This window comes from Lysobacter arenosi (genome assembly GCF_016613475.2).
In the GTDB taxonomy this organism is placed as follows: Bacteria; Pseudomonadota; Gammaproteobacteria; order Xanthomonadales; family Xanthomonadaceae; genus Lysobacter_J; species Lysobacter_J arenosi.
In genome coordinates, this window is the sequence record NZ_CP071517.1 from 2,726,808 (window position 1) to 2,784,478 (window position 57,671).

The window sequence follows — 57,671 nt, forward strand, 5'->3', positions numbered from 1 at the left end:
CGAGGTAGTCGCCCATCGCTTCAACGGTCAGCGCGTACTGCTCGCTCGCCGACTGCACGCCGGCACCGCCGCTGGCGAATGATTCACCGCCCGCCAGCACGATCAGATCGTGTTGCCTGCGGTCGGCGCGCACGTGCGCACGCGGTTCGGCGACGACGGTGTGCACGCGTGGATCACGATAGAGCTGGCCGGCATACCGGGCCTCGTCGACGCGAACCATGCCCAGTCGCTGCGCGGACAACTCGACCGCTTCGACGCGGCCCGCACCCAGCGCCAGCGCCTGCAGCACCTCCATCCCGCCGCCCGCGCCAAGAACCAGCACCGATCGCGGCTGCCGAGCGTGGTACGGCAACGCGGACGTCATCGCGTCCAGCCACTCGCGAGGGGCAGCGCCGGCACTGTACGTGATCACCGACAAGCCATCGCCGTCGGTGAACAGGCCGCGCTGCGCCGGCGGTTCACCGGTGAAGCCCAGACTCATGCCGGGCGCGTAACGCAGCGGCACCTGAGGACTGTCGAGCACCGTCATCCAGCCGTAAGGTCCCCAGCGTTGCGCGACGACGTGGGCCTCCGGCAACAGCAATGCCTTGCTCAGTCCCTTGTAAGGATTGGGTTGCGGCAGCATCAGCTTCGTCGGGATCAAGGTCACCAGAACGATCGCGACCAGCAGCGCCACGATCCGGCGCCAGTTGACGCGTGACACCAGAAAGGCCGCCCAGGTCCCGCCCAGCGCCGCCAGCACCAGGCCGCGACCGGTCGGCAGATAGCTCAGCGCCAGTGCCACCAGCGCGCCGACGCTGGCGCCGATCAGGTCGGCACCGTAGAGCGCCGGGATGCGCGCGCCGTGTCGGGCGAAAGCCAGCCCGAAACAGCTGGCCGCGAAGAAGAACGGCACCGCCAGCACCAGGTAGAGCGCACCGAGCCACAGCAGCTGGCGCGGATCCCAGACCAGTTCGAGTCCATTGAACGGAATCGCCCGTGCCACCAGCAGGGCCAGTGCCGCCGAAACTGCGAACAGCAGCGCGCACACCGAGAACACACCTTCGAATCGCGGCGCCAGGTACTCGTTGCCGCGCCCGCGCAGCCACACCGCAAGCCAGGTGCCGCTCGCGCCGTGCCCGAGCAGGGCAAGGCTGATGATCATCACTGCGAACGGATGCCAGTGTTCAATCGCCAGCCAGCGCATCAACAGCAACTGGTAGGCGAGCGCGGCGGCCGATATCACTGCGATGGCAAACGGCAATCGCCCGCGGGCTTCCTCCGGGACCGCGGCAGCAAGGCCGGCGTCGGCAGCGTCCGCCACGATCGTCAGTGCCCACCTGTCAGCGGCACGAATCGCACCGGCAGCACCTGCCGCGTTCGCGCGCGTCCCTGCGCGTCCTTCTCCACCAGCATCAGCGTCTGGGTGAAGAAGCTGCTGCCGACCGGAATCACCATGCGCCCGCCGGGCTTGAGCTGGGCCAGCAACGGCGGCGGTATCGACGACGCGGCCGCCGTCACGATGATCGAGTCGAACGGCGCCTGCTCCTTCCAGCCGTAGTAGCCGTCGCCCTTTCGCGTGCTGACGTTGGCGTAGCGCTTGAGGCGTTTGGCCGCCTGGTCGGCCAATGGCGCGATGATCTCGATCGAGCACACCTGCACGTCGAACTCCGCCAGCACCGCCGCCTGGTATCCCGAGCCGGTGCCGATCTCGAGGATCTTCTGTCCCGTGCGCGGCCGCACCAGCGTGGTCATCAGGGCGACGATGTAGGGCTGCGAGATGGTCTGGCCGTGGCCGATGGCAAGCGGACGGTTCTCGTAGGCGTTTTCGCGCTCGTTTGCCGGCACGTACTCGTGGCGCGGCACGCGGGCGAGTACATCGAGCACGTCGCGGTCGATGCGCGCAGTCGTGCCGGCGTCGGCGCGCGCCTCGGCTTGCAGCTCGGCGATCAGCGCGCGCCGCGGCTGCGCATAGGCATCGCCCTGCCGCGCGTGCGCGGTGGCGCAGCACAGCGCCGCGACCAGCACGGCCATGCGCGCGATTCCGGCGAGGGTGGCACCGCCCTGCATGGCGGCGAGTCTAGGGGCTGTCCCGTTACCCTTTCGGCAAGAGACGCGTGAAAGCCTCAGCCCTTCTTGGCGGCCTTGGCCTTTGCCCTGGGCCGGATCCACAGGATCTGGTTTTCGCGATTGACCTCGAACAGGCCGGTGGCCTCGATCAGGTCGCTGAGTTTGCGGAAGCCGTAATTGCGCGGATCGAACGAGGCCTGGTTGCTGATCTGGTGGCCCACCTGCCCCAGGTGTGCCCAGCCGTCATCGCCGCTGGCCGACTCCACCGCGCTGCGCAGCATCTGCAGCAGGCGCGTGTCGTCGCGCAGTTCCTTGGCGGTGCGCGGCTTGTTGGTGACTGCCGTGGCTTCGGCGCTCGGCTCCCCCAGCGCTTCCAGGTAGGTGAACTTGGAACAGGCGTTGACGAACGGCAGCGGTGTCTTCTTCTCGCCGAAGCCATACACCTTCACGCCTTCGGTCAGCAGCCGCATCACCATCGGGGTGAAGTCGGCATCGCTGGAGACGATCGCGAAGCCGTCGAGGTTGCGCGCGTAGAGCAGGTCCATGGCGTCGATGACCATCGCCATGTCGGAGGCGTTCTTGCCGCTGCTGTAGGCGAACTGCTGGATCGGCCGGATCGCGTACTCGTGCAGCGTCGCCTCCCAGCTCTTGAGGTGCGGGCTCTTCCAGTTGCCGTAGGCGCGGCGGACGTTGGCCACGCCATGGCGCGCCACCTCGGCCAGGATCACGTCGATCTTGGCGGCCGGCGCGTTGTCGGCGTCGATCAGCAGGGCAATGCGGCGCTCGGGTTCGGCCATGACACGCTTCCTGGCGGGGGCTCGGGGTCTGGGCGAGCCTACCCCAGGGCGGCGGCGACGGCATGACGCGGCCTGCCTTACGAATGTTAGCGCTACCATGATCTAATCGGAGAGAATGAGCCCGACACCGAAGCCACCGACACCATGACCAGCCAGCTCGAACAACTGCGCACCCTGTCCGCCGTCGTCGCCGACACCGGCGACATCGAGGCCATCGCCCGCTTCCATCCGCTCGACGCCACCACCAATCCCTCGCTGCTGCTCAAAGCCGCCTCGATCCCGGCCTATTCGCCGCTGATCGACTCGGCGCTGGCGCAGGCGCGCGGCTCCGACCTGAGCGAGCGCGTCGCCGACGCGTCCGACGTCCTTGCGGTCACGATCGGCACCGAGATCCTCAAGCTGATCCCGGGCCGAGTCTCGACCGAAGTCGATGCACGCCTGAGCTTCGACACCGACGCCACGCTGGCCAAGGCACGCAAGCTGGTCGGGCTGTACGAGAAGGCCGGCATCGGCCGCGAGCGGTTGCTGATCAAGACCGCCTCGACCTGGGAAGGCATCCGCGCCGCCGAGCAGCTCGAGCGCGAAGGCATCAACTGCAACCTGACCCTGCTGTTCTCGTTCGCCCAGGCCGTGGCCTGCGCCGAGGCCGGCGTGTTCCTGATCTCGCCCTTCGTCGGTCGCATCCTCGACTGGCACCTGGCCAACGGCGGCGAGAAGCCGGCCACGCCTCAGGACGATCCGGGCGTGCAGTCGGTCACGCGCATCTGGCACCACTACAAGCGCCATGGCTTCAACACCGTGGTGATGGGCGCGAGCTTCCGCAACACCGGGCAGGTGCTGGCGCTGGCCGGTTGCGATCGCCTGACCATCTCGCCCGAACTGCTGGCCGAACTGGCCGCCAGCGAAGGCGGCGTGCCGCGCGCGTTGAACGACACCGGCGACCGCGCACCGGCACCGGCCGTGCTCGACGAAGCGGCCTTCCGCTGGCAGCACAACGAGGATGCGATGGCCAACGACAAGCTCGCCGACGGCATCCGCCGCTTCGCCGCCGACCAGCGCAAGCTCGAGGCATTGCTGGCCGACCGGCTGCGCTGATCGCCGCCTGCGGTTGCGGCATCGGCCGCGACCTGCCAACTTCCGGTGGGAGCGGCTGAAGCCGCCCTCATCGGCTTGAGGCAAACTGTGCGCATGGATGCGACGACCCGGATCACTCCCGCCAACCGCCTGCGCAGCATCTTCAGCGGATCGGTCGGCAACCTGGTGGAGTGGTACGACTGGTACGCCTACTCCGCGTTCGCCATCTACTTCGCACCGCATTTCTTCCCCAAGGGCGATACCACAGCGCAGCTGCTCGACACCGCAGCGGTGTTCGCGGTCGGCTTCCTGATGCGTCCGGTCGGCGGCTGGCTGATGGGGCTTTACGCCGACCGCCACGGCCGCAAGGCGGCGCTGATGCTGTCGGTGCTGCTGATGTGCGCCGGCTCGCTGCTGATCGCCGTGGCACCGGGCCACGACAGCATCGGCCTTGCGGCACCGGCCTTGCTGGTCTTCGCGCGGCTGCTGCAGGGCCTCAGCGTCGGCGGCGAGTACGGCACGTCGGCCACCTACCTGAGCGAGATGGCCGACGCGCGCCGACGCGGTTTCTGGTCGAGCTTCCAGTACGTGACGCTGGTGATGGGGCAGTTGCTCGCACTCGGGCTGCTGGTCTTGCTGCAACGGTTGCTGCTGACCGAAGAGCAGCTGCACGACTGGGGCTGGCGCATTCCGTTCGTGGTCGGCGCGCTGTGCGCGGTCACCGCCTTGTACCTGCGCCGCGGCATGCAGGAGACCGAGTCGTTCGTGGCCGCCCGCAGCCACGACCCCAAGCGCCGCGGCAGCCTGCGCGTGCTGCTGCAGCACCCGCGCGCGGTGCTGACCGTCATCGGCCTGACGATGGGCGGCACGCTCTCGTTCTACACCTTCACCACGTACCCGCAGAAGTTCCTGGTCAACACCGGCGGCTTCAGCAAAGCCGATGCCACGCTCATATCTGCGGCGTCGCTGCTGGTGTTCATGCTGCTGCAGCCACTGGTGGGCGCACTGTCCGACCGCATCGGGCGGCGCCCGATCCTGATCGCCTTCGGAGTGCTCGGCACGCTGTGCACCTACACCATCCTCAGCGGCATCGCAGCGGCCAGCAGCGTCTGGAGCGCGTTCGCATGGGTGATGACCGGGCTGGTGATCGTCAGCGGCTACACGTCGATCAATGCGGTGGTGAAGGCCGAATTGTTCCCGGCGCACATACGCGCGCTCGGTGTCGGGCTGCCTTATGCACTCACCGTGTCGGTGTTCGGCGGCACGGCCGAGTACCTGGCACTGTGGTTCAAGAAAGTCGGCCATGAATCGTATTTCTACTGGTACGTGACCGCGTGCGTCGCCGTGTCGCTGTCGGTGTACGTGTTCATGCGCGACACCAAGCTTCATTCCTGCATCGACCGGGATCAGGATGGCGCCCAACCAGGAGCAGCCAAGGCATGAGCTCGCGTCCACGCATCGTTGTCGTCGGCGGCGGTTTTGGTGGCCTCTGGGCGACGCGTGCATTGTCCGGCGATGGCGTCGACATCACCCTCATCGACCGGCGCAACCACCACCTGTTCCAGCCGCTGCTCTACCAGGTGGCCACCGCCGGCCTGTCGTCGCCCGATATCGCCGCGCCGCTGCGCCACATCCTGCGCAACCAGCGCAACGTGGAAGTGCGCCTGGGCGAGGTCACCGGCATCGACATGCAGTCGCGCACGGTCACGCTCGCCGATGGCGAGCAGCTTCCGTACGACTGCCTGCTGCTCGCCAGCGGCGCCACGCACGCGTACTTCGGCCACGACGAATGGAGCCGCGATGCGCCCGGGCTGAAGACGCTCGACGACGCGCTGGCGATCCGGCGGCGACTGCTGGTGGCATTCGAGCGCGCCGAGGCCTGCGAAGACCCCGACGAGCGGGCCGCCTGGCTGAGCTTCGCCGTCGTCGGTGGCGGACCGACCGGCGTCGAACTGGCCGGCACGCTGGCCGAGATCGCGCGGCACACACTCAAGCGCGAGTTCCGCAACATCGATCCGTCGCATGCCCGCGTGCGGCTGATCGAAGCGGGCCCGCGCGTGCTGGCCTCATTCCCGGAGTCGTTGTCGGCCAAGGCGCAACGGCAGCTGGAGAAGCTCGGCGTCGAAGTCGTGACCGGCACGGCCGTCAGCGCCATCGATGCGCGTGGCTTCACCCTTGGCGAGCAGTTCGTGCCCGCGCGCACCGTGCTGTGGGCCGCCGGTGTCGCCGCCTCGCCGCTGGGCGCGTTGCTGGGGGTCGACCGCGATCGCGCCGGGCGCGTACCGGTGGCGTCCGACCTGAGCGTGCCCGGCCATCCGGAGATCTTCATCGCCGGCGACCTCGCCAGCGTGGTGCAGGACGGCAAGCCCGTGCCCGGCGTGGCCCCGGCGGCCAAGCAGATGGGCGCGCACGTGGCCACGGCGATCCGCGCCCGCCTGGCCGGCAAGCCGGCGGCGCCGTTCCGCTATCGCGACTTCGGCAACCTCGCCACGATCGGCCGCATGGCCGCGGTGGTCGACCTGCACGGGTTCAAGCTGTCAGGCCTGCTGGCGTGGTGGTTCTGGCTGGCCGCGCACGTGTTCTTCCTGATCGGCTTCCGCAACCGGATCATCGTGCTGATCAACTGGGCATGGGCGTACTGGAGCTACCAGCGACACGCGCGGATCATCCTGGGGCAGGACAACCTTGAACGTCATCCCGGCGAACGCCGGGATCCATCTTGATCCGGCCGTTGCCGTCCAGTGCCAAGTCCAAATGGATCCCGGCGCTCGCCGGGATGACGGTTATGCAAAACAAAACGGCCCGGTTTCCCGGGCCGTTCTGCGTGTCACATCTGCTGACGCTTACGCCGCGAACAGCGCCCGCATCTTCTTGAGCGCGTTCGCCTCGATCTGGCGGATGCGCTCGGCGCTGACGCCGTACTCGTCGGCCAGCTCCTGCAGCGTGATCTTGCTTTCGTCGTCGAGCCAGCGGCGCTTGATGATGTCGCGCGAACGCGCATCGAGTTCCGACAGGCCCTCGCGCAGCAGCGCCAGGTGACCGTCTTCCTCGTCTTCGCGCTCGTAGGTCTGCGAGGGATCCTCGCCGTCGGCACGCAGGTAGGCGACCGGCGACGGCGGAGCGCCATCGTCGTCTTCGTCCGGCGCATCGAAGCCGATGTCACGGCCCGACAGGCGCGATTCCATCTCCAGCACTTCGCGCTCGGAAACGTTGAGGTCCTTGGCGACCGCGCGCACTTCCTCGGCGTTCATCCAGCCCAGGCGGGTCTTGGACTTGCGCAGGTTGAAGAACAGCTTGCGCTGCGCCTTGGTCGTGGCGACCTTGACGATGCGCCAGTTCTTGAGGATGAACTCGTGCATCTCGGCACGGATCCAGTGCACGGCGAACGACACCAGGCGCACGCCCTGGTCGGGGTCAAAACGCTTGACCGCCTTCATCAGGCCGATGTTGCCTTCCTGGATGAGGTCGCCGATCTGCAGGCCGTAGCCGTTGTAGCCACGGGCAACATGCACGACGAAGCGCAGGTGCGAGTGCACCAGCTCACGGGCGGCATCGAGGTCTTCGCCTTCGCGGAACCGGCGGGCCAGCGCCTGCTCGTCCTCGACGGTCAGCACCGGGATGCGGTGCACCGCGTTGACGTAGGCGTCCAGCGAGCCAAGCGCGCTCGGCACGGGGATGTTGTTGGCGACCAGCGCAGTGGACAGGCCGCTATTGGTAAGGCTGTTCGTGGTCATGGCAGGCATCTTAGCAGTCGGGTTGTAGGACTGCTAAAGGCCCTGGAAGTTCCGCACTGTTGCGGTGACAGAACAATCGAACCGTTCAGGTTCGGGACCGTGCCGTAGGCGTAGTCAGACCGCCAGCTGGGTCCGGGGCGGCAGCGACCAGTCGATAACGCCCTGCCCGCGCCGTTGGAGGTACTCGTTGGCGGCCGAGAAGTGGCCGCAGCCGAGGAACCCGCGGTGGGCCGACAGCGGGGAAGGATGCGGCGCCTTGAGCACCCGGTGCCGGCGCGTATCGATCACCTTGCCCTTGGCCTGGGCGTAGCTGCCCCAGAGCAGGAACACCAGGCCCTCGCGTTCGCGGTTGAGGGTGTCGACCACGTGGTCGGTGAAGCCTTCCCAGCCCTTGCCCTGGTGGGCGCCGGCGCGGCCCTCCTCGACGGTCAGCACGGCATTGAGCAGCAGCACGCCGCGCTGCGCCCATGGCAGCAGGCAACCGTGGTCGGGCCGGGCGATCCCCAGGTCGCGCTCGATTTCCTTATAGATGTTGAGCAGCGACGGCGGCACCGGCACGCCGGGCAACACCGAGAAGCACAGGCCATGGGCCTGGCCGTGGCCGTGGTACGGGTCCTGGCCGAGGATGACGACCTTGGCCGCATCGAACGGCGTCGCGTCGAACGCGGCAAAGATGTTCGGGCCGGGCGGATAGACATTGGCGCCGGCGGCCTTGCGCTCGCGCAGGAACGTCGACAGCGCCTGCATGTCCGGACGTTGCAGGTAGTCGCCTATCCGCTCCTTCCAGGATGGCTCGAGTGCGATCCTGTGGGCGCGCTCGCCGCCGTCGTTCATGCGTCCAGCGTCGCCTGCTCCGGCAACCGCGACAGGCGCAGCTGGAACAGCGTCTTGGTAATCAGCAGGCGCTCTTCGATCGGCTTGAGCACCAGATCGTTGGCGCCGGCGCGCAGCAGCGCGCTCTGGTTGTGGGCGTTGGCATCGCCGGTCATCACCAGCACCGGCAGGCGGCGCTTGCCGTGGCCGAAGTCCTGGCGCAGGCGCTCAAGCAGGTCGTTGCCGCTGAGCGCGCCCTTCAGATAGACGTCGGTCAGCACCAGGTCGGCGCCGATGTCTTCCTGGCCGCGGCGGGTCTCGAGGAATTCCAGCGCTTCCTCGACACCGATGAAGTGCAGCACGCTCAGGCCGGCGCGTTCGAGCATGCGCTTGGTCGCCAGCGCCACGACCTTGCTGTCCTCGACGTAGAGCACGCGTGCGCCGGGGATCGGCTGCGGGTGCACGTAGCCGCGGATGAAGGCGGCCAGCGCGGTGTGTCCGAGGGCCTTGTCGAAATAGTCGGTGACGTCCTCGGTGAAGCTGCGCGATTCCAGGTGCGACTGCGCATCACCGGAGACCACGATGATCGGCACGTAGGCCTGCCCCGCCGCCTCGCGCACGGCCCGGGCGAGGGCAATGCCGTCGCCGTCCGGCAGCGACAGCGAGGTGGTGACCAAGTCGACGGCGCCTGCTTCGAGCGCGGCGCGCGCCTCGGCGATGCCGGCGCAGGGCACGACCACCGCATCGGCGAGTTCGCGCGTGAGCACGTCGCCGATGAGCTTGCGCACCAGCTTGGAACCGTCCACCACCATGATCCGCGGCGCGGTGCTGGCGAGGTGGCGAAGATCGTGGGAGGTCATGCGTTCACTGCTTACGAAATGGGCCGGGTCTGGCGCAGGTAATGACCGGTCACGAGACCGGCGCCGATCCAGCCGAGCAGGCCGGACCCGAAGACAATCGCCGCTGCCTGGCGCAGGTCGAAGCCGCGCAGGGTGAAGCTGCTGCCATAACTGCGGGCGAGATCGGCGAGCGGATCGCGCAGCGCCTGGTCGGCCGCCGTCAGCAGCGCCAGTGCGATCGCGCCTGCGACCAGGCCATAGCTCAGGCCCAGATAAAGGAAGGGGCGACGAATGAAGCCGTCGGTGGCGCCGAGCTGCTGGAGCACGGCGATTTCCTCGCGGCGCGACTGGATGTCCAGGCGCACGGTGTTGCCGACCACCAGCAGCGCGCCCAGGCCGAGCAGGATCGCCAGCACCCAGGCAAGGCGCACGCCGAAGCGCAGCCAGCTATCCAGTCGCTCGCGCCAGCCGGCGTCGTGCTGGACGACGTCGACCTCTGGCAGGTTCTTCAGCGAGGCGGCGAGCATGGCTTCGTCGCCCTTGGGGCTGACGATCAACACGCTCGGCAAAGGATTGCCTTCAACGGCGGAGATGGCTTCGCCCAGGCCGCTGTGTTCGCGCAGCTCCTGCATGCCCTGCTCGGGCGTGCGCAGTTCCAGCGCGGCCACGTCGGCACGGCCACGCAGCTCGTCGGCGAGCGCGCGGGCGCGGTCGAGCGCGACTGCCGGCTTGAGGAACAGGCTGATCTGGCGCGCCTGCTGCACCGAGCCGGTGAAACGCTCGATGTTGCCCAGCGCCGCCCACAGACCCAGCGGCAGCGTGATCGCCACCGCCATCACGCCGATGGTCAGCGCGGTCGCCCAGGGCTTGTGGAACATGCGGCCGAGGCTGGCAACCAGGCTGTAGAGGTGGTGGTCGAACCAGGTGCCCAGGCGCGAACGCGGCGCCTGCGGGCGCGCCTTGGCGGCCGGAGCCTGCGGCTTGGTCGCTTCCGGGGACGCGCTCACTGGGCCAGGTCCTGGGGCGAGATGTCGTCGACCAGGCGCCCCTGGTTGAGCACCAGCACGCGCTTCTTCATGCGCTTGACCAGCGCCAGGGTCGTGGCTGGCGACCAGCACGCTGGTGCCGCGCTCGGGCAGCGACTCGAACAGCGCCATGATTTCGGCCGACAGGGTCGGATCGAGATTGCCGGTGGGTTCGTCCGCGACCAGCAGGCGCGGTTCGCCGACGATGGCGCGGGCGATGCCGACGCGTTGCTGTTCGCCGGCCGACAACTGCGTCGGCAGGGCTTCGGCGCGCGCGCCGAGGCCGACCTTGTCGAGCACGCTGCGCACACGCTTGCCGATATCGCCACGGCGCAGGCCGCGCAGGATCAGCGGCAGGGCGACGTTGTCGGCGACGCTGCGGTCGGCGAGCAGGCGGTGGTCCTGGAATACGACGCCGACATCGCGCCGGTGCAGGGCGATGCGACGGCCGCGCACTTTGAGCAGGTTGCGATCGCCGAACAGCACGGCGCCGCGGCTGGGCCGCTCGGACAGATGGATGAGTTTGAGCAGGGTGCTCTTGCCGGCACCGGAATGGCCGGTCACGAACAGCATCTCGCCCGGCGCCACTTCAAAGCTGACTTCGCTCAGCGCGTCGTGGCCGCCGCTGTATCGCTTGCTGACATTGTCGAAGCGCAGGACGCTCATCGCTCACCGGGGCTTGCTCGTGTCGCCAAGTATCGGTGGCGCGGGCGAGGAAGGCCAGCGGCCTCAATAAAACCGCGACGGTGATCGTGAAAGTCCCCTCTCCCGCTGGCGGGAGAGGGGCTCGGAGCGTCAGTGCTGGCTGCGCGGTGCGCGCGTGATCAGCGACTTCAGGCTGCGGCCGATGCGATTGAGCAGGCCCGGCTTCTCGCCCGACGCAGCGGCCTTCGGCGGCTTCTGCGCGTGCACCTAGGTGGCCTTGCCGCCCTGCTGCACCGGTGCTGCGGCGACGGCGGCTTCACCGTTGCCCTCGACGCGCTTGCCGCCACGACGGCGACGGCGCTTGCGCGGCGCGCGCTCGGCATCGGCCAGGCCCGGCGTCGGTGCGGCGGCTGCGGCGGCGACCGGCGCTGCCACTACCGATGCACCGGCCTCGGCCACGGCTGCGGCCGCGCGCGGCTTGCGCTCGCCACGCGGCGCGCCGCCTTCACGACGCTCGCCAGGACGACCACTGCTGCTGCGACGCGGGCCACCGGCACCGCTGCCGCTGCGACCCTTGCCACCGCCACGACGCTCCTCGTCGGCCGCACGCTGTTCGCGCGCTTCCTTGAAGATCGCGCCGATGCTTTCTTCTTCCTCGCCCGGCTCGCCGGCCGGCACTTCGCGCGGCGTACGCGGCAGCGCCACCAGCAGGTCGGGTTCGACCGCCACCACCGGCAGCTTCTGCTCGATGTAGGCCTCGATGTCGGGCAGCGACATCGCATAGCGCTCGCAAGCGAAGCTGATCGCGTCGCCTTCGGCGCCCAGGCGGGCGGTACGACCGATGCGATGGACGTAGTCCTCGGCATCGAACGGCAGGTCGTAGTTGTAGACGTGCGAGACGCCGTCGATGTGCAGGCCGCGCGCGGCCACGTCGGTGGCGACGAGTATCTCGAGCTGGCCCTTCTGGAACTTGTTGAGCAGCGACTCGCGCTTCTTCTGCGGCACGTCGCCCGACAGCACGCCGACGCGGTAGCCGCCGCGCTCGAGGGCGCGGGCAACACGCTCGACGAACGCCTTGGTGTTGACGAACACCATCGTGCGCGCACCTTCGCTGCGCGACAGCAGGCCCAGCAGCAGCGGGATCTTCTCTTCGTCGGCCGGGAAGTAGACCTTCTGGCGGACCTTTGCGGCAGTGATGAACTCGGTCTCGACGACCACCTTCTCAGGCTCGTTCATGTGCTCGTACGCCAGCTCCAGCACACGGTGGCTGAGCGTGGCCGAGAACAGCAGCGTCTGCCGCTCGGTGCGGATCGGCATGCGACGCAGCAGGAAGCGGATGTCCTTGATGAAGCCCAGGTCGAACATGCGGTCGGCTTCGTCGAGCACGCAGACTTCGCAGGCGTGCAGCGAAACGACCTTGTGCTGCTTGACGTAGTCGATCAGGCGGCCGGGCGTGGCGATGATGACGTCGGCGCCCTTCTGCAGCAGCTCGCGCTGCTTGTCGTAGTCGACGCCGCCGTAGACCAGGGCGAACTTCAGGCCCAGGTCGCTGCCGAACTTGACCGCGTCCTTGTGGATCTGGATCGCCAGTTCGCGCGTCGGCGCCAGGATCAGCGCGCGCGGGTCCTCGGGCTTGCGCTCGGCCAGCGCCGGACGCGTCAGCAGGCGGTTGATCACCGCGACCAGGAACGCCAGCGTCTTGCCGGTGCCGGTCTGGGCCTGGCCGGCGACGTCACGGCCGGTGAGTGCGATCGGCAGCGTCAGCGCCTGGATCGGGGTGCAGCGGGTGAATCCAGCGGCTTCCAGTCCGGCCAGCAGGCTCGGATGTATGTCGAAGGAGGAAAAGGAAATATCGGTTAGGGGCTTGTCGCTCATCAGCTTTCAGTCTGTCCGCGGGACCGTGCTATCTGCGGATTGCAGTTTTGCACCGGTGCGCTTGCGTGGGTGGCGTCCGCATCGCAGACTGCCGGGGCCGGTCCCAGAGTGGGTCATTCCCATCCGGGCCGGCTCGGTTCGGTGTCGGCGGCGGGCTTGAAGTCGCCGCGAAACGCCCCAGTTTACCGTAACGCCCGATCCGGCACCGGCCGGTCCCCGGGCCGGCCCCAGCCGGGCCGGCGGCCCGTGCCGCCGCTCGGCCGTCGATCCAACCCGCAGGAGAACCCCGTGAGCGAGAAAATTTTGCACGTCGGCGATGCCGATTTCGATGCCGCCGTGCTGCAGTCGTCCGAGCCGGTCCTGGTGGACTTCTGGGCGGAATGGTGCGGCCCGTGCAAGATGATCGCCCCGGCCCTGGACGAGTTGGCCGCTGCCTACGAGGGCAAGGTCAAGATCGCCAAGGTCAACGTCGACCACAACCGCAACACGGCGATGAAGTACCACGTGCGCTCGATCCCGATGCTGTTGCTGTTCAAGAACGGCCAGGTCCAGGCCACCCAGATCGGCGCGGTGGGCAAGGCCCAGCTGAGCCAGATGATCGACAAGGCGCTCTGAGGCCGGGTCCCGGCCCTGCATCGAGCCCTTTGCTGCGCCCGCCCCGCGGGCGCAGTTCCGCCGGCCCCTCCGGCGATGTGAACGCCCCCTGTCCGGACGCTTGCCGCCACGCTTTGGCAGTGCTAGTTTCGTCCTACCCGGCGTTTCCGAAGACCTGTCGCGTGACCAGTCGCGGCGCCGCACCCCCCTCTGATAACCCATCGTCCCTGACGCCCCGCTCGCCGTCTGCGAGCGCTCGCCTTAGCGAGGAATCCCTGCTTGTCCGATAACACCCCCGACGCTGGCGACACCGCCGAAAAGCGCGTGCGCAAGCCGCGTGTGAGCAAGGCCGCCGACAACGCCGCCGCCGCACAGACCCAACTCGAAATGCCCAGCGCCCCGGCGCCGCGCGCGGAAGCCCCGCCGCCGGCTGCCCCGGCCCCCAGCGCGCCCGCTCCGGCCGCCGCTCCCTCCGAACCCCGCGCCGAAGGCGCCCCCGCCCAGCAGGGCGAAGGCGGCCAGGGCCAGCGTGGCCAGGGCGGTCAGCACCAGGGCCAAGGCCAGGGCGGCCAGCACCAGAACCGCAACCAGGGCGGCGGCCAGCAAGGCCAGCAGCAAGGCCAGGGCCAGGGTGGCGACGAAGGCGGCCGCAACAACCGCCGCGACCGCTTCCGCAACCGCCGTGACCGCCAGCGCGACCGCTTCCAGGGTGGCATGGAGGACGACGGCGGCAACGGCGAGCAGTTCGTGCCGCGTCCGCACCCGCAGGTCCCCGAGGGCTTCCCGCAGTACTCGCTGGGCGACCTCAAGCGGATGCCGGCGAACAAGCTGCTCGACCTCGCCGACACCCTGCAGATCCAGGAAGGCGTTGCCCGTGCCCGCAAGCAGGACGTCATCTTCGCCCTGCTCAAGGTCCTGACCCGCCATGGCGAAGGCGTCGCCGCCGACGGCGTGCTGGAGATCCTGCCCGACGGCTTCGGCTTCCTGCGCTCGCATGAGGCCAGCTACCTGGCCGGTCCGGACGACACTTACATCTCGCCCAGCCAGATCCGCCGCTTCAACCTGCGCACCGGCGACCATCTGTCCGGCCGCATCCGCTGGCCCAAGGATGGCGAGCGCTACTTCGCCTTGGCCGTGGTCGACACGATCAACGGCGAGCCGCTGGAAGCGAGCAAGAACAAGGTCCTGTTCGAGAACCTGACGCCGCTGTTCCCGCGTCGCAAGTTCCGCCTCGAGCGCGGTGACGGCTCGACGGAAGACATCACCGGCCGAATCCTCGACCTGATGGCGCCGCAGGGCAAAGGCCAGCGCGCCCTGATCGTCTCGCCGCCGAAGGCCGGCAAGACGATGATGATGCAGCAGGTGGCCACGGCCATCACGCACAACCACCCGGACGTGCATCTGATCGTGCTGCTGGTGGACGAGCGTCCGGAAGAAGTGACCGAGATGCAGCGCACCGTGCGCGGCGAAGTGGTCTCCTCGACCTTCGACGAGCCGGCCGCGCGCCACGTGCAGGTCGCCGAAATGGTGATCGAGCGCGCCAAGCGCCTGGTCGAACACAAGCGCGACGTGGTCATCCTGCTCGACTCGATCACCCGCCTGGCCCGTGCCTACAACAACGTCGTGCCGTCGTCGGGCAAGGTCCTGACCGGTGGTGTCGACGCCAACGCCCTGCACCGCCCGAAGCGTTTCTTCGGTGCCGCGCGCAACGTCGAGGAAGGCGGCTCGCTGACCATCATCGCCACCGCGCTGATCGACACCGGCAGCAAGATGGACGAGGTGATCTACGAAGAGTTCAAGGGCACCGGCAACTCGGAAGTGCACCTGGACCGTCGTATCGCCGAGAAGCGCGTGTACCCGGCGATCAACATCAACCGCTCGGGCACCCGCCGCGAAGACCTGCTGATCGAGCCGGAACTGCTGCAGAAGATCTGGATCCTGCGCAAGCTGCTGCACGGCATGGACGAGATCGGCGCGATGGAGTTCCTGCTGGACAAGATGAAGACCAGCAAGTCGAACGACGAGTTCTTCAGTTCGATGAAGCGCTGAGTTCTACATCCGACGCAACGAAAACGCCCCGCACTGCGGGGCGTTTTTGTTACTGGTGCACTCCGTGCGAGCGACCAATCCGTACGCTTGTGCTGGCGCCGGTCAAAGGACCTTGCCGACAACATCGTCGACCAGCCGGAAGCGCGAGGACATCGATCTGGGCGCGTCGTCTCCCGGTTCGCGCTGGTCGATGTCTACGACCGCGCCGGTCGCCTCCGGCCATGGCAGGGGGTTGATCGGACCGGGCACGTAGGATTGCCATCTCGTCATGCCCTCGCCATTGCGGGTCGGTGCGACGAATTCGACCGGCACCCGCGTGATCGATTCGACGGTCTTGCCACCGATGGTCTCGGTCAGGTCGAACGTCCACTGCATCGCGGCCTCGGTCGCGGCCTGCTCGAAGCGCCGACGCCAGGCGCCGGAGACCTTGTCATTGGCCCGATGGGTCAGGCTGGTCTGGTAGGAGTGCGCCGCAATGACCTTGCCTTTGTCATCAAGCTTGAGCGCCAGATCCACCTGCGCTCCGATCCCGGCAACGGCCGCATCGCGCGGATACTTCGGCGGTGTCAGACCGTGGACGCGCTTCGGATTACCGAAGGTTACCTTCGTGATCCGCATCCGGTAGTTCCCATCCACTGGTTCCAGCGACAGGCGCAGGTTCCAGCGGGACTTCGCCGCAACCGGTTGGCCATCCACCAGCACCGGTACGAAGCGCCAACTGCGTACGCTGCGATCGACCGGCACGGCGATCGATGGCGGCAGTTCCGTCGATGTCAGCGTGTAGTCACGGACGGTTCCATCCGGATTGAGGACGATGTCTCCTTCGGCGTAGAGCGCGTACTTCCGCTCGTCCTCGAACGCAGGCGACGCCCCGGGCAGCAGTAGCGCCAGCGCGAGCACCGCATTACCGAACCTTTCCATCCCCATGGCGTGTCCCCGTTTGTGTTCGCTGTGCCCATGCCGCGGAGATGCTGCGCGGCGTGCGTGAGTATCGTGGCGCCCAGTCATCCCTGTCCCGGCGGCGTCAGCAGGCGCGGGCCGTCGTCGCTGTCGGAGTAGACGCCACCGGCTGCGATGGCATCGGTCGAGCCACGGTCGGCTTCGGCGCTTGTCCGCCACGGCACTGGCACGCGCGGGCCTGGGACATAAGCTTCCCAGCGACCGTAGCTGACAGGTGGGCGATCGGGCGCATGGAAGTCCACGGGTATCTGCACCGACCATGACGACGCGGTCGCCGCCTCACCCTGCGTCGGCGGATCGAAGCGCCACCTGCGGGCCGTCGCGATGCAGGTGTCGGCGAACTGCTTGCGAAAGTACTCCATGTCCTTCGGCGACGCCGCGACGCGAAGATTGACCTGTTGCGCGATGACATCCTCGACGCTGCCATCGCGGCCGATCCGCAGCACCAGATAGACCGTGCCACCGACGCCACGGTGCGCGGCCTGCTCCGGATAGCGGGGAGCCGCGAGGCGACCGCGCCGATGCGGGATCGAATCGTCGGCATTGCCCTTGCCGAAATGGACGCCGGCGATTCGCAGCGTGTAACCGCCATCCTCGGCTTGTTTGCCGACGACACGCAGGCTGAACCTGCTTCGTGCCGCAATCGCCTTGCCATCGGCCTTCACCGGCTCGAAGCGCCACGTCTTGATCGCCTGGTCGACGAGGTCGACCAGGCCCTTGGGAAGCGCTTCGGCCTTGTCGAAGGCATGGCCGCCCACGCTGCCGTCCTGCTCGATGTCGACCGAGCCGGTCACCAGCATGCTGGCCTCCACTTGCCTGCGCACCTCTTCCGGCGCGCGCGCATGCGCCATGCCCGTCAGCAGCACCAGCGCCATTCCCCACCACCCCAGCCTTGCCATGCGATTTCCCTATCGATGCGGGTTCGCAGATGACACCCGGAATCGCGCCCTCGCACAAGCCCCCATGCCGGGCAGTCCTTCGCATGTCCAGGTGAAGGTACTGCGGGTTATCGGCAACGGCCGGCACTTATACTCCAGCCAGGAGGTGCTCATGCACAGCGGTGGTCTGGAACTGGCTCTGGTATTCCTGTTGGCCGCCGTGATCGCGGTGCCGATATTCCGTCGCTTCGGCCTGGGCGCGGTGCTGGGATACCTGACTGCCGGCGTCGTGCTCGGTCCTTACGGCCTGCGGGTCGTCACCGAGGCCGAGCGCGTGCTTACCGCCGCCGAAATCGGCGTGGTGATGCTGCTGTTCGTGATCGGCCTGGAGTTGTCGGCAGCGCGACTGCGGGTGATGCGCAAGCCGGTCTTCGTCGTCGGTGGCCTGCAGGTGCTGCTGTGCGGACTGGCCCTGGGCGGCCTGGCGATGGTCGCGGGGTTGAGCTGGCAGGCGGCGCTGCTGGTCGGCCTCGGCCTGACGCTGTCGTCGACCGCGGTCGGGCTGCAGCTGCTGTCCGAGCGCAAGGAACTGACTACCGACCACGGCCGCGTGGCGTTCGGCGTGTTGCTGTTCCAGGATCTTGCCGCGATCCCGTTGCTGGCGGCGATCCCGTTGCTGGGTCGCGCCGGTGCCGCCGAGTTCGGCTGGGACGATGTGCTCAAGGCCGTTGGCGCTGTGGTGGCATTGGTGATCGGCGGCCGCGTGGTGCTGCGACACGTCTTCCGCGTGGTCGCGCGCGCGCAGATGCCCGAGGTGTTCACCGGCGCGGCATTGCTGACGGTGCTCGGCAGCGCCTGGATCATGCAGGTCGCCGGCTTGTCGGCCGGCCTGGGTGCATTCATCGCCGGCGTGCTGCTGGCCGATTCGGAATTCCGCCACGAGCTCGAAGCGCAGATCGATCCGTTCAAGGGTTTGCTGCTGGGCCTGTTCTTCATTGCCGTGGGCATGAGCATCGACCTGCAGCGGGTGTTGTCCGAGCCGTGGCTGATCACCGGGCTGGTGGTGGTGTTGATGGTGGTGAAGTTCGCCATCCTCTACCTGATCGGGCGACGCCCGGGCGGGCTCGACCCACGTGGCGCGCTGCAGTTGGGCGGCGTGCTGGCGCTGGGCGGCGAGTTCGCCTTCGTGCTGTTCAACGAAGGCGTGAAGTCGGGCCTGATCGACGACCCGATGCGCGACCGCCTCGCCGCCGCGGTCGGTGTGTCGATGGCGTTGACGCCGCTGCTGCTGATCGCGATCTCGCGACTGCTCGCGTCCAACCCGATTCGGCGCAAGGAACGCAAGTTCGACTCGATGCCCGAGGACGGCGCACCGCAGGTGCTGATCGCCGGCTTCGGGCGCTTCGGGCAGATCGTCGCGCGCCTTCTGGTCGCGCAGAAGATTCCGTTCATCGGCATCGAGCACAGCGCCGATCAGGTCGACTTCGTGCGCCGCTTCGGCAACCCGGTGTACTACGGTGATCCGGCCAAGGCCGAGTTGTTGCGGTCGGCCGGCGCGGCCCACGTGAAGGTGTTCGTGGTCGCCATCGACGGCGTGGAGGAGAACCTGCACACGGTGCGCACGATCCGCCGCCTGTATCCGGAGGCGACGGTGTTCGCCCGCGCGCGCGATCGTCGCCACGCCTGGGAACTGATGGACCTGGGTGCGCGGGCGCTGCGCGAGACGTTCTACAGCAGCCTGCGCATGGGCGAGAAGGTGCTGGTCGAGCTGGGCCTGTCCGAGGACATGGCACGCGACCACGCCGAACGCTTCCGCGAGCACGACCAGCGCCTGCTGCGCGCGCAGTACCTGATCCGCGACGACGAGGACGCGCTGCTGCAGTCGACGCAGGATGCACGCCGCGAGCTGGAGGAACTGTTCAACGCCGACTTCGGCGAAGGCGTGCTCGGCGAGATCGCCGATGCGACACGCAACGAAGAGAACGTGCTGGACGAGGAGTAGTTGTCGTCATCCCGGCGTTCGCCGGGATGACGTCTAGCGCGGCTCGCGCAGGAACCGCGCCATCGACACGTTCTGGCCCGATGCCGGCGGTGCGAACTCCGCCGCGATGTCGATGAAGCCGCGCATCACCGCGATCTCGCGCGGCGTGCGGTTGAGCGCATCGCGCAGGTCCGGGTCGGCACCGGCACGCATCAGGAACTGGACCACGCGCAACAGGCCGTGCAACGCCGCCAGGTGCAGCGGGCCGAAGCCGCGCGGATCCTTGGCATCGAGCGCAGCCTCGTGGTCGACCAGCAACTGCATGCCGGCGATCAGCACATCCTCGTCGGCACCGGTGCCGGGCTCGGCGCGCGCGCCCAGCAGCAGCAGCAACGGGGTCGCGCCGGCCGCGGGTTGGTCGGCATCGACGCCGGCCAGCAGCAGCGTGTCGAACAACGCCACCAGGCGCGAACGCTCGCGCGCGTTGAAGCCGTACATCGCCGCGCAATGCAGCGCCTGTCGGCCCTGCGCGTCGCAGGCCTGGACATCGGCACCGGCAGCCAGCAGGCGCGCGGCCAGGTCGGTCAGGCCCAGTGCGCAGGCGACCATCAGCACGGTCAGTTCGCCCGGCAGGCGCTGTTCAAGCGGGGCGCCGGCGGCGATCAGCCGATCGACGATCTCGGCGTGGCGCATGCTCACTGCCGCCGACAGCGGCGTCGCGCCGGAGTTGGCGGTGGCCTTCGGGTCGGCGTTACGGGCGAGCAGGAGATCGACTACTGCGCGATGGCCGCCACCGGCGGCGCGCAGCAGCGCGGTGCAGCCCTGCGCGTCGACGGCATCGACCGGCAGGCCGAGATCGAGCAGGCGGCGCACGGCGTCGGCATCGCCCATGATCGCGGCCGCCGGCACGTCCTGCGCCTGCAGCGGGCGCCTGGGCAACGGCCAGCCGCGCCAGTCGAGCCAGTCGGCGAGGTCGCGACGGCCCGAGGCCAGCGCCACGCCGAGCGGGGTTTGACCGTCGGCGGCCAGCAAATCGGGGGCAGCACCCTGCGCCACCAGGCGCTTGAGCATCTCGTCGCGACCCAGCGCGGCGGCCAAGTGCAAGGCGCTCATGCCATGGCTGTCGCGGGCGTTGAGGTCGACGCCGATCGCGAGCAGGCGCTCGACGACGCGCGTCCAGTCCAGTCGCACCGCCAGCGCCAGGGCCGGGTCACCGGCCGGCGAACGCGCGAACGGGTCGGCGCCGCGTTCGATCAGTTCCAGCGCGACCGCTTCCAGGTTCGTATCGTCGCCGTCGTCGCCGTGGCAGGCGGCGAGGAATCGCGCCAGTCCGCCGGCACCGGCCGGCGAAACGCCACGGCGCAGCAGCGCCAGCAGCGACGGCACGGCCGGGCCACCGCGCGCGATCAATGCGTGCACCGGCGTGTCACCGGCGCTGTTGCGTGCTTCCGGATCGGCACCCTGCGCCAGCAGCCAATGCACGCGCTGGGCTGATGCCGCCGACTCGTCGTCATGCAGCAATGCACCGCGTTCGCTGGCGCTGAGCAGTTGCGCCAGGCCGCCGAGCTCCTCGGCACGGCCATCGCGCAGGCCATCGCGCAACAACACGGTCGGAGCACGGTCGGGCAACGGCGCATCGTCATCGCCGTCCTCGCTGAGGGCGGACGGCAGCGGGTAGGCGCGGTCGAGTGCGGCTACCAGCGACCAGCGCCCGGCCTCGGCGGCGCGATCGATGGCGCGCTTGCCGTCGGCATCGCGCTGTTCGGCGTCCACGCCCAGGTCCAGCAATCGCTGCACCAGCGCCGGCGCCGGCGAGTCGGCCATGCACGCCAGCACCAGCGCGTTGCGGCCGCGGCTGTCGATGGCGGCTGCGGCATCGGCGCCACCGCGCGGCAGCTGCGCGAGCAGTCGTTCGAGCATGTCGAGGTGGCCGCCGCGAGCGGCCTCGAGGAACGGGCTGCGGCCTTCCAGGTCGCGTGCGTCGGCATCGGCACCGGCGGTGAGCAGCGCCGCAGCGATGTCGAGATGGCCGGCGAGCGCGGCCTCGTGCAGGGCGCTGCGACCGCGACGGTCGCGCGCATCCACGCGAGCCTTGTGCTTGAGCAGCAGGCCGACACCGGCGACGTCGTCTTCGTCTGCGCCGGCTGCGGCGAGCAGCACCGGCTGGCCGCCGGCCGGTTCCGGGCGCGCACCGCGCTCGAGCAGGAACTTGGCCAGGCGCCAGTTGCCACTGGCACAGGCGACGCCGAGCGGAGACAGCCCGTCGTGGTTGAGCGGATCGAGTTCGGCCGCGGCATCGCGCAGCAACGCGGCCACGCCCGGGTCGGAGCTGCGTGCGGCGTGGTGCAGCGGCGTATTGCCCTCGGCATCTGTCCGGCGCGGATCGGCGCCGTTGGCGAGCAGGGTCATGACCGCATCGGGTCGGCCATGCCAGCTGTCGCGGGTGGCGGCGAGCAGCGGGTTCATGCCGGCATGCGTGGCGTTGAGGTCGATGCCGTGGGCGATCAGCGTGCGCAGCAGGCGCAGGTCCGGCAGCACCGCGGCCAGCACGGCCAGGCTGCGCTGGTCGCGCTCGTCGGTCGGCGGCGGCGCCGAAACATCGGCGCCCAGTTCGATCAGCTCCAGAGCGCGTTCGACGCGACCGCTGCGGGCCGCGGCGTACAGGGCCGGGGCGAGCGGTTCGCCGTCGACGAGGGCGACCGGCTCGTCCTCTTCCTCGTCGTCATCGTCATAGGCAAAGCCGGGCAGCGGCTCGGCCGGGGCGACTTGTTGCAGCAGCAGGTGCAGGGCCGGCGTGGCCAGCGCGAACAGCACGGCGACCGTCCAGCGTGCGCCGCCGCCGAGCACACCCGGCCAGGCCAGCAACAGCACGGTCGCGGCCAGCGCCAGCACGATCGCGGCGACGCCCAGCCCGCGCCAGGCACTCAGTTCCAGCTCGCCCAGGGCCTGCCAGTGTTCGCGCAGCGGCCCGCCCTCGCGTTCGGCGCCCAGCCACAGCGGCCACAGCCGCCACAGGCCGAGCAGGGCAACGCCAGTCACGGCGCTCAGTCCAAGTGCGGACGCCAGTGAGCCGGTCTGCAGCAGCGAGGACAGCGGCCAGGCCACGACCGCGGCCAGCACTACAGTGGCAGCGGCCCACAGCAGCGCCAGCACTCCGGCTTCGCGCAGTGCTTCATCGCGGCTCGGCAGGGCGCCGTCGCGCCAACCGCGCACGGCCAATGCCGCCAGCGGTTGGGCGAGCACGCCGGCAATCGCAGCGACGATGCCGCCCATGCCGGTCAGCAGGCACAGCGCGGCCGCGCCGGCGAGGAGGCCGCCCAGGCGCATGGTCCGGGTCGAAGGCGGTGTTTTCTGCGGCATCGGCTCAGGCATCGGTGCCCCAGTCCTCCGTCATCGGATCATCCAGGGTCGTCGGGAACTGCAGGTGGAATCCACGCGCCGCCAGGTTTTCACGCACCACGGCCGCGTCGCCGCGGGCGAGCTTGCGCTCCGGCGTCAGCGCCACTTCGAGGACGAACTGCAGGGTGCCCAACTGCGTGCGCAGGTGTTCGGGCAGGCGCGCGAACTCGTCGCGCTTGGCGAGGTACACGTAGGTGTCGGCCTTGCGGAGGCTCTTGTAGACGTAGGCTTGCATCTGTCCGGACGAAAGCAGCGGCAAAAACGGCCGCAACGTGATGTTGGACACAGCATACCTGTCGTTGTGGCGCGCGGGCACAACGGGAGGTTCAGGTTTTTCGGCTTTTTTCGGCCGTGCCTGCAAAGGCGGTGGACGTCCCTGGTGGACGTCCTAGTGGTAACCGGCGTCGGCGGCGACCTTGCCCCTGAACACGCTGTAGGACCAGTAGGTGTAGCCCAGGATCGCCGGCAGCAGCACGATCAGGCCAACCAGCACGAAGCCCTGCGACGACGGTGGCGAGGCCGCGTCCCAGATGGACAGGGCCGGCGGCACGATATTGGGCCAGATGCCCAGCACCAGCCCGGCGAAGCCCAGTGCGAAGAAGCACAGGGTCAGCAGGAACGGGGTTGCATCACGGCCCTCACGCATTACCGCGCGCCACAGGGCGAAGGCATTGGCCAGGGCCAGCAGCGGCACCGGCGCCAGCCACCAGAAGTTCGGGCCGTCGAACCAGCGCGCCATGATCCGTGAGTCGAGGAACGGCAGCCACGCGCTGACCAGCCCCATGAAGGCGACCACCACCAGCACCAGCGGCCGGGTCAGGCTGCGCGCGACCAGCTGCATGCGGCCCTCGGTCTTGAGGATCAGCCAGGTCGAGCCCAGCAGCGCATAGCCGAACACCACCGCCACGCCGGTCAGCATCGAGAACGGGCTGAACCAGCCGAAGGCGCCGCCCAGGTACTTGCCGCCCTGCAGCGGCATGCCCTCGACCAGCGCGCCAAGGATCACGCCCTGGGCGAACGCGGCGAACATGGATCCCAGCGAGAACGCCGCGCCCCACGCCGGCTTGCTGCGCTGGGCCTTGAAGCGGAACTCGAAGGCGACACCACGAAACACCAGCGCGATCAGCATCAGCAGCACCGGCAGGTACAGCGCCGACAGCACCACGGCGTAGGCCTTGGGGAATGCCGCCATCAGGCCGGCACCGCCGAGCACCAGCCAGGTTTCGTTGCCGTCCCAGATGGGGGCAGCGGTGTTCATCATGTGGTCGAGCTGATGCTCGTCTTCGGCGAACGGCGCGAGGATGCCCAGGCCGAGCACGAAACCGTCGAGCACGACGTACATCAGCACGCCAAAACCGATCACGCCGAACCACACCACCGGAAGCACGGTCGCCAGGTCCATTACGCGCCCTCCTCGAGCTTGTCGCCGGACGCCGACAGCGGCCGCGCCGGCGTCTTGTCGCCACCTTCGGTGTGCTGTGGGGGTTCGTGCGGCAGCGGGCCCTTGAGCACCTGCTTGCGCAGGTACCAGATGCCGGCGCCGAAGACGATGGCGTACACCAGCGCATAGACGATCAGCGACGTCATCACGCTCGCCGCGGCGAGGATCGGGCTGACCGCATCGGCCGTGCGCAGCAGGCCGTAGACGACATACGGCTGGCGACCGATCTCGACCACGTACCAGCCGGCGAGGATGCAGACGAAGCCGGAGAGCATCAGCGCCTTCCAGCCCAGCAGCACGATGCGCGAGGCGTACAGGCGGCCGCGCCACAGCAGCCACAGCGACACCATCGCCAGCAGCAGCATCAGCGTGCCCAGGCCGACCATCACCCGGAACGCATAGAACACCGGCTTCACCGGCGGCCGCTCGCTGGCCGGCACCGACTTCAGCGGCGCGATTTCACCGTCGAGCGTGTGCGTGAGGATCACGCTGCCCAGTTTCGGGATCGCGACCTCGTAGTCGTTGCGCTCGGCCTTCTCGTTGGGCACCGCGAACAGCACCAGTGGCACGCCCTCGCCCTTGGGGTAGTGATCCCAGTGGCCCTCCATTGCCGCGACCTTGATGGGTTGGTGCTCGAGCGCGACCAGACCGTGCTGGTCACCGACGATCACCTGCGCAGGCACCGTGATCGCGGCAAAGATCACCGCCGCCTTCAGCATGCGCTTGCCGGCTTCAATGTGGACGCCACGCAGCAGGTAGGACGCGCCGACGCCACCGATCACGAAACACGTGGTGATGAACGCCGCCAGCACCATGTGCGCCAGGCGCAACGGGAAGGAGGGATTGAAGACGATCTGCATCCAGCTGACCGGTTCGAACACGCCATCGACGATGCGATAGCCGGTCGGCGTCTGCATCCAGCTGTTGGCCGAGATGATCCAGAACGTGGAAATCAGCGTGCCCAGCGCGACCATGCAGGTCGCCAGGAAATGCATTCGCTCGTTGACGCGGCCCCAGCCGAACAGCATCACGCCGAGGAACGTCGCTTCCAGGAAGAACGCGGTCAGCACTTCGTAACTGAGCAGCGGACCGAGGATGTTGCCGGCCTGTTCGCTGAGCGTGGCCCAGTTGGTGCCGAACTGGAAACTCATGACGATGCCGGACACCACGCCCATGCCGAACGACAGGGCGAAAATCTTGGTCCAGAAGAAGTACAGGTCGCGCCACAGGGTGTCGCGGGTGCGCAGCCAGCGCCATTCGGCGAAGGCCAGCCAGCTCGCCAGACCGATGGTGAAGGCCGGGAACAGGATGTGGAACGAGATGACAAAGCCGAACTGGATGCGCGACAAAAGCAGTGCGTCCACGGCGTAACTCCATGACTTCCTGCACATGATTGTGCGCCGCGTCAAAGGAGCTGTCACGCTCGTCCAGGTCACTTCACTGTTTCCCATGACGCATGACCCGATCCGGCAAACCCGCGGACTGATACGCTTCGGCAGTTTTTTGCCCACTTGCCAACGCCTGGTCCCGACCCGATGCGCCTTTCGCCGCTTGCCACCGCCCTGACCCTGTCGACGCTGCTGCTGTCCAGCGCCCATGCCCAGACGCCCATCACCCTTGCCCAGACCATGGCCGATCCGGACTGGATCGGGCCGCCGGTCGAACAGGCCTGGTGGGCCTGGGACGGCCAGCGCGTGCAGTACCAGCTGCGCCGCGAAGGCGCGACGATCCGCGACACCTGGCAACAGGGCATCGCTGGCGGCAGTGCCGCGCGCCTGGACGGCGCCGCCCGCGCCGACCTCGACGCCGCCCAGCCGGTGCTCGATGCCCAGCGCACGCGCATGGCGTTCGTGCGCAACGGCGACGTGTTCGTGCGCGACCTGCGCAACGGTGCGCTGACCCAGGTCACGCGCAGCAACGAAGACGAAGCCACGCCGCAGTGGAGCAACGAAGGCAACCTGGTCTTCCGCAGCGGCAACGACTGGTACCAGTGGCGTGCCGGCCAGGTCACTTCGCAGGCGGCGATCGTCAAGGCCGAGAAGGACCCGGCGGCCGCACCGAAGGCTGACGACCTGCGCACGCGCCAGCTCGACATGATCAGCACGCTCAAGAACGATCGCGCGCAGAAGGACGCCGCACGCGCGCAGAGCGAGCAGTGGCGCCAGGCCGATCCGACCCGCGCCGCCGCACCGACCTACCTGGGCGACGACGTCAAGATCGTCGACAGCGCGCTGTCCCCGGATGCGAAGTGGCTGCTGGTGGTGACCTCGGCCAAGGATGCCGACGAGGGCAAGGCCGGCAAGATGCCCAAGTACGTGACCGAATCGGGTTACGAGGAATTCGAGGACGTGCGCGTGCGCGTCGGCCGCAACGCGCCCGTGGCGCACAAGCTGTGGCTGGTCGACGTCAACGGCGCCAAGGCGACCGAACTGAAGTTCGATGCCCTGCCCGGCATCAAGGACGATCCGCTCGCGGCCATGCGCAAGGCGGCCAAGAAGGATTCGCTGAAGGGCGACCGCGCCGTGCGCATCGAGACCGACGGCGATGGCACCGGACCGGCGATCCACTGGAGCAATGACGGCCGCCAGGCCGCGGTGCTGATCCGTGCGATCGACAACAAGGACCGCTGGATTGCCACGATCGCGCCGGGCCCGGAAGCGAAGCTCGCCGTGCGTGATCGCCTGACCGATCCGGCCTGGATCAATTGGGGCTTCAACGACTTCGGCTGGACCGCCGACGGTTCGCTGTGGTTCCTGTCGGAGCGCACTGGTTACTCGCACCTGTACGTCAACGACGGCGGCGGCAAGTCGCGCGCGCTGACCTCGGGCAAGTGGGAAGTGTCGGCACCGCAGCTGTCCAACGACGGCCGCAGCTTCTACTTCGTCTGCAACCGCAAGTGGCCGGGCGATTACGAAGTCTGCGCAGTCGACCGCAACGGCGGCGACGTGCGCGAAGTGACCTCGCTCGACGGCGTCGAGGATTTCTCGCTGTCGCCCGACGGCTCCAAGGTGCTGGTGCGTCATTCCGACAGCTACACGCCGCCGCAGCTGGCAGTGGTCAACACCGGTGGTGACGGCCTGGTGCAGCTGACCGACACGCGCAAGCCGGAGTTCAAGGCACGCGAGTGGATCAAGCCCGAGTACGTGCAGGTGCCGAGCAAGCACGGTGCCGGCGTGGTCTGGGGCAAGTACTACGGCCCGAAGAATCCGGACCCGTCGCGCAAGTATCCGATCGTGATGTTCGTACACGGCGCCGGTTACCTGCAGAACGTCTCCGACCGCTACCCGAACTACTTCCGCGAGCAGATGTTCCACAACCTGCTGGTGCAGCAGGGCTACATCGTGCTGGACCTGGATTACCGCGCCAGCGAGGGCTACGGCCGCGACTGGCGTACGGCCATCTATCGCCAGATGGGCCATCCGGAACTCGAGGATTACCTGGACGGCCTGGACTGGCTGGTCGCCAACAAGGGCGGCGACAAGGACCACGCCGGCATCTACGGCGGCAGCTACGGCGGCTTTATGACGTTCATGGCGCTGTTCCGCTCGCCGGGCACGTTCAAGGCCGGCGCCGCGCTGCGCCCGGTGGCCGACTGGTCGCAGTACAACCACGAGTACACCAGCAACATCCTCAACACGCCCGAGCTCGACCCGCAGGCGTACAAGGTGTCGTCACCGATCGAGTTCGCCGACGGTCTGCAGGACAACCTGCTGATCGCCCACGGCATGATCGACGACAACGTGTTCTTCAAGGACTCGGTGATGCTCAGCCAGAAGCTGATCGAGCTGCGCAAGGACAAGTGGGAGATCGCGCCGTACCCGCTGGAGCGCCACAGCTTCACCCATCCGGACAGCTGGTATGACGAGTACCGCCGGATTTACGAGCTGTTTGAGCGGACGTTGAAGTAATCCGCTGAGCAAAATACCCCTCTCCCGTCCGCGGGAGAGGGGTAGCTCATTTCGATGCGGAAGTTGTCACAGGCGGCTTCACTTCCTTCCAGCTGCTGTCCGGATCGAACTTCGTCATCGCCTTGGCCAGCTTCTCGCTGTCGGGTCCGAGGTCCTTCTCGAACACCTCGCCCTCGTGGCTGATCATGAAGCTCATCACGCCGGTGTCGCCGTACTTCGACGGCCAGCCGATCAGCGCGAAGCCGCGGCTCATGTTGTTTCCCAGCAGGTAGTTGTAGGCGCCACCCGGTGCCGACGGGCCCTGCGCGGTCAGGATCTTGAAGTGGTAGCCGTGCCAGTCGCTGCCCGGCTCGGCGTCGGCGAACAGCGGCCCGAGCGGACTGATCTGGCCGCTGTCGTCGTCGGCCCAGTACAGGCCATCGTGCTTGCCATCGGTGCTGAGCACCTTCTGCGCGTACTCGAGCACGCCGTCGCCGTCGCGATCGAGCTCTGCGTATTCGGTCTGCGCATCGTGATAGGCCAGCTCCGATTCGATCGTGTCGTCTTCGTTGCGGCCGATGCGGCGCGCGCGGATCTCCTCGGTGGCCGCATGCGTGTCGAAGGCCCAGCCGGCCTTGCCCTTGGCCAGCGGGATCGGCAGCGTCCACGCATCCTTGCCGACGGCAAGATGGGCGGTACCGTCCTTTGCGGTCTGGATGCTGTGCTTTTCGCGATAGCCCTTGAGGAAGGCCTCGACGTCGGCGCGCTCGATGCCTTCGATCGGAATGTAGTCGCGCCAGTCCTTGCCCAGCAGCGCTTCGAGCTTCTGCGCGTCGGCGCGCTGGGTGCCCAGCGCGGCGACGAACGCCTCGGCGGCCGCATCGGGGGTCGGGAACGCTTGCTGGGCCGAGGCAGGCAAGGCCAGCATCGCCAATATCGCGACAGGAAGCATGCGCCGCACGCAGTTCGACAGCAGGCAGTTCATGGATGTCTCCCTCTCAGCGACGATGACCGCCGCCACCCTGGCGCTGCGGCGGACGGGATTGACGTTGCACCTGGTGGCCACCACCGCCACCGCCACCGCGTGACTGCTGCGGGCGACGCGCCGAGGCCTGACTGGAGTGGCCGCGATTGGCCTGCTGGCGCGACTGCTGCGGATTGCGCGCGCCGGACATCGCGTTGTTGCGCGGTGCCTGCCGCGACGCCTGCTGCGAGCGCGCCTGCTGCCGTGCCTGGTTGTTGCTCTGCTGCGGACGCTGGCGGTTCTGCGCCTGCCGATTCTGCGCCGTCTGCTGCGCGCGCTGGCGATCGGCCTGGCTGCGATTGCCGGCGCCGCCGCCGGCGGCGGCACGGGCGCGTTCGCGATCGGCGTTCTGCGAGCGGTCGCGCGATGCCAGATCCTTCGCGGCATCGGGCCGATTGCCGCCCAGATCGGTCGGCTTCGAACGATCCCGCGACGCGTGCTGCTGCGCCGCGGACTGTGCACGCTGGCGCTGCGCGTCGCGCGACTGCCCTGCACCCTGGGCACGGTCACGCGCGCCGCCGCCTTCGAGGCGTTCGCGCGCCTGCGGGTTGTTGCGCAGGTCGCGGTTCGCCGCCTGTGCGCGGTCGCGCGCCTCGCGGTTGCTGCCGGCAGGTGAGCCGATTCCGCGATTCTCCATCGAACTGCGCGCACGGTTGCGCGCATCGGCACGGCCCGGGTCGTCGCCACGGAACTGGTTGCGGTTCTGCGCGCCATCGAGCTGGCGGCCGTAGCGCTCGCGGTTGGCGTTGTCGCGATACGGCACGCCATCGCGGTTGAGCGAGTTGTGCTGCCAGTTGCTGTTGTTGATCTGGCGGTTGGTGTTGATGTTGTTGTAGCGGTTGACGTCGATGTCGACGTCGCCGCCACCCCAGCCGCCGCCCCAGTCGCAGTCGCCCCACAAGGCGTTGGTGACGGCGATACCGGTACCGAACGCAAGGCCTGCCATCAGCGCACTGCCGGCGTAATAGCCTGGCGACGGCGGGTAGTACGCCGGCGGATACGACGGGTACGCCCAGCTGCCGTAGACCGTGGTCGGGTTGTACGACGGGACGTAGACGACCTCCGGGTCGCTTGGCTCGATGATGATGGTCTGCTGCGGTTGTGGTTCCTGGATGATCGTGGTGCCACCGCCACCGCCGCCGCCACCGTCCGACGGCGCCGCCGCGGGCGCAGGACCGGTCGGCGCGGCCTGCACGGTGACGTTCTGGTACTGGTTGGACGAGAGATTGCCGGCTGCCTGGGCCTGGCGGCGCAACCGCTGCACGGCATCCATCACTTCGTTGGGCTGGGCGAGGAAGGCATCGCCCAGGCGCTGCACCCAGGCCGGATCCTGGCCGAGGCTGTCCAGGGCCTGCGGGAACGCCACCAGCGCCTGCACGCTCGGGTCCCACGGCTGCGAGGCGACCTGCTTGACCGCGTCGTCGCCCTTGGCATTCGGATTCGCCTTCGACCACGCCGCGGCATCGGCGACGTTGCCCGGATAGGTCGCCGCCATCAGCACCTGGGCCAGCAGCGGATCGGGATAGAGCGCGATCGGCGCGACCATCTGGTCGAGCTCTTCCTTGCTGAACGACGTCGAGGCCGGAGCGGCCGCCGGCGTCGTCGCGGGTGGAGGCGTGGCCGCGGGGGCGGCTGGAGCGGGCGCCGGGGCTGTCGCCGCGGGCGCGGGAGTCTTGTCGCCGGAGCACGCGGCCAGCGACAGCAGGACCATGAGAAGGCCAATTCGACGATGGTTGCGCACGGACTACTCCCAACGCTGTGTCGTTGAAACCCGCGTCCGCCGGACGATGAAACAGCCCGGAGGGCCCCTGGTTCAGGCGGCGGCTATCATGCGCACCACCCCTGCAAGTTTCTTGTGAACATGACCGAGCCCTCCCCCGGATTCGACGACGTCCGCGACTACCTGACCGGACTGCAGGACCGCATCTGCGCGGCGATCGAGGCCGTCGACGGCAGCGCGCGCTTCAGCGAGGACCTCTGGCAGCGTGCCGAGGGCGGTGGCGGCCGCACCCGCATCCTTCGCGACGGCGGCGTGTTCGAACAGGCGGGAATCGGCTTCTCTGACGTATCCGGAACCAGGCTGCCACCGTCGGCCACGGCCGCGCGGCCCGAACTGGCTGGCGCGTCGTGGCGCGCGGTTGGTGTGTCACTGGTGTTCCATCCGCGCAATCCGTACCTGCCGACCACGCATGCCAACGTGCGCCATTTCCGCGCGATACGCGATGGCGAGACCGTGGCGTGGTGGTTCGGTGGCGGCTTCGACCTGACCCCGTTCTACCCGTTCGACGCCGACGTGCTGCACTGGCACCGCACCGCGCGCGACCTGTGCGAGCCGTTCGGTGGCCAGCAGCGCTATGACAAGCACAAGCAGTGGTGCGACGAGTATTTCTTCCTCAAGCACCGCAACGAGACGCGCGGTGTCGGCGGACTGTTCTTCGACGACCTGCATGAAGACGCCGACCATGACTTCGCTTACATGCGCGCAGTCGGCGACGGCTTCCTCGATGCCTACCTGCCGATCGTCGAGCGCCGCAGCCAGACGCCGTTCGGCGATCGCGAGCGCCAGTTCCAGCTGTATCGGCGCGGACGCTACGTCGAGTTCAACCTGGTGTTCGACCGCGGCACGCTGTTCGGCCTGCAATCGGGCGGCCGCACCGAGTCGATCCTGATGAGCCTGCCGCCGCTGGTGCGCTGGGAATACGGGTTCACGCCCGAGGACGGCAGCGCCGAGGCACGCCTGGCCGATTACCTGCGGCCGCGCGACTGGTTGAACGAACTGATCCGCTGAGCACCGCGGTGGCGCGAGGCAGCGTCAATCGTCGCTGCCGCCGCCTTTCTGCTCGTTGGTCATGATGGTGATACGGCCGTCGGTTTCCAGCAGGGCCAACCGCACCCGTTCGATGTCGCTGCATCCTGACTCGCGCATGGCCTTGGCAAGGTCGTCGCGATTGACGAGCTCGCGCTTGAGCACGTCGCGATAGACATGCCCGTTGCGCACCAGCACGACCGGCACGCCTTCCAGGATGCGCTCAGCCGTCTTGCTGCGCGAGGTGATGAAGCCGACGAGCCAGTTGAGGATGATGAGCGTCGCAGCCAGCAGCAGCCCGCCGGTCATCGACGTGTCCTTGCCGAGCAGCGCGTTCTGCACGGCATTGCCGAGCAGCACGATCAACAGCATGTCGAACGCCGTGAGCTGCCCCATCGTGCGCTTGCCCGACATGCGGATCATCGCCAGCAGCACCACGTAGACCACGACCGCACGAAAGACAAACTCCCACCACGGCATCGACATCTCGAACATGGAGTGCTCCGGCGACGGGATCGCGGCGATTGTGCACCACGCCCACCCCCGTCGTCCCGGCGAACGCCGGGACCCACTTTGAGTTAGCGGTGCGTGGGACCTGCAACATCCAGATGGATCCCGGCGTTCGCCGGGATGACGGTGTGTGCAATGTCGCGGCAGCAGCAACCGATCCGAAGTCATCAGCCCCCTTGGTAAGGGGGCGCGGCGGCAGCCGCAGGGGATTGGGAGCACATAGCGGGGCCCGAAGTTTGCTGCGCAAACTTTGGGTTTTTATTGCCCGCGCAAAAAGCGCAGGCAATAAAAAGCCCCGCAGGCAGGGGGGGCCGGCGGGGCTGGTGGAGCGGGACCTGGGGAGGGGTCTTCGCTCCGGGGGATCACTCCAGGGGAGGGAAGAGATCTACGACAGGCGTTGCACCTGTCGCGACCTATATGACCATTCCGTACATGGATGGTTCGTGAAGATTCGGGTTAACAATCCGTTGGATTCAGGACGGATTCATTCTGGGAAAACGATTACCCCGCCGGTTTTCCTGTTCAGCCAGACACTGAATGCGCTGGCATGAAACTCGCCGGAAGCCCGACCCGGCCAAAACAGGGTCGCGGGTCCTCCGTTCGTCGGCTGAGCGGCAGCCGACGACCCTAGTGTGCCTCATCCCAGTTGGCCCCGACGCCGCTGTCGACCACCAGCGGAACCCGCAGCTGGGCCGCGCCGGACATCCTGGCGCCGACCTCGGCCAGCAGCGTGTCGACGAACCCCTCCTCCACCTCGAACACCAGTTCGTCGTGGACCTGCAGGACCATCAGGGCACGGTTGCCCTGCCCGGCCAGCCAGGCGTCGATGGTGATCATCGCCCGCTTGATGATGTCGGCCGCGGTGCCCTGCATCGGGGCGTTGATCGCGGCGCGCTCGGCGCCGGCGCGCAGGCCCTGGTTGCGGGCCTGGATGTTCTCCAGGTACAGGCGGCGACCGAACACGGTCTCGACATACCCCTGCTCGCGCGCCTGCTGGCGGGTGCGCTCCATGAAATCGCGCACGCCCGGGTAGCGGCTGAAGTACAGGGCGATGTAGTCCTGCGCCTCGCCGCGGGCGATGCTCAGCTGGCGCGCCAGGCCGAACGCGCCCATGCCGTACATCAGGCCGAAGTTGATCGCCTTGGCGGCGCGGCGTTCATTGCCGCTGACCTCTTCCATGGACTTGCCGAACACTTCTGCGGCGGTGGCGCGGTGGATGTCGGCGCCCGATTCGAACGCGCGCAGCAGGCCGGCGTCCTCCGACAGGTGCGCCATGATCCGCAGCTCGATCTGCGAGTAGTCGCAGGCGACGATGCGTCGACCCGGCGGAGCGACGAAGGCCTGGCGGATGCGGCGGCCGTCGTCAGTGCGGATCGGGATGTTCTGCAGGTTCGGGTCGCTCGAGGCGAGCCGACCGGTGGCGGCGCCGGCCTGGTGGTAGCTGGTGTGGACGCGACCGGTGTCGCGGTTGACCATCTCCGGCAGCTTGTCGGTGTAGGTGCTGCGCAGCTTGGCCAGGCCGCGGTACTCGAGGATCACGCGCGGCAGCTCGTGCTGCTCTGCGATCGCCTCCAGCGCTTCCTCGTTGGTCGAGGGCGCGCCCGAGGGCGTCTTCACCAATGCCGGCAGCTTGAGTTCGTCGAACAGCAGCTGGCCCAGCTGCTTGGGCGAATCCAGGTTGAAGGTGCGGCCGGCCATCTCAGTCGCCTTCTGCTGCGCGGCCAGCATGCGTCGGCCGAGGTCGGCCGACTGCCGGCGCAGCTCGTCGCCGTCGATCATCACGCCGTTGGCCTCGATCCGTGCCAGCACCGGCACCAGCGGCATCTCGATCTCGCGGTAGACGCGCTCCAGTCCCGGCTCGGCCAACAGCCTCGGCGAAAGCGCCCGATGCAGGCGCAGGGTCACGTCGGCGTCCTCGGCGGCGTAACGCGTGGCATCGTCGATGGCGACCTGCGAGAACGAGATCGCCTTGGCACCCTTGCCCGCGACCTGCTCGTACTTGATGGTGTCGTAGCCCAGGTAACGCTTGGCCAGCGAATCCATGTCGTGGCGGCTGGCGGTGGCGTTGTAGACGAAGCTTTCGAGCATGGTGTCGTCGGCGTAGCCGGCGATCTCCATGCCATTGCGGCGCAGGACGTGCAGGTCGTACTTGCCGTGCTGGCCGAGTTTCTTCTTGCCCGGATCGGCGAACAACGGCGCCAGCGCGGCCAGGGTTTCAGTGCGATCGAGTTGCGCGGGCACGCCCGGATAGTCGTGGCCGAGCGGCAGGTAGGCGGCGCGACCCGGTTCGACAGCGAAGCTCAGTCCGACCAGGCGTGCCTGCATCGGGTCGAGCGAATCGGTTTCGGTATCGAAGGCGAACTCGTCGGCTTCGCGCAGGCGCGTGATCCAGGCGTCGAGCTGGTCCAGGGTCAGCACGGTTTCGTATTCGCCCGGCGCCGACAGTTCCGGATGCGGTGGTTCCGCCGGCGCCGATGCCGCGCGCGCATAGCCTGCGGCGGTGTTGCGCACGCCGGCGCCACGCGCGTCGCCGCTGTCGCTGCTGCCAGCGCCGCCCTCGAGCTCCTTCAGCGCCTGCTTGAAGCCATAGCGCGCGTACATCACCCGCAGGTCGTCGGCATGCGGCTCGCGCAGCGCCAGTTCGGTCGGCGCGCGCTCGAGTTCCAGGTCGGTGCGGATCGTGGTCAGGGTGCGATTGAGCGGCAGGCGCGGCAAGGCCGCGCGCAGGTTCTCGCCGATCTTGCCCTTGATCTGGTCGGCGTTGGCGATGACCGCATCGAGCGTGCCGTACTCGCCCAGCCACTTGGCGGCGGTCTTCGGGCCGCACTTGTCGACGCCGGGGATGTTGTCGACGGCGTCGCCCATCAGCGCCAGCAGGTCGATGATCTGGTCCGGGCGCACGCCGAACTTGTCGATCACGGTTGCTTCCGAATCCAGGCGGCTGCCGCTCATGGTGTTGACCAGGGCAATGCCCGGACGCACCAGCTGGGCGAAGTCCTTGTCGCCGGTGGAGATGGTGACGTCGATGCCCTGCTCGGCCGCGCGCAGCGCCAGCGTGCCGATCACGTCGTCGGCCTCGACGCCGGGAATGCGCAGGATCGTGATGCCCAGTGCCTCGACGATGTCGCACATCGGCTGCACCTGGGCGCGCAGGTCGTCCGGCATCGGCGGACGGTTGGCCTTGTAGTCGGGATAGAGCTCGTCGCGGAAGGTCGGGCCCGGTGCGTCGACCACGAAGGCGACGTAGGTCGGTTGTTCCTTCAGTGTCGCGCGCAGCATGTTGACCACGCCGAACAGTGCGCCGGTGGGCTCACCGGCGTCGTTGGTCAGCGGAGGCAGCGCATGGAACGCGCGATACAGGTAGCTGGAGCCATCGATCAGGACAAGGCGGGGGGCTGGCTGGTTCATGCGGTCGATTCTACGGGGTCGCCTGCATGGCGACAGCCGGGCCGTCCATCACCGCCACTTCAGCGCGAACGCGTATCCTGTCAGCTGCGACCCCCACCGGATTGGAGACCGCCATGCGCAACCACCTGCTCGCCCTCATGCTGCTGCCGCTGACCCTGACGGCTTGCGCAACCATGGGCGCCGGCGACGACCCGACTGCCGGCCTGCAGGGTGCCGAAGTGCGTTCGCGCACGATCGAAGGTGGCGATCTCATCGAGGAGTACCACGTCGCCGGCCAGCTGCGCGTGGTGAAGATCACCCCGGCCCGCGGCCCGGTCTATTACCTGACCGACAGCAACGGCGACGGCATCCTCGACAGCAGCAAGGGCGAAGGCCCGATCTCGCCGGTGCAGTACAAGCTCTTCAGTTGGTAAGCCAAGCACGATGACGACAACGCAAGACCGCGGACACGCTATCCGCACGCTCACTTCCGAATCCGACCTGCGTGCGATCTGGCCGCTGGTCTCGCAATTGCGACCCGAGTTCGACGAAGACCGCTTCGTCGCGCAGATGCTGCGCCAGATCGGCGAAGGCTGCCGCGCGACGGTGCTGTTCGACGAAGGTGGCGAGCCGCGCGCGTTTGCCTGCTGGCGGGTGATGGAAATGCTCGCCGTCGGCAAGCATGTCTATGTCGACGACCTGGTCGTGGATACCACGGTGCGCAGCCGCGGTTACGGCAAGGCCATGCTCGACTGGCTCAAGGCCGAGGCACGGCGCCTGGGCTGCGCGCGGCTGCAGCTGGACTCGGGCACGCATCGCCAGGACGCGCACGCCTTCTACCTGCGCGAAGGCTTGCGCATCGAGGCGTTCCACTTCGGGATTGCGCTGAAGTAGCGCACCAGGCCGTCATCCCGGCGCACGCCGGGATCCAGGCTGCGCACCTGTCCGGAGACGACGTCCATGCACTGCAAGAACCGGATATCCGGGCGGGTGTGCGCCTTCTAGATTCATCCGTGCTCCCTTCGATAGAGGCACGCGATGAACGTTTCCGACATCCACGACACGTGGCGCAGCCTGTGCGGGGCACGCGCATGAGCGCTCTGCTGCAACCGCGCTGGTATTGCGATGGCCTGATCCAGCGCATCGACTGGGTCGACTGGGCGGGCGTCAGCGCGCAACTGGATGCCCAGGGCTGCGCTCGCATACCGGCGCTGCTCGACCCTGGCGAATGCGACGCGATCGCGGGCCTGTACGACCGTCCCGACGGCTTCCGCAGCACGGTGACGATGGCGCGCCATGGTTTCGGCCGCGGCGAGTACCGCTACTTCTCCTATCCGCTGCCGGCCGCGGTCGCGGCATTGCGAAGTGCGGTCTATCCGCATCTGGTCGCCATCGCCAACCGCTGGAACGCGGCCATGGCAAACGACGTGCGTTACCCCGACGAGCACGCCCGGTTCATCGCCCGGTGCCACGAGGCAGGCCAGACCCGGCCCACGCCGCTGCTGCTGCGCTATGACAAGGGCGACTACAACTGCCTCCACCAGGACGTCTACGGCGAACATCTGTTCCCGCTGCAACTGGTGGTACTGCTGTCACGGCCCCAGCACGATTTCGAAGGTGGCGAGCTGGTCCTCACCGAGCAGCGCCCGCGGATGCAGTCGCGCGTCGAAGTGCTGCCGCTGCGGCAGGGCGATGCGGCCGTGTTCGCGGTACGGGAGCGCCCGGTCAAGGGCTCCCGCGGCAGCTACCGCGTGCAGATGCGGCATGGAGTGAGCCGCATCCATGCCGGCCGGAGGCACACCCTGGGGGTGATCTTCCACGACGCCTGCTGACCGGGCCGGCCGACGAACGGTCTTGAATTTATTACTTAGGACTCCTAAGTTATCGGCCATGGATGGCCCCGTGAACCAACTCGACCAGGCCCTTGTCGGCATCGAACGGCTGAGCGCCCTGCTGCGTGCACAGTCGTGGAGTGAAGACGGCACCCCGCCGCTGCACCCGGCGCAGCGCTCGCTGCTGCTCGCCCTGGCCGGCAATGCCATGGGCATGCGCAGCGGAGAACTGGCCACGCGCCTGGGCGTTTCGGCGCCCAGCGTCAGCGAATCGCTGCGCACACTGGAGGCGAAGGGCTGGGTCCAGCGCAAACCCGATCCGGACGACGGCCGCGCCTGGCGCATGTCGCTGACCGCGTCGGGCAACAGGCTGGCCAGACGCCTGCAGGACCCGGCGGCCGGCCTGGGCCCGCTGCTGCGGGCGTTGCCGGAACGTGATCTTGGCCAGTTCCTGCGGGCGATCCAGCTGATGATGCGCGAGGCGCAGCAGCTCGGCATGGCCAGCGGACTGCGTACCTGCCTGGGCTGCGAGTTCTTCCGCCCGTACGCATCGTCCGACCCGAAGCAACCGCATTTCTGCGCCTATGTCGGCGCACCGTTCGGCGACGCGCAGTTGCGCGTGGACTGCGCCGATCAGCAACCCCAATCCGCAGAGGCGCTGGCGCTTGCCGTACAGCGTTTCCGCGATGCCGTGCCTTCCTAGGCCGGTCACATGCAGCAACCCCCTCCCCCCGCGTCACAGCGACAGAAGGAACACAAGTATGAAGCAGAAGGCCGTTTTCTATCACGCCGGTTGCCCGGTCTGCGTCGATGCCGAGCAGCAGCTCGCTTAAGCGCTCGATCCGCAGCGCTATGAAGTCGAGATCGTCCATCTGGGCGAGTCACCGGACCGTGTCGACGAAGCCGGACGGGCCGGCGTGAAATCCGTACCCGCGCTGGTCATCGGCGGCGCGCCGATGCACGTCAACTTCGGCGCGGCCCTCGACGACCTGCGCTGACGACCTGCGCGACTGCCGGCGCGGCATTCCCGCCGCGCCGGCAACCACCGCTCCGACGCTGAATGCGTCGCCAAGAGGCACTGCCATGCTCAGCATTTCCAAGCCCGCGCCGGAATGGCGCGTCGATTCGTGGCTCAACACACCGCAACCGCTATCGCTGCAGTCGCTGCGCGGTCGCGTGATCGTGTTGCTGTCGTTCCAGATGCTATGCCCGGGCTGCGTCGCCCAGGCGCTCCCGCTGGCCGCGCGGGTGCACGCGACCTTTCCGCACGACCAGGTCGCGATGATCGGCCTGCATACGGTCTTCGAACACCATGAGGCGATGACGCCGGTGGCGCTGCGCGCGTTCGCCCACGAGTACCGGCTGCAGTTCCCGATCGGCGTCGATCGCCACGAGGGCACGCAGCCATTGCCGCTGACGATGCAGGCCTACGGCATGCGCGGCACGCCGACCTGGACGCTGATCGACCGCGCTGGCCGTTTGCGCCAGCAGCATTTCGGCGAGTTCGATCCGCTGCGTCTTGGCGCGGAAATTGCCGCGTTGATGCTTGAGCCGGGCACAGCGGCGACGCGCGACGCTGCAGGGACCGAAGCGGTATCGTGCAGCGACGGAACCTGCGCGATTCCTTCCAGCCCGAATCCGGACGGTGCACACGCCCATGCCTGATACGTCGCCACCGCAGATCGACGCCCTTCTGGTGGGCAAGGTACGCCCTTACACGCGTCCGGAAAGCACCAGCGCGATCGACAAGCGGCCGGTCGGCGATCGCGTGCGTATCGAAGCGTTGGGACTGGTCGGCGACGAGCAAGCCGACCCTCGCGTGCATGGCGGCCCCGACAAGGCGGTCCATCACTATCCGTTCGACCACTACGCTCCCTGGCGCGAAGAGCTGGGCGAACTGGTCGCCCCTGGGCGCCTGGATGCGCCGGGCGCGTTCGGCGAAAACCTGAGCAGCCGCGGCCTGACAGAAGTCGATGTCTGCCTCGGCGACCGCTTCCGTATCGGCACGGTTGTGCTGGAGGTCAGCCAGAGCAGGCAGCCGTGCTGGAAGCTCAGCGACCGCCTCGGTGTAGCCGACATGGCCCGACGGGTGCAAGCCAGCGGCCGCACGGGCTGGTACTACCGCGTGCTGCAGCCAGGCGATGTGCGTTTGGGCGACCCGGTGGAACTGGACGCGCGTCCGTTCCCGCAGTGGTCCCTGCGCCGCCTCGCCGCGCTGATCTTCGAGCGGAACCTCGACGCCGACGAATTGCGCGCCGCCCTCGAGTTGCCGCTGGTTCCGTCGTGGCGAAAGCTCATCGACTCGCGCCTGCTGCGTCGTGAAGTGGAGGACTGGGGCAAGCGCATCGACGGCCCCCGCGACTGATCGCGGGAGGGACCGTCAGCCCTTCCCGCAGGCCTCAGCGGCTCACGCCGGCTGCAGGTTCGCGTACGCCAGCACCAGCCACTTGCTGCCGGCATCGTCGAAGTTGACCTGCACGCGCGCGTGCGCGCCGGCGCCTTCGTAATCGGTGACCGTGCCCGTGCCGAAGCTGGGATGGCGCACCATCGCGCCGAGCTTGATCGGCGGCGCCTCGATCGCGGCGTGGCCCATGTCGCGGCGCGGCTGCGAGTTGTACATCGGCCGCGACACCTGCACCTTCGGCCGCACCTCGTGCAGCAGCGCCGGCGGAATTTCGCGCAGGAAGCGCGACGGCACGCCGTACATGTCGGCGCCGTGGATGCGGCGCGTCTCGGCGTAGCTCAGCACCAGCTTCTGGCGCGCGCGGGTGATGCCGACGTAGGCCAGGCGGCGCTCTTCCTCGAGACGTCCTGACTCCTCGGTCGAGCGTCCGCTCGGGAACACGCCCTCTTCCATGCCCGCCAGGAACACCAGCGGGAACTCCAGGCCTTTGGCGCTGTGCAGCGTCATCAGCTGCACGCCTTCCTCGCCGGCCTGGGCCTGGCCTTCGCCGGCCTCGAGCGCGGCGTAGCTGAGGAAGGCGACCAGTTCCGGCATCGCCGCGGCGTCTTCCTCGTCGGTGCGGGAGAAGCGCGAAGCCACCGACACCAGTTCGTCGAGGTTGTCGACGCGCGAGTCGAGCTGGCCGCGCGATTCGTTGAAGTAGTGGTCGCGCAGGCCCGAGCGGATCAGGACGTGGTCGATCTTTTCCGGCAGCGTCATCGGCTGCACTTCGGTGTCGATGTCGTCGATCAGGGCGAGGAAACCGGCAATCGCGTTGCGCGCCCTCGCGGTCAGGCCGTTCTCGCTGACCGTGCGCCGCGCCGCTTCCCACAGTGCGACCGCGTCGGTGCGGGCGCGACGGCGAATCTCGTCGAGCGTGCGCTCGCCGATGCCGCGCGTGGGCGTGTTGACCGCGCGTTCGAAGGCGGCATCGTCCAGGCGCGAGGCGATCAGGCGCAGGTAGGCCAGGGTGTCCTTGATTTCGGCGCGCTCGAAGAAGCGCTGGCCGCCGTAGACGCGGTACGGCACCTGCTCCGAAAGCAATGCTTCTTCGAAGGCGCGCGACTGCGCATTGCTGCGATAGAGCACGGCGACTTCGCCGAAGCTGCCACCGTCGCGCACCCACTGGCGCAGGCGCTCGACCGCGAAGCGCGCCTCGTCCATCTCGTTGTAGGCCGCGTACAGATCGATCGGCTCACCGGTGCCGCTGTCGGTCCACAGGTTCTTGCCGAGGCGGTCGGGGTTGTGGGCGATGACGGCGTTGGCCGCTTCCAGGATGTTGGCGCTGGAGCGGTAGTTCTGCTCCAGGCGGATGGTCTGGGTTCCTGGGAAGTCCTTCAGGAACCGCTGCATGTTCTCGACCTTGGCGCCGCGCCAGCCGTAGATCGACTGGTCGTCGTCGCCGACCACGAACACGTGGCCGCTGTCGCCGGCGAGCACGCGCACGAAGGCGTACTGGATCGCGTTGGTGTCCTGGAACTCGTCGACCAGGATTTCGCGGAAGCGGTGGCGGTAGTGCGCCAGCAGCGCCGGGTTGTCGCGCAGCAGTTCGTGCGCGCGCAGCAGCAGCTCGGCGAAGTCGACCAGGCCGGCACGTTCGCAGCGCTCCTGGTACGCCTCGTAGGACTTGAGCATCACGTCGGCCCACGGATCGTTGCCGGCCGGCTGGATGTTCTGCGGGCGCTTGCCCTCGTCCTTCTGCGCGTTGATCCACCAGGCGATCTGGCGCGGCGGGAAGCGGGCCTCGTCGATCTCCAGGCCCTGCACGACGCGCTTGACCAGGCGCAGCTGGTCGTCCGAGTCGAGCACCTGGAAGCCCTCGGGCAGCTTGGCTTCCTGCCAGTGCAGGCGCAGCAGGCGGTGGGCCAGGCCGTGGAAGGTGCCGATCCACATGCCACGGGCGCCATTGCGCAGCTGCCCGTCGACGCGCGCGCGCATCTCGCCGGCGGCCTTGTTGGTGAACGTCACCGCCAGGATGCCGTGGGTGGGCACGCCGTGGACTTCGTTGAGCCAGGCGATGCGATGAGTGAGCACGCGGGTCTTGCCGGAGCCAGCGCCGGCGAGGACCAGATAGTGACCGGGCGGGGCGCTGACGGCCTCGCGCTGCGCTGGATTCAGCGCGTCGAGCAGGTGGGAGACATCCATCCGGGTATTGTACCGGGGCCGTCACCCCTGCCCCTGAAGGAAGCGACGCGTCATGCACCCCAAGCTGCTGATGCTGGCACTGCTCGCCGCGGCCCCGGCTTACGCCGACGATGGCAAGCCCATCGTGAACGAACACGTCCTCAGTGCCGGCGGCAATACGCTGCACGTGGAGGTGGTCGAGACCACCGACCCGGCGCGGATCGACGAATTGCAGCGCTGGCTGGCCGAAGCCGCCGGGGCGACGCTGACCCCGTTCGGACGCTATCCGCTGGCCGACGCGACGGTGCGCATCACCCAGATCGACCGCGACGACGACAGCCCGGTGCCGTGGGGCCAGACCCAGCGCGGCGACGACGTGTCGGTGCTGCTGTTCGTCCGCCGCGACGCCAGCCTGGCCGAGCTGCGCGCGGACTGGACCGCGGTGCACGAGCTCTCGCACCTGTTCCACCCGTACCTGGGCCGCGAAGGGCGCTGGCTGGCGGAGGGCCTCGCCAGCTACTACCAGAATGTCCTGCGCGCCCGGGTCGGCCTGCTGACGCCGGAGACGGCATGGCGCGAGCTTGACGCCGGTTTCAGCCGCGGCCAGCGCGAGGACAGCGGCATGCCCCTGGACGGACTCGGCCGGCGCGGGACGATGCGGGTGTACTGGGCCGGCGCGGCGTTCTGGCTGGAGGCGGACCTGGCGCTGCGACGCGAGCACCGCAGCAGCCTCGATGCGGTGCTGTCAAAGTACTCGCGCTGCTGCCTGCGCGGCACCGGTGAGGTCGCGCCCGAAGCGTTCATGGCAAAGCTGGACGAGCTTGCCGGCGCGGAAGTATTCCTGCCGGCGTACCGGCGTTACGCGCAGTCGCGCGAGTTTCCGTCGCTGGTTGCGGCCTATTCGGCGCTGGGCATCGAACGCGGCGCGGACGGACTGGTGTACTCCGACCGCGCCGACGCACGGAAACTGCGCGCGGCGATCATGCGGCCGCGCGCGAAGCCGTAAGGCCCGTCAGTGCGCCGCCTTGTGCGGCTTGGCAGCCTGCGCCATCAGCTTGTCGGTGTAGGCGATACCGATGGCCGACAGGATGAAGGTGCAGTGGATGATGGTCTGCCACATCACGCCGGCTTCGGTGTAGACCATGCCCTTGGCGGCGGGATCGGTCGCCACGGAGGCAGCGGCGGCGATCGCGGGATCGGCACCGAGGCCGCCGATGGCGATGAAGGTCTTGAGCAGGTGGATCGAGGAGATGCCGATGATCGCCATCGCCAGCTTGACCTTGAGCACGCTGGCGTTGACGTGGCTCAGCCACTCCGGCTGGTCCGGGTGCCCTTCCAGGCGCAGGCGCGAGACGAAGGTCTCGTAGCCGCCGACGATCACCATCACCAGCAGGTTGGAGATCATCACCACGTCGATCAGGCCCAGCACCGCCAGCATGATCTGCTGCTCGCCGAACGAGGTCGCGTGTGACATCAGGTGCCACAGCTCCTTGATGAACAAGACGACGTACACGCCCTGGGCGACGATCAGGCCCAGGTAAAGCGGCAGCTGCATCCATCGCGAGCTGAAGATCAGGGCCGGAAGGGGATTGAGGGTGCGTTCGGACGTCTGCGTCATGCGCCGGGGGCCGTTGGTTTGCGGGCCGGCTAGGGTAACGGCGGGCCGCCGGCACTGCCATCGCCGACCTTGCACCTCTTGGCCGTTCGGCACGCTCCGCGACCCGGCCGGCCGCTTTACACTCCGGACTCCCATTGCCAGGGCGTCTGACTGATGATCGACCTGCACTACTGGCCGACCCCCAACGGCCACAAGATCACCCTGTTCCTCGAAGAGGCAGGGCTGGAATACACCATCCACCCGGTCGATATCGGCGCCGGTGACCAGTTCAAGCCCGAATACCTGAAGATCTCGCCGAACAACAAGATGCCGGCGATCGTCGACCGTGCACCGGCCGACGGCGGAGAGCCGATCAGCGTGTTCGAGTCCGGCGCGATCCTGCTGTACCTGGCCAACAAGACCGGCAAGTTCTTCGCCGACGACCTGCGCGGCCGCGTCGAGGTCAACCAGTGGCTGCACTGGCAGATGGGCGGACTGGGACCGATGACCGGCCAGTACGGCCACTTCCACGTCTATGCGCCCGAAGACATCCCGTACGCGAAGGACCGCTACAAGCGCGAAGTCCTGCGCCTGCTCGGCGTGCTCGACAAGCGCCTGGCCGACCGCGAGTTCATCGCCGGTCACTTCAGCATCGCCGACATGGCCGCGCATCCGTGGATCAACCCCTACACCAAGGCCCCGCTCGACCTGGAGCCGTTCGCGAACCTGCGCCGCTGGCATGCGGCGGTGGCCGCGCGTCCGGCGGTGCAGCGCGCGTACGCGGTCGGTGAACGCTACGGCGCCAAGCGCGAAATGACCCCGGAAATGCACAAGATCCTTTTTGGCACACCAGAGACTAAATGAAGAACTTCACCGCCCGCGGCGCCGCCGCCTGCCTGCTTGCCATGTCGATCGCCACTGTTCCCGCCCTCGCACAGAAATCCCCCACCGCCGCCGCACCGCAGAAGCTGACGCTCGAAGCGCTGGCCGGTGATGCGCCGCTGTCGGGTCCGAGCCTGATGAAGGCGAAGATCGCGCCCGACGGCAGTCGCGTGACCTTCCTGCGCGGCAAGGAGAGCAACAAGAACCGCCTCGACCTGTGGGCCTACGACATCGCCAGCGGCCAGACCGTGAAGCTGGTCGATGCCGACGACATCCTGCCCGGCGACGAGGTGCTCAGCGATGCCGAGAAGGCGCGCCGCGAACGCCAGCGCATCGCCGCGCTGAGCGGCATCGTCGATTACCAGTGGGCGCCGGACAGCAAGGCATTGCTGTTCCCGCTCGGCGGCGAGCTGTACGTCTACGACCTCAGCAAGTCGGGCAAGGCCGCGGTGCGCAAGCTCACCAGTGGCGAAGGTTTCGCCACCGACCCGAAGCTCTCGCCCAAGGGCGGTTTCGTCAGCTTCGTGCGCGATCGCAACCTGTGGGTGATCGACCTGGCCAGCGGCAAGCAGGTCCAGCTCACCCGCGATGGCAGCGAAACGATCGGCAACGGCGTTGCCGAGTTCGTCGCCGACGAGGAAATGGATCGCCACACCGGCTACTGGTGGGCGCCGGACGACTCGGCGATCGCCTTCGCCCGCATCGACGAAACGCCGGTGCCGGTGCAGAAGCGCTACGAGGTCTATCCGGACCGCACCGAAGTGGTCGAGCAGCGCTATCCGGCCGCCGGCGACCACAACGTGCTGATCAAGCTCGGCGTCGTCGCACCCAAGGCAGGCTCCGCGCCGAAGTGGGTCGACCTGGGCAAGGAACAGGACATCTACCTGGCCCGCGTCGATTGGCGCGGCCCCAAGCACCTGACCTTCCAGCGCCAGTCGCGCGACCAGCACACGCTGGAACTGATCGAGAACGACCTGGCCACGGGCAAGCAGCGCGTGCTGGTCACCGAGACCAGCAAGACCTGGGTGCCGTTGCACAACGACCTGCGCTTCCTCAAGGACGGTCGCATCCTGTGGAACAGCGAGCGCAGTGGTTTCGAACACCTGTACGTGCTCGATGCCGACGGCGGCAACGCCAAGGCACTGACCAGCGGTGAGTGGCCGGTCGACGGCGTGCTCGCGGTCGACGAAGCCGCCGGCCAGGTCTACTTCGCCGCCGGCAAGGATTCCCCGCTCGACGCGCAGGTCTACCGCGTGCCGCTCGCCGGTGGTGCGATCGCTCGCCTGTCGCAGGCCGACGGCGTGCACACCGCCAGCTTCGCCGCCAACGCCAGTGTCTTCGTCGACAACTGGTCTAACCCGACCACGCCGCCGCAGCTGGAGCTGTACCGCAATGACGGCACGCGCATCGCCGCGCTGCTGGAGAACAAGCTCAGCGACCCGCAGCATCCGTACGCGAAGTTCGCGGCGGCGCAGCAGCCGATCGAGTTCGGCACGCTGACCGCCGCCGACGGCAGCACGCCGCTGCACTACAGCGTGCTCAAGCCGGCCGGTTTCCAGGCCGGCAAGCAGTACCCGGTGGTGGTGATGGTCTACGGCGGCCCGGCCTCGCAGACGGTCAAGCGCACCTGGGCACCGGACTTCAACCAGTACCTGGCGCAGCACGGCTACGTGGTGTTCTCGATCGACAATCGCGGCACGCCGCGTCGGGGCGCCGCGTTCGGTGGCGCGCTGTACGGCAAGCAGGGCACGGTCGAAGTGGCCGACCAGCTGCAGGGCGTGGAGTGGCTGAAGAAGCAGCCGTGGGTCGATGGCAAGCGCATCGGCGTGTACGGCTGGTCCAACGGCGGCTACATGACGCTGATGCTGCTGGCCAAGGCCTCCGACCAGTACACCTGCGGCGTCGCCGGCGCACCGGTCACCGACTGGGGCCTGTACGACACGCACTACACCGAGCGCTACATGGGCCTGCCGGCCGGCAACATCGACGGCTACAAGGAAGCACGCGTGCTGCAGCACATCGACGGCCTGAAGTCGAAGCTGCTGCTGATCCACGGCATGGCCGACGACAACGTGCTGTTCACCAACTCGACCGCCCTGATGAGCGCGCTGCAGAAGCGTGGCCAGCCGTTCGAGCTGATGACCTACCCGGGTGCGAAGCATGGGTTCAAGGGTGCGGACAACCTGCACCGCTTGCGCCTGACCGAGGAGTTCTTCGGGCGCTGCCTGAAGTAATCCACTGAGTTGGGAGATGCAGACGGGCCGCCATGCGGCCCGTTTTCTTTTGCACGGTTGTCGCAGGGGGAGGAGGTGGGGTGTACTTCCGCGAACCTCCGCTTCGCTCCGTTTACTGTTCGCGAAATACACCCCACCCCCTCCTTCCGGAAGCTCCTACTGTTCTATTGACTTCAACTGGTGGCGAGAGCGCAGTGCCCGCGTGATGCAGTTGCGACGGTCGGACTCGCGCTGTGCCGGCCCTGGACGGTGTCCGTGCCCTCGCTCATTCGCACGTCTGCTCGGTGACCTAGGTCCCGGACGCCCGCGAAAGGAAGTGGTCGTTCCAAACCCAGGGGGGTTGAAGAGAGGGCAACGAAGACAAGGAAATGAATTGCCGAAGCGTCGTCCGCCGGGTCGGGGATTGCGCAGCAGCGGGACATGGATGTCCCGCGCCCCGCATCAGACAGGATGTCTGACTAAGGGGCGGAGCAATCCCCGGCCCGGCGGACGACGCCGCTCCGCAGACGCAAGCCACGAAGACCCGAAGCCCCAAAGCCCCAAAGCCAAAAAAGCGGCCCCGTGACCTTCGGGGTATAGCCTCCAGCGCCCGCAGCCGCCATGCTCGCCGGACTTTCCGCTGACCCGCGAAGCCATGATCAAGCCGCTGACCCTTGCCATCGCCCTGACCCTCGCCGCGGGCACGCCCGCCCTGCTCCAGGCCGCCACGCCTGCTGCCAAGGCGCCCGCCACGAAGAGTGCTGCCGCCAAGGCCTCGCCGGCCTGGGTGACCAAGAGCAACGAGTACGCGCAGATCCTGCTGAAGGCGCAGGCCGAGTTCGCACCGGAACAGATGTCGTTCTTCGGCGTGCCGGGCTACGACGACCGCGTCGTCGACCTCAAGCCCGACAACGCCAAGCGCTTCCGCGACGCCACCACCAAGGCCAAGGCCGAACTGCAGACCAGGCTCGCCACCGAGCGCGACCCGAACGTGCGCCAGGACCTGGCGATCATGATCCAGGCCGCCGACGAGAACATCGAAACCAGCGCGCTCAACGAACGCCTGACCCTGCCGTGGACCGATGCACCGCAGACGGTCTTCAGCGGCATCAAGGGCCTGCTCTCCGACCAGACCCCGCCGGAGCGCCGCGCACGCGCGCTCGACCGCCTCAAGGCCTATGTCGGCCAGGCACCTGGCACCACCCCCATCACCGAACTGGCACGCGCCCGCTACGAAGAGCGCACCGGCGACAAGGCACTGCTGCGCCCGACCAGGCTTGAAGTCGAACAGGCACTGGGCAACGTCGACACCTACGTCGCCGGCATCAAGGACCTGTTCGCCAAGTACAAAGTCTCCGGCGCCGAAGAAGCGCTCGCGGCGATGGACACCCAGCTCAAGGCCTACGGCCAGTGGGCGCGCACCAGCGTGCTGCCGGAAGCGCGCACCGACACGCGCCTGCCGGCCGAGCTGTACGCCAACCAGCTCAAGCAATACGGCATCGACATCGACCCGCAGCTGCTGATCCGCCGCGCCCAGGTCGAGTTCATGGAAACGCGCGCCGCGATGCAGCAGCTCGCACCGCTGGTGGCCAAGGACAAGGGCCTGAAGGTCGGCGACGTGCACGACTACGTCGGCGTAATCAACGCGCTGAAGCAGCAGAGCATGCCCAACGACCAGCTCGAGGCGCGCTACCGCACCGTCATCGACGCGATCGACCCGATCATCCGCAAGGAGGGCATCGTCGACGTGCCGCAGCGGCCGATGGTGATGCGCCTGGGCAGCGAGGCCGAGTCAGCCGCGCAGCCGGCGCCGCATTTCCTGCCGGCACCGCTGATCGGCAACACCGGCCAGCAGGGCCAGTTCGTGCTGCCGGTTTCGGTGCCGACGGCGGACGGCAAGGCTCTGTCGTACGACGACTTCAACTTCGATGCGGTGCGCTGGACGCTGTCGGCACACGAAGGCCGTCCGGGCCATGAGCTGCAGTTCACCGCGATGGTCGAGCGCGGCATCTCGCTGGCGCGCACGATGTTCGCCTTCAACTCGGTCAACGTCGAAGGCTGGGCGCTGTACGCCGAAGCCGAGATGGTTCCGTACGAGCCGCTCGACGGCCAGCTGATCGCGCTGCAGTTCCGCCTGATGCGCGCCGCGCGCGCGATGCTCGACCCGATGCTCAACCTGGGCCTGATCGACCGCGAAGCCGCGGGCAAGATCCTTCGCGAGAAGGTCGGTCTGTCTGAGGCGATGACCAAGCAGGAGCTGGACCGCTACACCTTCAACGCCCCGGGCCAGGCCGGCAGCTACTTCTACGGCTACACGCGCATCCTCGAACTGCGCATGGAGACCGAGGTGGCGCTGGGCGACAAGTTCGACCGACTGGCGTTCAACAACTTCCTGCTCGACCAGGGGCTGTTGCCGCCGGACCTGCTGGCGAAGGCGGTGCGTGAGGTGTTCGTGCCCGCGCAGAAGGCGAAGAAGTAAGGGCCTTACCCCTCTCCCTGGCCGCCGGTGGCGGCCTGTCCCTCCCCCGCAAGGGGGGAGGGATTTGGGGGACTAGCTGACTCTTGCGAGCATTCGCTGGTGCCCGATCAGCCGGGCCCAGCGCGCACCCACGTCGGTCATGCAGACGTATCCGGCCTCTCCGGCCAGGCGCAGCCAGGTGCGGGCATCCAGGCGCAGGCGCGGCTCGGCCGCGCACAGTTCCGCATCGAAGCCGAGCTGGCGGGCGAACAGCGCGCAGCGCGCCAGGTGATAGCGGCTGCTCAGCAGGGTCACGCGCGAACGCATGCGCTCGCCCAACAGCGCCCTGGCATTGCGCAGGTTCTGCAGGGTGTCGCGCGACTGCGACTCGAGCAGCAGCGGAGCGTCCTGCGCAACACCGCGCGCGAACAGCCCCCGTCGCGCCAGTTCCGCCTCGGTGGCCTCGCCGGGCGCGCCACCGCCAAGCAGCACCACGCTCGCCGGCGGGCTGTGTGTCCACAGCGAAACGGCACGGTCCAGGCGCGCCTGGAAATCGTGGTCCATGCGCCCCTGTGGTGAATGCTTGCCGAACAGCAGCACGCAATTTCCCTGCTGCGGCCGGCAGGGCGCACGCCTTGCCACGCGCAGGACATGGACGAAGTAACCCAGATAGACCAGGCCGGCGCTGAAAAGGCAGGCCGCGCCCGCCACCGCCATCGCGTGGAGGACGTCGCGGTCGCCAAACAGGGCCCGTCGGTGTGCGGTGCGGCTGGTCACGATGAACGGGCTGAACGGACGTGAAGCAAGGCCGTTCAGTTTACGCCGGGGATGGGCCACGGGGGCGCTCGCTATACTCTGCACTCTTGGAAAGAGAGTCCTGCGTGCCGCCCGCACTGAGTCCCGCCAGCCCCGCCGTGATGCCCATGCCGCCGCTGGCGATTCGCGCCTATACCGCGACGAGTGCCGTCGGCCGTGGCCGCGAGGCACTGGCGGTGGCATTGCGCGATTCGCGCAGCGGATTGCGTCGGAACGATTTCGGCACGGCGCCGCTCGACTGCTGGATCGGTCGAGTGGACGGGCTGGAGGATCTGCCGTTGCCGGGTCCGTTCAGCCGCTGGGACTCGCGCAACAACCGCCTCGCCTGGCTGGCCCTGAACCAGGACGGCATCCCCGAAGCCATTGCCGCGATGATCGAACGCCACGGCGCCGATCGCGTCGCCGTGGTCGTGGGCACGTCGACGTCGAGCATCGGCGCGACCGAGGATGCCTACGCGAACCTCGACGACGGCGCGTTCCCGGCCGACCTCGCCCGCGCCGACGTGCACACGCCGCACTCGCTCGGTGAATTCGTCCAGCACGCCACCGGCCTGCGCGGACCCGCAATTACCGTCGCCACCGCCTGCTCGTCGAGCGCGAAGGTGTTCGCCCAGGCCGCGCGCCTGATCGCCGCCGGCCTTGCCGATGCGGCGCTGGTCGGCGGCGTCGACACGCTTTGCGGCAGCGTTCTGTTTGGCTTCAATTCGCTGCAACTGGTTGCCGCCGAACCTTGCCGTCCGTTCGACGCCGGTCGCAGCGGTCTGTCGCTCGGCGAAGCCGGCGGCTTCGCCGTGCTCGAGCGCGCGCAGCCCGGCGATGCCGGCCTGCAGCTGCGCGGCTACGGCGAATCCAGCGATGCCCACCACATGTCCTCGCCGCATCCGGATGGCCTGGGTGCGCAGCTGGCGATGCGCGATGCGCTCGCCCGCGCCGGCATCGACGCCGGTGAAGTCGGCTACCTCAACCTGCACGGCACCGCCACGCCCGCCAACGATTCGATCGAAGCGGCAGCGGTGGCGCGCCTGTTCCCCGACAGCCTGCATGCCAGTTCGACCAAGGGTTGGACCGGGCACACGCTCGGTGCGGCCGGCATCGTCGAGTCGGTGATCGCATTGATCGCGCTGGAACTGGGCCAGTTGCCCGGCACGCTCAACAGCAGTGCGCCCGATCCGGCCTGCGGCCCGCAGATCCGTTTCCAGCCGCAACGCGTCGACATCGATTACGCGATGAACAACTCCTTCGGCTTCGGCGGCAACAACTGCTCGCTGGTGTTCGGTCGCGCATGACGCCGCTGCTGGCCCACATCGAAGGCATTGGATTCTGGACGCGCGGGCTGCCGTCCTGGAATGCCGCGGTCGTCCATGCCAGCGCAGGAACGCTCGTGGCCGATGCGCCGTCGCGACCGTCGCCGCAACTGCTGCCGGCCAACGAACGTCGACGCGCCCCCGAGACCGTTGCGGTCGCGCTCGAAGTGGCGATGGCCGCCTGCCATGACGCGGGACGCGAACCGTCGACGCTGCCGTCGGTGTTCGCCTCCACCCATGGCGACCTGGGCATCACCGACTACATGTGCGCGACCCTGGCCGATGAACCGCGCTCGCTGTCGCCGACGCGTTTCCACAATTCCGTGCACAACGCCGCCGCCGGCTACTGGACCATCGGCACCGGCGCGATGGCGGCGGCCAGCGCGATCAGCGCGCGCGAGGCCAGCTTCGCCCAGGGCCTGCTCGATGCGCTTGCGCACCTGGCCAATGGCGACGAGGCGGTGCTGCTGGTTGCCTACGACGGCCAGGCCTCCGGCCCGCTGGCGCGGATGGCACCGAGCGATGGCCTGCTCGGCGGCGCGCTGGTGCTGTCGCGACAAGCCGCTGCGGGACGTCCGCAGTTGAGCGTGCAACTGGTGCAACGCCACGGCGACCGCGACGCAAGCGGGCCGCTGGCGACGCTGGCGGCGGCCAATGCCATGGCGCCGATGCTGCCGCTGTTCGACCTGCTGGCGCGCGGCAATGGCAGCGCGCGCGTCGTTGCCGGTCCCGACCACGATCTGCTGGTCGAAGTCACCGGCGCGGAGGCCGCGCATGGCTGACGGCCTCCATATCCCGACTCGCCCTGACCGGCTGACCCGCGACGACCTGGTCGTGGTGATCCCGGCGCTCAACGAGTCACTGCGCATCCGCGAAGTGGTGGCCGGCGCGCTCGGCGAATGCCCGCGCGTGATCGTCATCGACGACGGTTCCGACGACGGCACCGCCGAACGCGTCGCCGACCTGCCTGTCACCGTGCTGCGCCACGAAGTCCGGCTCGGCAAGGGCGCCAGCCTGCGCGACGGTTTCGCCGCGGCACTGGCCATGGGCGCCCGCGCGATCGTGACGATGGATGGCGACGGCCAGCACCTGGCGCGCGACATTCCGCGCCTGCTCGCCGCGGCCAACCGGCATCCGGGCCATGTCGTCATCGGCGCGCGCCTGCACCGCCGTTCGCAGCAGCCGCTGCACCGGCGCCTCGCCAACGAGTTCGCCGACTGGGGCATCGCCTGGGGCACCGGCTATGGCGTCGCCGACAGTCAAAGCGGCCAGCGCCTGTATCCGGCCGCGGTCGCGGCCCTCGCCGAAGTGCCAGGCGAGGACTTCGTGTTCGAGGCGCAGATCCTGATTTCGGCCGCACAGCAGCTGGGCACGCGCTGCGTGTCGGTCCCGATCGAATCGCGCTACCAGACCGTGCATGGCGACGAGCAGTTCCGTCCCAGCCACTTCAAGCCGCTGCGCGACTTCAGCCGCATCACCTCGCACATCGTCGCCGGCGTGTTCCGGCGCGGCGGCATCCCGGCGGTGTTCCGCAGCATCCGCGCCAATCCGGCGCTGATCGACGACGACGAACGGCTGGGCGTGCTCGAGCCCGGGCGGGACCCGATTTCCGCGCTCGACGACGCAGCGCGGTAACCGTTACTTGCCCTTGGGCGGTGTGCCCTGTGGCGGCGTGGCCGGCGGTTGCGTGCCTTGCGGCGGCATGCCTTGCGGGGGCGTGCCCTGCGGCTGCGGCATGGCCGGCATCTGTTCCGGCGGCGGCGGGTTGGCGACGTAGATCGCGACACCGTGCGCGAACTTCTTGGTCGGCGAAATGCTCACGCCGATGCCGCCCGAACTGAAGTTGCCGCCGCGATAGCCGCCGTAGCTGCCACCACCGGCGCCGACGCCGATGCTGCTGCCGCCGTAGCTGTTCTCGCTGCCGACGAACAGCACGCCGTTGGCGCCGAGCTTGGCCGCCTCGATGCGCAGGTTGTTGATGACGTCGTTCAACTTGTTCTGCTCGCCGTAGGTGAAGCCGCCGCTGGCGGTTTCCAGCTGGGCGATCTCTTCGTAGCCACCCGGCGGCGGCGTGAAGTAGATGCGGACCTGCGAGGGATCGATCGGCGGACGTGGCGTGCCGGTGACCAGCTGCGAGGTCGACGAACAGCCGGCCAGCAGAAGCAGGAGGGGAATCAGGGAGAGGAGGACGCGACGCATGGCGATCTCCGTGCAGGGACGATGCGCCGATCCTACGCCAGGCCACCCGGACCGGCCAATGCGACGTTTCTGACGTTCAGTCAGGTCATGCCGCCGTCAATGCCGATCACCTGGCCGTTGATGTAGCCGGCCGCATTCGAGCACAGGAAGCCCACCAGCGCAGCCACTTCGTCGGCCTGGCCGGCCCGGCCGGCCGGCACCAGCTGCTTGATCGCCGCGGGCGCGAATGCGGCATCCGCCAGGCGGCCGGCGATCAGGCCCGGGGCCACGACATTGCAGGTGATGCCGCGACTGCCCATCTCCCGCGCCAGCGATTTGGTCGCGCCGTGCAGCGCGGCCTTGGCCGCGGCGTAGTTGGTCTGGCCGCGGTTGCCCAGCACCGCCGCCACCGACGACACGCTGACCACCCTGCCCCAGCGCGTGCGCGCCATCGGCAGCAGCAGCGGTTGGGTGACATGGAAGAAGCCGTGCAGCGAGACATCGATGACCTGTCTCCATTGCCGCTCGCTCATGCCGGCCATCGGCGCGTCGTCGTGGATGCCGGCGTTGTTGACCACCACCTGGATCGCACCCTGCTCGAGCAGGCCCGCCATTGCCGCAGCGGTGACCTCACCATCGGCGACATCGAACGAAACCGCGCTGGCGTGTCCGCCGGCGGCCGCGATTGCGTCGACGACCGCCTGCGCGCGTTCGACGTTGCGGTTGGAATGGACGATCACCTCGAAGCCATCGGCCGCCAGGCGCTGGCAGATCGCGCTGCCGATGTCACCGCTGCCGCCGGTGACGAGGGCACGACGGGGCTGGGTCTTGGAGGTGGTCATTGCGCGGATTGTGCGCGAAACCGGGACTTTTTCGTAGGAGCCTGCCCGCTCCTACCGATGTATGACTCCGGCGCGCCCGCGCGCCAGTTCGACCCCGGCGTGGCGGATCACGAATGCGTACTGTCCGCCCGAAGCCTCGGCGATCAGGCAATGCGCCTCGACCTCGAGCGCGCCGGGCAGGTCATCGATCCGCCCGACATGCAACTCGACGCCGCGCAGCGACACCAGCATCCCCGGCTTCACCGCTTCGCCGGCGGCGCGCGCGATCAGGCCACCGTGCACGGCCATCGCCTGCGCGCCGTACTCGCACAGGTGCACCGCGTGCAGCCTGCCGTTGTGACGCAGCGGATGGGCCGGGTCGCGATGCCCATGCGAAACCAGGCGGATGCGTTCGTGGTCCCAATCAATGATCTCTTCCCACAGGCACATCGCGCCTTGATGGGGAATCAGCGCGGCGATGTCCTCACGCGCCATCGCCCGCCTCGCTCGCCGGCGCACGCACGATCAGCAGCGCCAGCACGAAGTTGCAGACCACGCCGAGAGCGACCGTCGAGCCGATGGCGCGCAGCACCGGGATGCTCGACGCCGCCAGCAACGCGAACACCAGCAAGGTGGTCAGGCTGCAGACGATGACCGCGTGCAGCGTGCGCAGCTGTTCGCTGCGGTCGTCGCCGGCATGATCGAAGAACAATGCGTAATCCAGGCCAAGGCCGGCGGCGAGGATGAGCGAGACCAGATGGAACAGGTTCAACTCGACCCCAACCGCGCGCAGCAGCGCCAGGATCAGCAGCGTGCTCAGCGCCATCGGTGCCAGTACCCGCAGCACGCGGCGCGGCGAGCGCAACGCCACCCACACCGCCGCGGTCAGCAGCACCGCCGCCAGCGCCAGCGCCCACAGCACGCGCTGGCGATACTGGGCGACCAGCGATTCCGACGCCTGCTTGAGGTCGAGCAGCTGCGCGCCGTTGCGCGCTGCTGCAGTGGCGACGGCCGCCGGATCGTGCACGCCGCTCAAGGCCACCAGCGCGGTGACGTGGCCGCTGCGCTGCAGCAGCAAGCCTTCGACGCTGGCCGCCAGCGGCGTGCCGGCCAGATCGCCCGGCCGCAATGCCGGCGCCTGTTTCGCGCGTTCGACATCGGCGACGAACTCGTCGAAGGCGCCGGATTGGAACGGCCCGCCGCTCATCGCCTGGTCGAGCACCGCGCGCAAAGCGTCGCGGTCGGGCAAATGCGACTGACGCGTCTTCTGCGTCGCGGCGCTGGGCAGGTAGCGCGCGGCCAGGTCGTAGCCGGCGATGGCGCCGTCGTCGCGCAGGCGCTGCAGCTCCGGCAGCAATCGCTCGGAGGCCTGCAATGCCGACTCGACATCGGGCTGCTGCACCACCAGCACGTAGCGCACGTCGGGGGCGCCGAGTTCGTTGCGCAGCTGCGCGTCTCGTGCCAGCGCGGCGGGTGGCACCGGGGTCAGGCGGCCGAGGTCGTTCTGCCAGAACGAACCGGGCGCGAATGCAGCGATCGCGGCAGCGATCAGCGCGATCACCAGCACCGCACCACCGCGTAGCCGTGGCCAGCGAGCCAGGCGTTCCCAGCAGCGCCCGAGCCAGACCGAATCGGCGGCATCGCGCGGCGCCGGATCGATCAGTGCCGGCAGCAGGAACCGCGTCGCCAGGGCTGCCGTCGCCAGGCCGACCACGGTGAACACCGCCAACTGCTGCAGGCCATCGACGCCGGAGACGAGGAACGTGAGGTACGCGATACAGGTCGACACCACGCCGGTGGTCAGCGTCGGCCACAGCGCGCGCGCACTCGCCCAAGGCGAGACACCGGCGCGCTGGTGGCTGAACAGATGGATCGGATAGTCCTGGACCACGCCAATCAGGGTGAAACCGAAGGCAACCGTGATGCCGTGCACGCCGTCGAAGGCGAGTGCGACCGCGCCCAGTCCGGCCAGGCCGGCGCTGGCCAGCGGCAGCCCACCCAGCAAGGGCGCCTTCCAGCTGCGGTAGGCCACCCACAGCAACAACACGAAGACCAGGCTGTCGAGCGTGCCGATCAGGCTGGCTTCGCGCGCGGTGCGGTTGCCGATCTCCACCGAGAACGCACCCGGCCCGGTCAGCGACATGCGCGTGGCGGTGTCACCGCGCACATCGGCGAACGCGGCCTGGATCGAGTCGAACGCGGCCTGCTGGCCCTTGGGATCGAAGCCGGCGGCGTGCGTCTCGATCGCAAGCAGCGCCTCGCGCCCGGCCTTGTCGAACCAGACGCCGTGCAGGCGCTGCGGCGCGTTCGCCGGCTGCCAGGCTTCGGCCAGCTTGAGCGTCTCCAGGGTCGGGTCGGCCGACAGCAGCGGCTCGATCATCGCCGCCGCCGGCGAGCCCAGGTCCTGCAGGCGCTCATCGAGTTGCGCACGCAGGTAGTCGGCATCGAGCGCCTGCGTATCCAGCGTCGACGACAGCAGGTAACGGTAGGGGCGCAGGTGCGACGGGATCGCCTCCGGCCCCAGCGCCGCGCCGTTGGCGACCAGCTTGAAGGACGGCAGGGATGCAAGCCGGTCGCGCAACGATTGCGACTGCGCGGCCAGCGTCTGCGCATCCGGGCCGGTCAGGCCGATCAGCAGCAGGCGCGAACCCGGGCCTTCGCCCAGTTCGTCGATCAGCAGCTTCTGCGCGGGCGTCTGCGGCGACGGCATGAACTTGCGCAGGTCGCCGCTGAGCTGCAGCCGCGGCGCGACCAGCGTCGCCAGGATCAGCAGCGCCACCAGCCACAGCAGCGCGAGGGCGAGGCGTCGGGCTCCACTCATGATGTCGCGCTCATCGCGTCGCGTCGCCGTGGCAAATGCCTTCCAGCGCGGCGGCATCGGCGACATTCGCCGCATCCATCGCGGCACCGGCCAGCAACGTGCGCTGCGGCGGCGCGCTACCGACCATTCGCGTCTCGATGCAGCGCAACTCCGAACCGCGACCGTACAGCGCAATGGACTGCACGCGCTTGGCCAGCGCGGCGTCCCTGGGCGCCATCGTCAGGTTCCAGCGCTGGCGCGTGCCTTGCGCCGCAAGCGTGTAGTGCTGCTCCAGCCTGGCGCGATCACCGTCGAGCAAGGCAGCGAAGTTGCTCTGGAACCCGGCCAGTTCCGGCACGCGCGACAGCGCGAACTTGCGCGGCGCCTGGCCGGCACGCGCGATCGTCGCCTCGCCTGCGCGCAGCGTCGTGGTTTC

At 68.4% G+C, this 57,671-nt stretch carries 47 protein-coding genes and 2 pseudogenes (2 of these 49 cut by a window edge); 21 read left to right on the forward strand and 28 right to left on the reverse strand.

Annotated elements, in window-relative coordinates:
• The 3 genes in view from HIV01_RS12595 to HIV01_RS12605 are tightly spaced (at most 56 nt apart) and all read right to left on the reverse strand, a layout consistent with a single transcriptional unit that may run on beyond the window.
• Positions 1-1,303, reverse strand: the 5' portion of a protein-coding gene (locus HIV01_RS12595; protein ID WP_200607607.1) for a class I SAM-dependent methyltransferase. 1,184 nt of this gene lie to the left of the window's left edge; the window shows 1,303 of its 2,487 coding nt (coding positions 1-1,303); it begins with the start codon at positions 1,301-1,303; the stop codon falls past the left edge of the window.
• Positions 1,304-1,308: 5 nt separating this feature from the next.
• Positions 1,309-2,049: a protein-L-isoaspartate(D-aspartate) O-methyltransferase gene (locus tag HIV01_RS12600; RefSeq protein WP_207526955.1), complete on the reverse strand. Its 741-nt coding sequence runs from the start codon at positions 2,047-2,049 to the stop codon at positions 1,309-1,311.
• A 56-nt stretch (positions 2,050-2,105) separates the two neighbouring features.
• Positions 2,106-2,846, reverse strand: a complete 741-nt coding sequence (locus HIV01_RS12605; protein ID WP_200607609.1) for an NYN domain-containing protein — start codon at positions 2,844-2,846, stop codon at positions 2,106-2,108.
• 144 nt (positions 2,847-2,990) lie between these two features.
• Here HIV01_RS12605 and tal point away from each other — a divergent pair, with 144 nt between their 5' ends.
• The 3 genes from tal (at position 2,991) to HIV01_RS12620 (ending at position 6,643) form a co-directional block, all read left to right on the forward strand.
• Positions 2,991-3,941, forward strand: coding sequence for a transaldolase (gene tal / locus HIV01_RS12610; RefSeq protein WP_200607611.1), 951 nt, complete (start codon positions 2,991-2,993; stop codon positions 3,939-3,941).
• Positions 3,942-4,034: 93 nt separating this feature from the next.
• On the forward strand, positions 4,035-5,363 hold the full coding sequence (locus HIV01_RS12615) for an MFS transporter (protein ID WP_200607613.1): 1,329 nt from the start codon (positions 4,035-4,037) through the stop codon (positions 5,361-5,363).
• Positions 5,360-6,643 (forward strand): NAD(P)/FAD-dependent oxidoreductase, encoded by a 1,284-nt coding sequence (locus HIV01_RS12620; RefSeq protein ID WP_200607615.1) that lies wholly within the window; start codon positions 5,360-5,362, stop codon positions 6,641-6,643. The genes HIV01_RS12615 and HIV01_RS12620 overlap by 4 nt, the downstream gene beginning before the upstream one ends.
• 120 nt (positions 6,644-6,763) lie before the next feature.
• Here HIV01_RS12620 and rpoH read toward each other — a convergent pair whose 3' ends face one another.
• The 6 genes and pseudogenes from rpoH to rhlB form a co-directional block, all read right to left on the reverse strand.
• On the reverse strand, positions 6,764-7,654 hold the full coding sequence (gene rpoH / locus HIV01_RS12625; RefSeq protein ID WP_200607617.1) for an RNA polymerase sigma factor RpoH: 891 nt from the start codon (positions 7,652-7,654) through the stop codon (positions 6,764-6,766).
• Positions 7,655-7,768: 114 nt separating this feature from the next.
• Positions 7,769-8,488 (reverse strand): uracil-DNA glycosylase, encoded by a 720-nt coding sequence (gene ung / locus HIV01_RS12630; protein WP_200607619.1) that lies wholly within the window; start codon positions 8,486-8,488, stop codon positions 7,769-7,771.
• Positions 8,485-9,327: a response regulator gene (locus HIV01_RS12635; RefSeq protein ID WP_200607621.1), complete on the reverse strand. Its 843-nt coding sequence runs from the start codon at positions 9,325-9,327 to the stop codon at positions 8,485-8,487. Before HIV01_RS12635 ends, ung begins: the two co-directional genes overlap by 4 nt.
• Before the next feature lie 11 nt (positions 9,328-9,338).
• Positions 9,339-10,238: a permease-like cell division protein FtsX gene (gene ftsX, locus HIV01_RS12640; RefSeq protein WP_425600280.1), complete on the reverse strand. Its 900-nt coding sequence runs from the start codon at positions 10,236-10,238 to the stop codon at positions 9,339-9,341.
• A gap of 71 nt (positions 10,239-10,309) precedes the next feature.
• Positions 10,310-10,997: pseudogene (gene ftsE / locus HIV01_RS12645) on the reverse strand (cell division ATP-binding protein FtsE).
• A gap of 270 nt (positions 10,998-11,267) precedes the next feature.
• A pseudogene (gene rhlB / locus HIV01_RS12650) lies at positions 11,268-12,851 on the reverse strand (ATP-dependent RNA helicase RhlB); the annotation flags it as partial.
• Positions 12,852-13,139: 288 nt separating this feature from the next.
• Here rhlB and trxA point away from each other — a divergent pair.
• Positions 13,140-13,466 carry a thioredoxin TrxA gene (trxA, locus tag HIV01_RS12655; protein WP_200607627.1) on the forward strand — a complete coding sequence of 109 codons (327 nt, stop codon included), beginning with the start codon at positions 13,140-13,142 and terminating at the stop codon, positions 13,464-13,466.
• A gap of 303 nt (positions 13,467-13,769) precedes the next feature.
• Complete coding sequence (gene rho / locus HIV01_RS12660; RefSeq protein WP_200608521.1) at positions 13,770-15,494, forward strand: transcription termination factor Rho; 1,725 nt, start codon at positions 13,770-13,772, stop codon at positions 15,492-15,494.
• Between the two features lie 102 nt (positions 15,495-15,596).
• On the opposite strand, the gene HIV01_RS12665 is transcribed toward rho, so the two are convergent.
• Positions 15,597-16,421 (reverse strand): energy transducer TonB, encoded by an 825-nt coding sequence (locus tag HIV01_RS12665; RefSeq protein ID WP_200607628.1) that lies wholly within the window; start codon positions 16,419-16,421, stop codon positions 15,597-15,599.
• A 77-nt stretch (positions 16,422-16,498) separates the two neighbouring features.
• Entirely contained in the window at positions 16,499-17,353 is an 855-nt protein-coding gene (locus HIV01_RS12670) for an energy transducer TonB (protein WP_200607630.1), read from the reverse strand.
• 151 nt (positions 17,354-17,504) lie between these two features.
• On the opposite strand from HIV01_RS12670, the gene HIV01_RS12675 reads away from it, so the two are divergent.
• Positions 17,505-19,334, forward strand: coding sequence for a monovalent cation:proton antiporter-2 (CPA2) family protein (locus HIV01_RS12675; protein ID WP_200607632.1), 1,830 nt, complete (start codon positions 17,505-17,507; stop codon positions 19,332-19,334).
• 33 nt (positions 19,335-19,367) lie between these two features.
• Here HIV01_RS12675 and HIV01_RS12680 read toward each other — a convergent pair whose 3' ends face one another.
• The 4 genes from HIV01_RS12680 to HIV01_RS12695 form a co-directional block, all read right to left on the reverse strand.
• Complete coding sequence (locus HIV01_RS12680) at positions 19,368-22,640, reverse strand: ankyrin repeat domain-containing protein (RefSeq protein ID WP_200608523.1); 3,273 nt, start codon at positions 22,638-22,640, stop codon at positions 19,368-19,370.
• Positions 22,641-22,677: 37 nt separating this feature from the next.
• The gene (locus HIV01_RS12685; RefSeq protein WP_200607633.1) at positions 22,678-22,947 is read right to left on the reverse strand and encodes a YcgL domain-containing protein; all 270 of its coding nucleotides are present in this window, start codon (positions 22,945-22,947) and stop codon (positions 22,678-22,680) included.
• Between the two features lie 153 nt (positions 22,948-23,100).
• Positions 23,101-24,114: a cytochrome d ubiquinol oxidase subunit II gene (gene cydB, locus HIV01_RS12690; protein WP_200607635.1), complete on the reverse strand. Its 1,014-nt coding sequence runs from the start codon at positions 24,112-24,114 to the stop codon at positions 23,101-23,103.
• Entirely contained in the window at positions 24,114-25,517 is a 1,404-nt protein-coding gene (locus HIV01_RS12695) for a cytochrome ubiquinol oxidase subunit I (protein WP_200607637.1), read from the reverse strand. Before HIV01_RS12695 ends, cydB begins: the two co-directional genes overlap by 1 nt.
• A gap of 171 nt (positions 25,518-25,688) precedes the next feature.
• Here HIV01_RS12695 and HIV01_RS12700 point away from each other — a divergent pair, with 171 nt between their 5' ends.
• Positions 25,689-28,061 (forward strand): S9 family peptidase, encoded by a 2,373-nt coding sequence (locus tag HIV01_RS12700; RefSeq protein ID WP_200607639.1) that lies wholly within the window; start codon positions 25,689-25,691, stop codon positions 28,059-28,061.
• Between the two features lie 46 nt (positions 28,062-28,107).
• On the opposite strand, the gene HIV01_RS12705 is transcribed toward HIV01_RS12700, so the two are convergent.
• Positions 28,108-29,025, reverse strand: coding sequence for a DUF2950 domain-containing protein (locus tag HIV01_RS12705; protein ID WP_200607641.1), 918 nt, complete (start codon positions 29,023-29,025; stop codon positions 28,108-28,110).
• A gap of 13 nt (positions 29,026-29,038) precedes the next feature.
• Positions 29,039-30,805: a DUF3300 domain-containing protein gene (locus HIV01_RS12710; RefSeq protein WP_207526956.1), complete on the reverse strand. Its 1,767-nt coding sequence runs from the start codon at positions 30,803-30,805 to the stop codon at positions 29,039-29,041.
• A 120-nt stretch (positions 30,806-30,925) separates the two neighbouring features.
• Here HIV01_RS12710 and hemF point away from each other — a divergent pair, with 120 nt between their 5' ends.
• A complete protein-coding gene (gene hemF / locus HIV01_RS12715) occupies positions 30,926-31,852 on the forward strand; it encodes an oxygen-dependent coproporphyrinogen oxidase (RefSeq protein WP_200607645.1) in 927 nt (308 codons plus the stop codon).
• A gap of 24 nt (positions 31,853-31,876) precedes the next feature.
• On the opposite strand, the gene HIV01_RS12720 is transcribed toward hemF, so the two are convergent.
• Both HIV01_RS12720 and polA read right to left on the reverse strand, forming a co-directional pair.
• Complete coding sequence (locus HIV01_RS12720; RefSeq protein WP_200607647.1) at positions 31,877-32,365, reverse strand: DUF421 domain-containing protein; 489 nt, start codon at positions 32,363-32,365, stop codon at positions 31,877-31,879.
• Positions 32,366-33,007: 642 nt separating this feature from the next.
• On the reverse strand, positions 33,008-35,788 hold the full coding sequence (gene polA, locus HIV01_RS12725) for a DNA polymerase I (RefSeq protein WP_200607648.1): 2,781 nt from the start codon (positions 35,786-35,788) through the stop codon (positions 33,008-33,010).
• 113 nt (positions 35,789-35,901) lie between these two features.
• Here polA and HIV01_RS12730 point away from each other — a divergent pair, with 113 nt between their 5' ends.
• From HIV01_RS12730 to HIV01_RS12745, 4 genes are all read left to right on the forward strand, one after another.
• Positions 35,902-36,201 carry a DUF2782 domain-containing protein gene (locus HIV01_RS12730; RefSeq protein ID WP_200607650.1) on the forward strand — a complete coding sequence of 100 codons (300 nt, stop codon included), beginning with the start codon at positions 35,902-35,904 and terminating at the stop codon, positions 36,199-36,201.
• Between the two features lie 10 nt (positions 36,202-36,211).
• The gene (locus tag HIV01_RS12735; RefSeq protein ID WP_200607652.1) at positions 36,212-36,661 is read left to right on the forward strand and encodes a GNAT family N-acetyltransferase; all 450 of its coding nucleotides are present in this window, start codon (positions 36,212-36,214) and stop codon (positions 36,659-36,661) included.
• Between the two features lie 197 nt (positions 36,662-36,858).
• Entirely contained in the window at positions 36,859-37,599 is a 741-nt protein-coding gene (locus HIV01_RS12740; protein ID WP_200607654.1) for a 2OG-Fe(II) oxygenase, read from the forward strand.
• Positions 37,600-37,669: 70 nt separating this feature from the next.
• Entirely contained in the window at positions 37,670-38,302 is a 633-nt protein-coding gene (locus HIV01_RS12745; RefSeq protein ID WP_200607656.1) for a MarR family winged helix-turn-helix transcriptional regulator, read from the forward strand.
• A 178-nt stretch (positions 38,303-38,480) separates the two neighbouring features.
• Here HIV01_RS12745 and HIV01_RS12750 read toward each other — a convergent pair whose 3' ends face one another.
• On the reverse strand, positions 38,481-38,684 hold the full coding sequence (locus tag HIV01_RS12750) for a hypothetical protein (RefSeq protein WP_200607658.1): 204 nt from the start codon (positions 38,682-38,684) through the stop codon (positions 38,481-38,483).
• On the opposite strand from HIV01_RS12750, the gene HIV01_RS12755 reads away from it, so the two are divergent.
• Together HIV01_RS12755 and HIV01_RS12760 are read left to right on the forward strand one after the other, a co-directional pair.
• Positions 38,683-39,264 carry a redoxin domain-containing protein gene (locus HIV01_RS12755; RefSeq protein WP_200607660.1) on the forward strand — a complete coding sequence of 194 codons (582 nt, stop codon included), beginning with the start codon at positions 38,683-38,685 and terminating at the stop codon, positions 39,262-39,264. The two genes, HIV01_RS12750 and HIV01_RS12755, sit on opposite strands and share 2 nt — an antisense overlap.
• Positions 39,257-39,964 carry an MOSC domain-containing protein gene (locus HIV01_RS12760; RefSeq protein WP_200607662.1) on the forward strand — a complete coding sequence of 236 codons (708 nt, stop codon included), beginning with the start codon at positions 39,257-39,259 and terminating at the stop codon, positions 39,962-39,964. The genes HIV01_RS12755 and HIV01_RS12760 overlap by 8 nt, the downstream gene beginning before the upstream one ends.
• Before the next feature lie 42 nt (positions 39,965-40,006).
• On the opposite strand, the gene uvrD is transcribed toward HIV01_RS12760, so the two are convergent.
• Positions 40,007-42,187: a DNA helicase II gene (gene uvrD, locus HIV01_RS12765; RefSeq protein ID WP_200607664.1), complete on the reverse strand. Its 2,181-nt coding sequence runs from the start codon at positions 42,185-42,187 to the stop codon at positions 40,007-40,009.
• Between the two features lie 52 nt (positions 42,188-42,239).
• Between uvrD and HIV01_RS12770 the strand changes: the two genes are divergently transcribed.
• A complete protein-coding gene (locus tag HIV01_RS12770) occupies positions 42,240-43,172 on the forward strand; it encodes a M61 metallopeptidase family protein (protein ID WP_200607666.1) in 933 nt (310 codons plus the stop codon).
• 6 nt (positions 43,173-43,178) lie between these two features.
• Here the strand turns inward: HIV01_RS12770 and HIV01_RS12775 are convergent, their stop codons facing one another.
• A complete protein-coding gene (locus HIV01_RS12775) occupies positions 43,179-43,784 on the reverse strand; it encodes a TIGR00645 family protein (protein WP_200607668.1) in 606 nt (201 codons plus the stop codon).
• Positions 43,785-43,937: 153 nt separating this feature from the next.
• On the opposite strand from HIV01_RS12775, the gene HIV01_RS12780 reads away from it, so the two are divergent.
• From HIV01_RS12780 to HIV01_RS12790, 3 genes are all read left to right on the forward strand, one after another.
• A complete protein-coding gene (locus HIV01_RS12780; protein ID WP_200607670.1) occupies positions 43,938-44,627 on the forward strand; it encodes a glutathione S-transferase N-terminal domain-containing protein in 690 nt (229 codons plus the stop codon).
• A gap of 41 nt (positions 44,628-44,668) precedes the next feature.
• Positions 44,669-46,879: a S9 family peptidase gene (locus HIV01_RS12785; protein ID WP_200608525.1), complete on the forward strand. Its 2,211-nt coding sequence runs from the start codon at positions 44,669-44,671 to the stop codon at positions 46,877-46,879.
• Positions 46,880-47,513: 634 nt separating this feature from the next.
• Positions 47,514-49,337, forward strand: a complete 1,824-nt coding sequence (locus tag HIV01_RS12790; protein WP_200607671.1) for a DUF885 domain-containing protein — start codon at positions 47,514-47,516, stop codon at positions 49,335-49,337.
• Between the two features lie 72 nt (positions 49,338-49,409).
• On the opposite strand, the gene HIV01_RS12795 is transcribed toward HIV01_RS12790, so the two are convergent.
• Positions 49,410-50,093 carry a YdcF family protein gene (locus tag HIV01_RS12795; RefSeq protein WP_200607673.1) on the reverse strand — a complete coding sequence of 228 codons (684 nt, stop codon included), beginning with the start codon at positions 50,091-50,093 and terminating at the stop codon, positions 49,410-49,412.
• A gap of 146 nt (positions 50,094-50,239) precedes the next feature.
• On the opposite strand from HIV01_RS12795, the gene HIV01_RS12800 reads away from it, so the two are divergent.
• The 3 genes from HIV01_RS12800 to HIV01_RS12810 are packed head-to-tail and all read left to right on the forward strand — an operon-like array spanning position 50,240 to position 53,071.
• Complete coding sequence (locus tag HIV01_RS12800; protein WP_200608527.1) at positions 50,240-51,418, forward strand: beta-ketoacyl-[acyl-carrier-protein] synthase family protein; 1,179 nt, start codon at positions 50,240-50,242, stop codon at positions 51,416-51,418.
• Complete coding sequence (locus HIV01_RS12805) at positions 51,415-52,218, forward strand: beta-ketoacyl synthase chain length factor (protein WP_200607675.1); 804 nt, start codon at positions 51,415-51,417, stop codon at positions 52,216-52,218. The genes HIV01_RS12800 and HIV01_RS12805 overlap by 4 nt, the downstream gene beginning before the upstream one ends.
• Complete coding sequence (locus HIV01_RS12810; RefSeq protein ID WP_425600231.1) at positions 52,211-53,071, forward strand: glycosyltransferase family 2 protein; 861 nt, start codon at positions 52,211-52,213, stop codon at positions 53,069-53,071. Before HIV01_RS12805 ends, HIV01_RS12810 begins: the two co-directional genes overlap by 8 nt.
• A gap of 3 nt (positions 53,072-53,074) precedes the next feature.
• Here the strand turns inward: HIV01_RS12810 and HIV01_RS12815 are convergent, their stop codons facing one another.
• The 5 genes from HIV01_RS12815 to HIV01_RS12835 form a co-directional block, all read right to left on the reverse strand.
• Positions 53,075-53,635: a DUF4156 domain-containing protein gene (locus HIV01_RS12815; RefSeq protein ID WP_200607676.1), complete on the reverse strand. Its 561-nt coding sequence runs from the start codon at positions 53,633-53,635 to the stop codon at positions 53,075-53,077.
• Positions 53,636-53,715: 80 nt separating this feature from the next.
• Positions 53,716-54,456, reverse strand: a complete 741-nt coding sequence (gene fabG, locus HIV01_RS12820; protein WP_200607678.1) for a 3-oxoacyl-ACP reductase FabG — start codon at positions 54,454-54,456, stop codon at positions 53,716-53,718.
• A gap of 51 nt (positions 54,457-54,507) precedes the next feature.
• Positions 54,508-54,930 (reverse strand): hotdog family protein, encoded by a 423-nt coding sequence (locus tag HIV01_RS12825; protein WP_200607680.1) that lies wholly within the window; start codon positions 54,928-54,930, stop codon positions 54,508-54,510.
• Positions 54,920-57,256, reverse strand: a complete 2,337-nt coding sequence (locus HIV01_RS12830) for an MMPL family transporter (RefSeq protein WP_200607682.1) — start codon at positions 57,254-57,256, stop codon at positions 54,920-54,922. The genes HIV01_RS12825 and HIV01_RS12830 overlap by 11 nt, the downstream gene beginning before the upstream one ends.
• A 10-nt stretch (positions 57,257-57,266) precedes the next feature.
• A protein-coding gene (locus tag HIV01_RS12835; RefSeq protein ID WP_342367048.1) for a LolA-related protein crosses the window boundary here: on the reverse strand, positions 57,267-57,671 show its 3' portion. 240 nt of this gene lie beyond the right edge of the window; 405 of the gene's 645 nt are visible here — the last part of the coding sequence; the start codon falls outside the window, past its right edge; it ends in the stop codon at positions 57,267-57,269.

Coding starts and splice junctions, on each gene's coding strand:
- HIV01_RS12685 (WP_200607633.1), bottom strand. CDS start 22,947: ATGCAAGCCTACGTCTACAAGAGCCTCCGCAAGGCCGACACCTACGTG.
- HIV01_RS12680 (WP_200608523.1), bottom strand. CDS start 22,640: ATGCGCCTGGGCGGCCTCCTCGCCGGCGCGGCCGCGCTGTGCCTGCTG.
- uvrD (WP_200607664.1), bottom strand. CDS start 42,187: ATGGATGTCTCCCACCTGCTCGACGCGCTGAATCCAGCGCAGCGCGAG.
- HIV01_RS12720 (WP_200607647.1), bottom strand. CDS start 32,365: ATGTTCGAGATGTCGATGCCGTGGTGGGAGTTTGTCTTTCGTGCGGTC.
- HIV01_RS12755 (WP_200607660.1), top strand. CDS start 38,683: ATGCTCAGCATTTCCAAGCCCGCGCCGGAATGGCGCGTCGATTCGTGG.
- HIV01_RS12770 (WP_200607666.1), top strand. CDS start 42,240: ATGCACCCCAAGCTGCTGATGCTGGCACTGCTCGCCGCGGCCCCGGCT.
- HIV01_RS12620 (WP_200607615.1), top strand. CDS start 5,360: ATGAGCTCGCGTCCACGCATCGTTGTCGTCGGCGGCGGTTTTGGTGGC.
- HIV01_RS12785 (WP_200608525.1), top strand. CDS start 44,669: ATGTCGATCGCCACTGTTCCCGCCCTCGCACAGAAATCCCCCACCGCC.
- ung (WP_200607619.1), bottom strand. CDS start 8,488: ATGAACGACGGCGGCGAGCGCGCCCACAGGATCGCACTCGAGCCATCC.
- HIV01_RS12825 (WP_200607680.1), bottom strand. CDS start 54,930: ATGGCGCGTGAGGACATCGCCGCGCTGATTCCCCATCAAGGCGCGATG.
- HIV01_RS12830 (WP_200607682.1), bottom strand. CDS start 57,256: ATGAGTGGAGCCCGACGCCTCGCCCTCGCGCTGCTGTGGCTGGTGGCG.
- HIV01_RS12750 (WP_200607658.1), bottom strand. CDS start 38,684: ATGGCAGTGCCTCTTGGCGACGCATTCAGCGTCGGAGCGGTGGTTGCC.
- HIV01_RS12705 (WP_200607641.1), bottom strand. CDS start 29,025: ATGAACTGCCTGCTGTCGAACTGCGTGCGGCGCATGCTTCCTGTCGCG.
- HIV01_RS12760 (WP_200607662.1), top strand. CDS start 39,257: ATGCCTGATACGTCGCCACCGCAGATCGACGCCCTTCTGGTGGGCAAG.
- HIV01_RS12805 (WP_200607675.1), top strand. CDS start 51,415: ATGACGCCGCTGCTGGCCCACATCGAAGGCATTGGATTCTGGACGCGC.
- HIV01_RS12730 (WP_200607650.1), top strand. CDS start 35,902: ATGCGCAACCACCTGCTCGCCCTCATGCTGCTGCCGCTGACCCTGACG.
- HIV01_RS12780 (WP_200607670.1), top strand. CDS start 43,938: ATGATCGACCTGCACTACTGGCCGACCCCCAACGGCCACAAGATCACC.
- HIV01_RS12790 (WP_200607671.1), top strand. CDS start 47,514: ATGATCAAGCCGCTGACCCTTGCCATCGCCCTGACCCTCGCCGCGGGC.
- hemF (WP_200607645.1), top strand. CDS start 30,926: ATGACCGAGCCCTCCCCCGGATTCGACGACGTCCGCGACTACCTGACC.
- HIV01_RS12810 (WP_425600231.1), top strand. CDS start 52,211: ATGGCTGACGGCCTCCATATCCCGACTCGCCCTGACCGGCTGACCCGC.
- fabG (WP_200607678.1), bottom strand. CDS start 54,456: ATGACCACCTCCAAGACCCAGCCCCGTCGTGCCCTCGTCACCGGCGGC.
- HIV01_RS12615 (WP_200607613.1), top strand. CDS start 4,035: ATGGATGCGACGACCCGGATCACTCCCGCCAACCGCCTGCGCAGCATC.
- polA (WP_200607648.1), bottom strand. CDS start 35,788: ATGAACCAGCCAGCCCCCCGCCTTGTCCTGATCGATGGCTCCAGCTAC.
- HIV01_RS12775 (WP_200607668.1), bottom strand. CDS start 43,784: ATGACGCAGACGTCCGAACGCACCCTCAATCCCCTTCCGGCCCTGATC.
- HIV01_RS12800 (WP_200608527.1), top strand. CDS start 50,240: ATGCCGCCGCTGGCGATTCGCGCCTATACCGCGACGAGTGCCGTCGGC.
- HIV01_RS12635 (WP_200607621.1), bottom strand. CDS start 9,327: ATGACCTCCCACGATCTTCGCCACCTCGCCAGCACCGCGCCGCGGATC.
- HIV01_RS12670 (WP_200607630.1), bottom strand. CDS start 17,353: ATGGCAAGGCTGGGGTGGTGGGGAATGGCGCTGGTGCTGCTGACGGGC.
- tal (WP_200607611.1), top strand. CDS start 2,991: ATGACCAGCCAGCTCGAACAACTGCGCACCCTGTCCGCCGTCGTCGCC.
- cydB (WP_200607635.1), bottom strand. CDS start 24,114: ATGGACCTGGCGACCGTGCTTCCGGTGGTGTGGTTCGGCGTGATCGGT.
- HIV01_RS12675 (WP_200607632.1), top strand. CDS start 17,505: ATGCACAGCGGTGGTCTGGAACTGGCTCTGGTATTCCTGTTGGCCGCC.
- HIV01_RS12600 (WP_207526955.1), bottom strand. CDS start 2,049: ATGCAGGGCGGTGCCACCCTCGCCGGAATCGCGCGCATGGCCGTGCTG.
- HIV01_RS12815 (WP_200607676.1), bottom strand. CDS start 53,635: ATGCGTCGCGTCCTCCTCTCCCTGATTCCCCTCCTGCTTCTGCTGGCC.
- HIV01_RS12665 (WP_200607628.1), bottom strand. CDS start 16,421: ATGGGGATGGAAAGGTTCGGTAATGCGGTGCTCGCGCTGGCGCTACTG.
- HIV01_RS12735 (WP_200607652.1), top strand. CDS start 36,212: ATGACGACAACGCAAGACCGCGGACACGCTATCCGCACGCTCACTTCC.
- HIV01_RS12700 (WP_200607639.1), top strand. CDS start 25,689: ATGCGCCTTTCGCCGCTTGCCACCGCCCTGACCCTGTCGACGCTGCTG.
- HIV01_RS12605 (WP_200607609.1), bottom strand. CDS start 2,846: ATGGCCGAACCCGAGCGCCGCATTGCCCTGCTGATCGACGCCGACAAC.
- rpoH (WP_200607617.1), bottom strand. CDS start 7,654: ATGACCACGAACAGCCTTACCAATAGCGGCCTGTCCACTGCGCTGGTC.
- HIV01_RS12740 (WP_200607654.1), top strand. CDS start 36,859: ATGAGCGCTCTGCTGCAACCGCGCTGGTATTGCGATGGCCTGATCCAG.